44 protein-coding genes, 1 tRNA gene and 5 pseudogenes (1 of these 50 running past the window's edge) are annotated in these 57,671 nt (G+C 69.7%); 35 read left to right on the top strand and 15 right to left on the bottom strand.

All coding sequences use genetic code 11. The features are described from left to right. The first annotated feature begins 602 nt into the window (after positions 1 to 602). The 16 genes from B5D80_RS18240 to B5D80_RS18320 all read left to right on the top strand — a co-directional run bounded on the left by B5D80_RS18240 (position 603) and on the right by B5D80_RS18320 (position 19,076). The gene (locus B5D80_RS18240) at positions 603 to 1,895 is read left to right on the top strand and encodes a helix-turn-helix domain-containing protein (protein WP_483869375.1); all 1,293 of its coding nucleotides are present in this window, start codon (positions 603 to 605) and stop codon (positions 1,893 to 1,895) included. Beyond that, complete coding sequence (locus B5D80_RS18245) at positions 1,892 to 2,560, top strand: 2'-5' RNA ligase family protein (protein WP_088645100.1); 669 nt, start codon at positions 1,892 to 1,894, stop codon at positions 2,558 to 2,560. Before B5D80_RS18240 ends, B5D80_RS18245 begins: the two co-directional genes overlap by 4 nt. A 1,126-nt stretch (positions 2,561 to 3,686) precedes the next feature. After that, a complete protein-coding gene (locus B5D80_RS18250) occupies positions 3,687 to 5,966 on the top strand; it encodes a sensor histidine kinase (RefSeq protein WP_144081700.1) in 2,280 nt (759 codons plus the stop codon). After that, entirely contained in the window at positions 5,966 to 6,367 is a 402-nt protein-coding gene (locus B5D80_RS18255) for a roadblock/LC7 domain-containing protein (protein ID WP_088645102.1), read from the top strand. Before B5D80_RS18250 ends, B5D80_RS18255 begins: the two co-directional genes overlap by 1 nt. Beyond that, positions 6,364 to 6,969, top strand: a complete 606-nt coding sequence (locus B5D80_RS18260) for a GTP-binding protein (RefSeq protein ID WP_088645103.1) — start codon at positions 6,364 to 6,366, stop codon at positions 6,967 to 6,969. The genes B5D80_RS18255 and B5D80_RS18260 overlap by 4 nt, the downstream gene beginning before the upstream one ends. After that, positions 6,966 to 8,180, top strand: coding sequence for an ABC transporter substrate-binding protein (locus B5D80_RS18265; RefSeq protein ID WP_088645104.1), 1,215 nt, complete (start codon positions 6,966 to 6,968; stop codon positions 8,178 to 8,180). The genes B5D80_RS18260 and B5D80_RS18265 overlap by 4 nt, the downstream gene beginning before the upstream one ends. Before the next feature lie 34 nt (positions 8,181 to 8,214). Next, positions 8,215 to 9,075 carry a branched-chain amino acid ABC transporter permease gene (locus B5D80_RS18270; RefSeq protein ID WP_088645105.1) on the top strand — a complete coding sequence of 287 codons (861 nt, stop codon included), beginning with the start codon at positions 8,215 to 8,217 and terminating at the stop codon, positions 9,073 to 9,075. Then, on the top strand, positions 9,072 to 10,100 hold the full coding sequence (locus tag B5D80_RS33930) for a branched-chain amino acid ABC transporter permease (protein ID WP_211291566.1): 1,029 nt from the start codon (positions 9,072 to 9,074) through the stop codon (positions 10,098 to 10,100). The genes B5D80_RS18270 and B5D80_RS33930 overlap by 4 nt, the downstream gene beginning before the upstream one ends. Next, complete coding sequence (locus B5D80_RS33935) at positions 10,097 to 10,897, top strand: ABC transporter ATP-binding protein (RefSeq protein WP_211291567.1); 801 nt, start codon at positions 10,097 to 10,099, stop codon at positions 10,895 to 10,897. The genes B5D80_RS33930 and B5D80_RS33935 overlap by 4 nt, the downstream gene beginning before the upstream one ends. Beyond that, on the top strand, positions 10,881 to 11,738 hold the full coding sequence (locus B5D80_RS18280) for an ABC transporter ATP-binding protein (protein ID WP_088645106.1): 858 nt from the start codon (positions 10,881 to 10,883) through the stop codon (positions 11,736 to 11,738). The genes B5D80_RS33935 and B5D80_RS18280 overlap by 17 nt, the downstream gene beginning before the upstream one ends. Continuing rightward, a complete protein-coding gene (locus tag B5D80_RS18285; RefSeq protein ID WP_088645107.1) occupies positions 11,735 to 12,538 on the top strand; it encodes a class I SAM-dependent methyltransferase in 804 nt (267 codons plus the stop codon). The genes B5D80_RS18280 and B5D80_RS18285 overlap by 4 nt, the downstream gene beginning before the upstream one ends. A gap of 428 nt (positions 12,539 to 12,966) precedes the next feature. Continuing rightward, entirely contained in the window at positions 12,967 to 13,761 is a 795-nt protein-coding gene (locus B5D80_RS18295; protein ID WP_088645109.1) for a hypothetical protein, read from the top strand. Positions 13,762 to 13,966: 205 nt separating this feature from the next. Continuing rightward, positions 13,967 to 15,079 carry a transposase gene (locus tag B5D80_RS18305; RefSeq protein ID WP_144081701.1) on the top strand — a complete coding sequence of 371 codons (1,113 nt, stop codon included), beginning with the start codon at positions 13,967 to 13,969 and terminating at the stop codon, positions 15,077 to 15,079. Next, the gene (locus tag B5D80_RS18310) at positions 15,076 to 17,454 is read left to right on the top strand and encodes a DEAD/DEAH box helicase (RefSeq protein WP_088645112.1); all 2,379 of its coding nucleotides are present in this window, start codon (positions 15,076 to 15,078) and stop codon (positions 17,452 to 17,454) included. Before B5D80_RS18305 ends, B5D80_RS18310 begins: the two co-directional genes overlap by 4 nt. Next, positions 17,451 to 18,392, top strand: coding sequence for a hypothetical protein (locus tag B5D80_RS18315; RefSeq protein WP_088645113.1), 942 nt, complete (start codon positions 17,451 to 17,453; stop codon positions 18,390 to 18,392). The genes B5D80_RS18310 and B5D80_RS18315 overlap by 4 nt, the downstream gene beginning before the upstream one ends. Before the next feature lie 147 nt (positions 18,393 to 18,539). Beyond that, positions 18,540 to 19,076 carry a hypothetical protein gene (locus B5D80_RS18320; protein WP_144081702.1) on the top strand — a complete coding sequence of 179 codons (537 nt, stop codon included), beginning with the start codon at positions 18,540 to 18,542 and terminating at the stop codon, positions 19,074 to 19,076. A gap of 195 nt (positions 19,077 to 19,271) precedes the next feature. Here the strand turns inward: B5D80_RS18320 and B5D80_RS18325 are convergent, their stop codons facing one another. Next, on the bottom strand, positions 19,272 to 21,284 hold the full coding sequence (locus tag B5D80_RS18325; protein ID WP_245854726.1) for an N-6 DNA methylase: 2,013 nt from the start codon (positions 21,282 to 21,284) through the stop codon (positions 19,272 to 19,274). A gap of 182 nt (positions 21,285 to 21,466) precedes the next feature. Between B5D80_RS18325 and B5D80_RS33400 the strand changes: the two genes are divergently transcribed. Continuing rightward, positions 21,467 to 21,637 (top strand): hypothetical protein, encoded by a 171-nt coding sequence (locus tag B5D80_RS33400; RefSeq protein ID WP_158224212.1) that lies wholly within the window; start codon positions 21,467 to 21,469, stop codon positions 21,635 to 21,637. Between the two features lie 683 nt (positions 21,638 to 22,320). Here B5D80_RS33400 and B5D80_RS18335 read toward each other — a convergent pair. Beyond that, entirely contained in the window at positions 22,321 to 23,580 is a 1,260-nt protein-coding gene (locus B5D80_RS18335) for a serine/threonine-protein kinase (RefSeq protein WP_245854728.1), read from the bottom strand. A gap of 278 nt (positions 23,581 to 23,858) precedes the next feature. On the opposite strand from B5D80_RS18335, the gene B5D80_RS18340 reads away from it, so the two are divergent. The 8 genes and pseudogenes from B5D80_RS18340 to B5D80_RS35140 all read left to right on the top strand — a co-directional run. Beyond that, the gene (locus B5D80_RS18340; protein ID WP_088645117.1) at positions 23,859 to 25,967 is read left to right on the top strand and encodes a UvrD-helicase domain-containing protein; all 2,109 of its coding nucleotides are present in this window, start codon (positions 23,859 to 23,861) and stop codon (positions 25,965 to 25,967) included. Further along, positions 25,964 to 28,795: a CRISPR-associated helicase Cas3' gene (gene cas3, locus B5D80_RS18345; RefSeq protein WP_158224213.1), complete on the top strand. Its 2,832-nt coding sequence runs from the start codon at positions 25,964 to 25,966 to the stop codon at positions 28,793 to 28,795. Before B5D80_RS18340 ends, cas3 begins: the two co-directional genes overlap by 4 nt. 31 nt (positions 28,796 to 28,826) lie before the next feature. Continuing rightward, complete coding sequence (gene casA / locus B5D80_RS18350; protein WP_088645118.1) at positions 28,827 to 30,488, top strand: type I-E CRISPR-associated protein Cse1/CasA; 1,662 nt, start codon at positions 28,827 to 28,829, stop codon at positions 30,486 to 30,488. Beyond that, positions 30,485 to 31,162 carry a type I-E CRISPR-associated protein Cse2/CasB gene (gene casB / locus B5D80_RS18355; RefSeq protein ID WP_158224214.1) on the top strand — a complete coding sequence of 226 codons (678 nt, stop codon included), beginning with the start codon at positions 30,485 to 30,487 and terminating at the stop codon, positions 31,160 to 31,162. Before casA ends, casB begins: the two co-directional genes overlap by 4 nt. After that, complete coding sequence (gene cas7e, locus B5D80_RS18360) at positions 31,159 to 32,283, top strand: type I-E CRISPR-associated protein Cas7/Cse4/CasC (protein ID WP_088645120.1); 1,125 nt, start codon at positions 31,159 to 31,161, stop codon at positions 32,281 to 32,283. Before casB ends, cas7e begins: the two co-directional genes overlap by 4 nt. Then, positions 32,280 to 32,981: a type I-E CRISPR-associated protein Cas5/CasD gene (cas5e, locus tag B5D80_RS18365; protein WP_088645121.1), complete on the top strand. Its 702-nt coding sequence runs from the start codon at positions 32,280 to 32,282 to the stop codon at positions 32,979 to 32,981. The genes cas7e and cas5e overlap by 4 nt, the downstream gene beginning before the upstream one ends. A 2-nt stretch (positions 32,982 to 32,983) precedes the next feature. Further along, complete coding sequence (gene cas6e / locus B5D80_RS18370) at positions 32,984 to 33,649, top strand: type I-E CRISPR-associated protein Cas6/Cse3/CasE (RefSeq protein WP_088645122.1); 666 nt, start codon at positions 32,984 to 32,986, stop codon at positions 33,647 to 33,649. 180 nt (positions 33,650 to 33,829) lie between these two features. Beyond that, a pseudogene (locus B5D80_RS35140) lies at positions 33,830 to 33,985 on the top strand (tyrosine-type recombinase/integrase); the annotation flags it as partial. Between the two features lie 434 nt (positions 33,986 to 34,419). Here B5D80_RS35140 and B5D80_RS18375 read toward each other — a convergent pair. Next, positions 34,420 to 35,760 carry a helix-turn-helix domain-containing protein gene (locus tag B5D80_RS18375; RefSeq protein WP_245854729.1) on the bottom strand — a complete coding sequence of 447 codons (1,341 nt, stop codon included), beginning with the start codon at positions 35,758 to 35,760 and terminating at the stop codon, positions 34,420 to 34,422. 157 nt (positions 35,761 to 35,917) lie between these two features. Here B5D80_RS18375 and B5D80_RS18380 point away from each other — a divergent pair, with 157 nt between their 5' ends. The 3 genes and pseudogenes from B5D80_RS18380 to B5D80_RS18390 all read left to right on the top strand — a co-directional run. Continuing rightward, positions 35,918 to 36,385 (top strand): glycine-rich domain-containing protein, encoded by a 468-nt coding sequence (locus B5D80_RS18380; protein ID WP_228544325.1) that lies wholly within the window; start codon positions 35,918 to 35,920, stop codon positions 36,383 to 36,385. Positions 36,386 to 36,461: 76 nt separating this feature from the next. Next, positions 36,462 to 37,256: a phosphotransferase gene (locus B5D80_RS18385; RefSeq protein ID WP_088645124.1), complete on the top strand. Its 795-nt coding sequence runs from the start codon at positions 36,462 to 36,464 to the stop codon at positions 37,254 to 37,256. Positions 37,257 to 37,395: 139 nt separating this feature from the next. Continuing rightward, positions 37,396 to 37,676: pseudogene (locus B5D80_RS18390) on the top strand (transposase); the annotation flags it as partial. A gap of 148 nt (positions 37,677 to 37,824) precedes the next feature. Here the strand turns inward: B5D80_RS18390 and B5D80_RS18395 are convergent. Then, positions 37,825 to 38,784: a helix-turn-helix transcriptional regulator gene (locus B5D80_RS18395; RefSeq protein ID WP_088645125.1), complete on the bottom strand. Its 960-nt coding sequence runs from the start codon at positions 38,782 to 38,784 to the stop codon at positions 37,825 to 37,827. A 90-nt stretch (positions 38,785 to 38,874) separates the two neighbouring features. Here B5D80_RS18395 and B5D80_RS18400 point away from each other — a divergent pair, with 90 nt between their 5' ends. Beyond that, positions 38,875 to 39,435, top strand: coding sequence for a DinB family protein (locus B5D80_RS18400; RefSeq protein WP_088645126.1), 561 nt, complete (start codon positions 38,875 to 38,877; stop codon positions 39,433 to 39,435). A gap of 209 nt (positions 39,436 to 39,644) precedes the next feature. Here B5D80_RS18400 and B5D80_RS18410 read toward each other — a convergent pair whose 3' ends face one another. Next, on the bottom strand, positions 39,645 to 40,163 hold the full coding sequence (locus B5D80_RS18410; protein ID WP_245854731.1) for a GNAT family N-acetyltransferase: 519 nt from the start codon (positions 40,161 to 40,163) through the stop codon (positions 39,645 to 39,647). Between the two features lie 77 nt (positions 40,164 to 40,240). On the opposite strand from B5D80_RS18410, the pseudogene B5D80_RS18415 reads away from it, so the two are divergent. Continuing rightward, a pseudogene (locus tag B5D80_RS18415) lies at positions 40,241 to 40,378 on the top strand (transposase); the annotation flags it as partial. Positions 40,379 to 40,500: 122 nt separating this feature from the next. Next, positions 40,501 to 40,728 carry a hypothetical protein gene (locus B5D80_RS32985; RefSeq protein ID WP_144081703.1) on the top strand — a complete coding sequence of 76 codons (228 nt, stop codon included), beginning with the start codon at positions 40,501 to 40,503 and terminating at the stop codon, positions 40,726 to 40,728. A gap of 204 nt (positions 40,729 to 40,932) precedes the next feature. Here B5D80_RS32985 and B5D80_RS18420 read toward each other — a convergent pair whose 3' ends face one another. Both B5D80_RS18420 and B5D80_RS18425 read right to left on the bottom strand, forming a co-directional pair. After that, positions 40,933 to 41,550: a hypothetical protein gene (locus B5D80_RS18420; protein WP_088645127.1), complete on the bottom strand. Its 618-nt coding sequence runs from the start codon at positions 41,548 to 41,550 to the stop codon at positions 40,933 to 40,935. A 122-nt stretch (positions 41,551 to 41,672) separates the two neighbouring features. Further along, positions 41,673 to 43,274, bottom strand: coding sequence for a hypothetical protein (locus B5D80_RS18425; RefSeq protein WP_144081704.1), 1,602 nt, complete (start codon positions 43,272 to 43,274; stop codon positions 41,673 to 41,675). A 40-nt stretch (positions 43,275 to 43,314) separates the two neighbouring features. On the opposite strand from B5D80_RS18425, the gene B5D80_RS18430 reads away from it, so the two are divergent. Beyond that, positions 43,315 to 43,752, top strand: coding sequence for a hypothetical protein (locus B5D80_RS18430; protein WP_211291568.1), 438 nt, complete (start codon positions 43,315 to 43,317; stop codon positions 43,750 to 43,752). 218 nt (positions 43,753 to 43,970) lie between these two features. Here the strand turns inward: B5D80_RS18430 and B5D80_RS18440 are convergent, their stop codons facing one another. The 8 genes and pseudogenes from B5D80_RS18440 to B5D80_RS18475 all read right to left on the bottom strand — a co-directional run bounded on the left by B5D80_RS18440 (position 43,971) and on the right by B5D80_RS18475 (position 53,745). Then, entirely contained in the window at positions 43,971 to 47,723 is a 3,753-nt protein-coding gene (locus B5D80_RS18440) for an NACHT domain-containing protein (RefSeq protein WP_088645130.1), read from the bottom strand. A 209-nt stretch (positions 47,724 to 47,932) separates the two neighbouring features. Next, positions 47,933 to 48,517 carry a hypothetical protein gene (locus B5D80_RS18445; RefSeq protein WP_088645131.1) on the bottom strand — a complete coding sequence of 195 codons (585 nt, stop codon included), beginning with the start codon at positions 48,515 to 48,517 and terminating at the stop codon, positions 47,933 to 47,935. Between the two features lie 244 nt (positions 48,518 to 48,761). Then, on the bottom strand, positions 48,762 to 49,796 hold the full coding sequence (locus B5D80_RS18450) for a hypothetical protein (protein WP_088645132.1): 1,035 nt from the start codon (positions 49,794 to 49,796) through the stop codon (positions 48,762 to 48,764). Positions 49,797 to 49,988: 192 nt separating this feature from the next. Then, positions 49,989 to 50,492, bottom strand: a complete 504-nt coding sequence (locus B5D80_RS18455; RefSeq protein ID WP_144081705.1) for a restriction system modified-DNA reader domain-containing protein — start codon at positions 50,490 to 50,492, stop codon at positions 49,989 to 49,991. Positions 50,493 to 50,889: 397 nt separating this feature from the next. After that, positions 50,890 to 52,005 (bottom strand): annotated as a pseudogene (locus B5D80_RS18465) (IS630 family transposase); the annotation flags it as partial. A gap of 180 nt (positions 52,006 to 52,185) precedes the next feature. Next, the gene (locus B5D80_RS34410) at positions 52,186 to 52,338 is read right to left on the bottom strand and encodes a hypothetical protein (RefSeq protein WP_245854734.1); all 153 of its coding nucleotides are present in this window, start codon (positions 52,336 to 52,338) and stop codon (positions 52,186 to 52,188) included. Positions 52,339 to 52,358: 20 nt separating this feature from the next. Further along, positions 52,359 to 53,246 carry a tyrosine-type recombinase/integrase gene (locus tag B5D80_RS18470; protein ID WP_245854736.1) on the bottom strand — a complete coding sequence of 296 codons (888 nt, stop codon included), beginning with the start codon at positions 53,244 to 53,246 and terminating at the stop codon, positions 52,359 to 52,361. Positions 53,247 to 53,658: 412 nt separating this feature from the next. Next, positions 53,659 to 53,745, bottom strand: a tRNA-Leu gene (locus B5D80_RS18475). A gap of 209 nt (positions 53,746 to 53,954) precedes the next feature. On the opposite strand from B5D80_RS18475, the pseudogene B5D80_RS35000 reads away from it, so the two are divergent. The 3 genes and pseudogenes from B5D80_RS35000 to B5D80_RS18490 all read left to right on the top strand — a co-directional run. Then, positions 53,955 to 54,344: pseudogene (locus B5D80_RS35000) on the top strand (tetratricopeptide repeat protein); the annotation flags it as partial. 2,133 nt (positions 54,345 to 56,477) lie between these two features. After that, on the top strand, positions 56,478 to 56,966 hold the full coding sequence (locus B5D80_RS34420) for a fibronectin type III domain-containing protein (RefSeq protein WP_194823221.1): 489 nt from the start codon (positions 56,478 to 56,480) through the stop codon (positions 56,964 to 56,966). A 223-nt stretch (positions 56,967 to 57,189) separates the two neighbouring features. Further along, positions 57,190 to 57,671, top strand: partial view of a fibronectin type III domain-containing protein gene (locus tag B5D80_RS18490; protein ID WP_245854737.1) — the 5' end (the start) only. 2,143 nt of this gene lie beyond the right edge of the window; the window shows 482 of its 2,625 coding nt (coding positions 1-482); its start codon is at positions 57,190 to 57,192; the stop codon falls past the right edge of the window.

The raw sequence follows: 57,671 nt of genomic DNA on the forward strand, positions 1-57,671 counted from the left end.
TGCTGCTCCCCGCGCACGCGGGGGTGATCCCGCCTGCACCAGCAGACCATGACCGAGCGTCGTCTGCTCCCCGCGCACGCGGGGGTGATCCGATGGCGATGCAGCTCGCCGACTACAGCCGGGGCTGCTCCCCGCGCACGGGGGTGATCCGGTTCTGTCCGCTGATGAAGGCCGGAGGCGTTCTGCTCCCCGCGCACGCGGGGGTGATCCCACCGGTGATGCGTACGTGCGGGACGGCGAACACTGCTCCCCGCGCACCCAGGGGTGATTCCACCTCGGACAGCAGCGCCGGCCGCAGGTGGTCCTGTTCCCCGCCCTCCGCCAGAACTACCGGATATGTCGGCAGGTACTGACGACGGTTCCGACAAAGTTCTGACAAGGTATCCAACTATCGAGCCGCACCAAGCCGGACAATGACACGACGGTGTCGGCCGGTCGTCAGTCGCACGTTGACGACGTCGCTCAGGGCGAGGCTGGTCGTAGGCGGCAAGTACCGTCTCTGCACGCATCGCCGCTTGCAAGACGATCGGGGGTCAACAGCGATGGTTGTCAGCGATGAGATCAGGGCAGCTCAACGCGTACTCGGTCATCAACTCGCTCAGATGCGTAAGGCTGCCGGTCACACTCAGCATGATTTTGCGCGGCTCGTGCGGTATGGGCGCAGCTCCGTAGCCAACACTGAGACCGGCCACCAACGCCCCGACCGTACGTTCTGGACGCGCTGCGACGAAATCCTGCAAACCGGGGGCGTGCTCGCCACGGAGTACGACAAGATCACTACGCTGATCCGTCAGCGTCACCGCTCATCAGCTATCCAAGGGACGCGTACAACGTCGCTACCGAGGCCGGACATGGACGTCGGAGCTAGCTCCGACGTCGTAGCTGCTGGCGCTGTCCTGTGGGAGGGTGAGGACAGCATAGAGGCCCGCCGGTTGGCGTTGAGGTCTTCCACCGACGATGTCCGCTTGGCGTACCTGGAGGAAGAAGTCCGTCATGCGGTCGCCGACAACGAGCGACTCTCCCCTGGGGTCCTCCTGGCGCGGATTAAGCCGCTACGCGTCTATGTGGATCAGCTCATGGCGGGAAGTCAGCATCCACCCCAACGTGCGCGGCTCTACACCGCTGCCGCTTACCTTTCCGGTCTGCTCGGTGCCCTCACACTGGATCTCGGCGCGTTCAGGGTCGCGCAGGCCTACGCCGCTGAGGCATTCGACCTTGCCGATGCCGCGCAGCAGGCTGACGTTCAAGCATGGGCGCGGGCGACCCAGAGCCTGATCGCCTACTACGGCGGTAACTACCACGACGCGCTGGCCTACGCCCAGGACGGTCTACGCCGCGCTGGCACCAGCCCTCATCGCATCCGCCTCACGATCAACGGTCAAGCCCGCGCCCTCGCCCGACTCGGTGATCAACGCGGTGTCGACCAGGCCGTCGATCACGCATTCACGATGCTGTCCGACTACCCAAGCAGCCCACCGGTCAGCGAGAGCCTCACCCTCGGCCCGTACTGCCATGCCAGGACGGCGGCCAACGCAGCAACCGCCTACCTGGCCCTTGGTCGTACCGCAGGCGTCACCAACCACCTCACGAGCGCCATCACCGCATTCGACGCCGCAGGACTTGCCGGACCACAGGCACTCAGCCGCCTCGACCTGGCCACCGCGCACCTACAGCGCCCGGACCCCGACCCCGACCAGGCAGCCGACCTGGCGGTAGAAGCGCTGACCCTCACGGCGGAGCAGCGGTTCGAATCGGTACACCAACGCGCCCGGCAGTTCCTCACTGCCTCCCAGGAGTACACCCACCGCCCGCCCTTGCGACACGTTGCGGAGCTACTCGCCGACCGCACGCAGATAGGTGCTGCAACGCCGTCCGACTTACCATCGCTGCCATGAGCAGTCAGGAACTCACCAGCTTGCACCAACGCTGGACCGCCTACCAGGCTCTCCCCAGGCTGACCGACCACTGGTACTGGCGCCCTGGCTGGCGAACCGACCGCCAGTTCTACACCTGGCACCTGACGTTCGAACACCAACCCGAACTCCACCGTCTCGTCACCGACCTTCACCAGCATCTGGTCTTACCCGGACTGGACCTGGTCCCGCTCAACGGCTTACACCTGACCATGCAGGGCATCGGCTTCACCGATGAGGTCACCGACGCCGATGTCCATGCGATCGTCGCCGAAGCGCGCCGACGCTGTGCCGTCCTGCCGCCACTGGAGTTGACGTTAGGCCCCGTCGACCCGGACGCCGAAGGGGTCGGTCTGCTCGTCCAGCCATGGGACCGCGTGGAGCGTCTCCGTGTCACCCTCCGCGCCGCCATAGGCGCGGTCTGGCCTGCTGTTCCCGAATCCGCAGACGGATTCCGGCCCCACGTCACCATCGCCTACAGCGGCTCACCGGCACCGACCGAACCGATCCGTTCCCAACTGGCCAACCTCCGCGACCGACCTCCGGCCAGGGTGACGCTCAACGAGGTGTCGTTGATCGCCCTACGCCGCGACGACCACACCTACCGATGGACGACGGTCGCCACTGCACCTCTCAGCGGCATCTAATCCACCAGCAGGTAACTGCTTCCGGCCGAGGACTCTCCGTCCGACGAAAGAGAGTCCCCATCGCGCAGCCCGGGGCATGGGATGAGCGGCGGGCAAGCGCCGAGCGCGAACCCCGCTTGCACTCGCCTCTCGTCGGAGGACCATCGCCACTCATCAACGCCGCGAAGGTGGGCAACGGAGCTGCGGGGCGACGAAGCTCGCCCATGCGCCGCCGCCTACCATCGACCTCCCGTGGCGTCTCCAAGCTGCACCCTTTTACGCGGACTGATCAGCCCGTCGGTCAGATGCGAGACCTATTCGCCAATCGGCACTAATTCCCGCGAAGGCTTCCTCGAATCCAGGCGTCGGTGCCTGCCGATTGCCCTGGATGTCGGAAGCAGTGACATCCACTTTTGATAGCCTGCCGACACAGGCGACAATCTCCCGCACACGCACTTCCGACGCTTGCCGAATCAAGGGTGGGCAAGATTGTCGTCTAATTGTCAGATCTACGCAAGGGTACTTACCGACACCGACGGCAATCGCCTTTAGTCGTCCTATCTCCGCAGATGATTAAGCCGCAGCACGACAGTGATGTGATGCGAGAAAGTCTCGCGGAGGATGACTACGCCATTCGCTGAATTACCGGAGGGGACTGTCGTGCCTGTTGCTCGGAGCCCTGCCCACCTGCTGCTGATCCACCGTTGGCAACGGTGGCCATCGCCGACTGAGGCATAGCGTCGACGAGCAACCAGGCGCGCAGTACAGATGTCTACACTCGCTGGTAGCTATCGCGGTGACCCCCGAGACCGCCGGATCGCGGAAGGGTTGGTAGTCGATCCGGCAGGTGGTCTCGACGGCCTTGCCGATCAGTTGCCATCTCCGATCGGGTGATGAACGTCTGCCGGCAGCGCCACGACGAATCGATGTCCCGGATTCCGTTTCCCCGCAAGCCGCCGAACCACTCAACGACTCTTCTCTGCGGGCTACCCGACCCACGCAGGACGCTGATACCCCATCAGAGAGCGGCGATCGAACTCGTATCGCCTCCCGACTGATTAGCCAATCTGAATTTCCTCGGTAAGGCGTACGCCTGAGATCCCGCTGGAAACATAGACGCGGCCAGGACGGCCGGAGAGGACTCGTTGTGCCTGTTGTCAGGCGGCTTGCGTTGCTGTTGGTGGTGCCGCTGGTGGCGACCGTCCTGTTTGCGGCGTGGGGGGTGGCGTCGACGGGGCAGCGGGCGCGGGCTGCTGATCGGCTTCAGGCGTTGGTGGCGGTGTCGGCCGTGTCGGGTGAGGTGGTCGACGAGTTGAGCCGGGAGCGCCAGATGGCGGCGCAGTTCCTGGCGGGTTCGTCCGCGAGCGTCGATCCGTTGCTGGCGCAGGTGGCCCGTACCGATCGGGTGGTCGCCGACTACCGGCAGCGGCGCGGCCGGTTCGGTGCCAGGGATGTCGAGGCGAGCCGGTTGTTCGCGGCCTTCGATGGGCAGCTCGGGCAGTTGCCGGCGCTGCGGGACCAGGTGCGGGCCCGGTCGGTGTCGCTGACCACGGTGCTGGTGCGTTACCGGGTGGCGGCCTCGCAGGGGTTGGCCGTACGGGAGGCCGTGGGACAGGTCGGTGGCGCGGACGCGCAGATCGCCGAGCAGCTCCGGGTGGCGGCAGCGTTGTCGCGGGCGTCGGAGTACGCGGGTGTCCAGCAGACCACGGTCCTGGCCGGCGATGGCGTGGTGGTGACGCAGGCGGCGCAGCGGGAGCTTGCCGCCGCCCGTGCCGGTTACGAGGAAGCGTTGCTGACGGTTGCCGACGGGGCGTCGGCGCGGTGGCGGTCATGGCTGGACCTTGCGTTGACCGGGCCGGGCGTGCTCGCCGCCCAGCGATTCGACGACGAGGTTTCCCGGGCGCGGGTGGGGTCGCGGTTGCGGGTCGACGCCGCCGACTGGGTGCGCGCCACCGGAGAGCGACGGGACCGGTTGCACGGTGTGCAGACCCGGGTGGACGCCGACATCGCCGCCGAGGTGTCCCGGCGGCGGGCCGCGCAGTGGGCGACGACGGCGGTGCTGACCGGTGCGGCGCTCACGTTGGTGGTCGTGGCGGGTGCGTTGACGGTGTGGCAGGGGCGGGCGTTGGCGCGGCGATTGCGGCGGGTCCGTGACGCGGTGACCCGGGTGGCGTCGCGTGACCTGCCCGACCTGGTGCGGCGGGTCTCCGCCACCGATCCGGGCGATCCGTCCGGGATGCCGGCGGCCCCGCCCGCGCTCGCCCCGACCGGCCGTAGCCGTGACGAGATCGACGAGGTCACCGCCGCGTTCGACGCCCTCGCCCTGACCGTGTACGAGACGGCCGCCGATCTGGCGCGGCAGCGGTTGGTCGCGGCGGGTGCGGTGGAGGCGGTGGGCCGGCGGTGTCAGGGGATGGCGCACCTGCTGATGCGGGAGCTGGACCGGGCGGAACGCGACGAGGCCGACGAGAAGACGTTGGCGACGTTGTTCGCGGTGGACAACCTGGCCGCCCAGTTGCTGCACGCGACGCAGAGTCTGCTGGTGCTGTCGGGTCGTGCCCTCGGCTCGGTGCACCCGGAGCCGGTGGCGTTGGTGACCGTGGCGCAGGCCGCGTTGAGCCGGATCCGGGAGTACCGGCGGGTGGTGGTGGGGTCGGTCGACGGGCGGGTGTCGGTGCCGCCGGCGTTGATCGACGACCTCGTGCACCTGCTGGCGTCGCTGCTGGACAACGCCACCCGCTACAGCCCCGGCGAGACGATCATCAGTGGGCATCTGCTCGGCGACCAGGTGGTCGTGCAGGTCATCGACACCGGTGCGGGCATCACCCCCGACCTGATGGCCCGGTTGAACGCGGAACTGGCCGCGCCGGCCCCGATGATCGCCGTGGAGCACATCCGTCGGCAGGGCGTGGCGACGGTGGCGATGCTGGCCGCCGTACACGGGCTGCGGGTGCGGCTGGTGGCGGGCCAACCGCACGGGACGGTCGCAGTGGTGGAGATCCCCACCAGCGCGGTCCTGATCGCCGCACCACCACCGCCGGTGGTGCCGGCGTTGCCCGCCCGCCGCCCACGCGGCCACACCGTGGACGCCCCGACGCAGGCGCTGCCGCTGATCCCCGCCCCGCGCCTGCCGCTGGATCGGCAGTCGACCCCGGTCTACGAGGAGACGACCCGGCAGTCACCCGTGTCGCCGTGGTTCGTCGAGGGCGCCACCGTGCATCTGCCTCCCGCCGGGCCGGCCCCCTACGGCGCTGCCGCGACGACCGTGAACGGCCTGCCCAAGCGGCAGCCGATGCGCACCCCCTTCGCCTCACCCACCGGGTCCGCCGGGCCGCCCAGTCGCCGCCCCGACGGGTTGGCGGGTACCGCGCGGGCGTACCAGCGGGGCCTGGGCCACCGATTTCCCCAGCCGAAGGAAGGCCAGTGATGAGTGATCTGAGTTATCTGCTGTCGAACAACCTGACCCGGGTGCCCGGAGTCAGCCAGGCCGTCGCGGTGTCCGTCGACGGGTTGTTGCTGGCCCGCACCGACGGCCTCAACCGGGCCGCCGCCGAACGGCTCGCGGCCGTGGCCGCCGGGCTACGCAGCCTGCTCAACGGGGCGGCCCGGGACTTCGGCGCGGGCGGGGTGCAGGGCACCATCGTCGACCTGGCCAGCGGCTACCTGCTGTTGACCGCGCTCAGCGGCGGGGCGTCGTTGCTGACCCTGGTCACCCGCGAGGCGGACCTGGCGTTCGTGACCGAGGAACTGCACCGGTTCGCCGACCAGGTCGGCGACCAGCTCACCCCCGGCTTCCACACCACCCTGGTCGGGGCGGGACGCCGATGACATCCGCACCCGCCCTCCCCCGCCCTGCCCCTGCGGTGGCACCGCCGCAGGGAGTGAAGATCGTGCTGACCGGCCCGTTCGGGGTGGGCAAGACGACGCTGGTCGGCGCGGTGTCCGACATCGCCCCGGTCACCACCGAGGTCCGCATGTCGGCAGCCGCCGCCGAGGACGTCTCCCATACCCCGGCCAAGACCACCACGACGGTGGCGATGGACTTCGGCCGCCTCGACGTCAACGGGGTGACCGTCTACGTCTACGGCACCCCGGGCCAGGAGCGGTTCTGGTTCATGTGGGACGCCATCGTCCGGGGTGCCGCCGGGTCGGTGGTCCTGGTCGACACCCGCCGGCTGGCCGACTCGTTCCGGCACCTCGACTACGTCGAACACGCCCGGCTGCCGTTCGTGGTGGCCGTCAACGACTTCACCGACGCCGACACCTACCCGCCCTCGGCCATCCGCGACGCCCTGACCCTCGGTCCGGACGTGCCGATCGTCGACATCGACGCCCGGGACCGCGACAGCGTCCGCCGGCTGCTCATCACCCTCATCGAACACGTCCTCACCCGCACCCGGCCCGCCCTTTCTGAAGGAGCACCACGATGACCCGTCTCCGTAGCCGGCTACGACGCGGACTCGCCTCGGCGACCGCCGCCGCCGCTCTGCTGACCGCCGCCGCCTGTGCCGGCGCCCCTGCCGACCCGGACGCCGTGCGCATCGGACTGCTGGTGTCGCTGTCGGGCACGTATGCCACCGTCGGGCAGGACATGCAGGCCGGCTTCCGCCTCTACCTCGACTCCCACGGTGGTCGGCTCGGCGGCCGGAAGGTCGACCTGGTGGTGGGCGACGAGGGTGACGGCCCGGCCACCGCCGTTCCGGCCGCGCAGAAACTCCTCGAACGCGACCGGGTGGTTGCCCTGACCGGCCTCGTCGGCGGGGCGACCGTCGACAAGGTGCAGGTTCTCACCACCGCCCGGAAGGTTCCCCTGCTCGGCGCGAACGCCCGCCCGGCGTTCACCTCGGAGGGCGGCAAGCCCCGGGATCTGACCTACACGTGGCACACCTCCTACAACTCCGACGAGCCGGGCATCGCCATCGCCGACCACGTCAAATCCCAGGTCGGCGACGGCGCCGTCTACGCGATCGGCCCCGACTACCAGGGCGGCTGGGACGAGCTGCGCGGCTTCACCGACACGTTCACCCGCCTCGGTGGGAAACTCGCCAACCCCGACGGGAAGGCGCTGTTCACGCCGTTCCCGGCCACGGAGAACTTCCTGCCCTACCTCAACAAGGCCGCCGAGACGAAACCGGAAGCCGTCTACACGTTCTACGCCGGGGCGGCGGCGGTGGCGTTCGTCAAGCAGTACGCCCAGTCCGACCTCAAGGACGTGCCGCTCTACGCCGCCGGGTTCCTCACCGAAGGATCGGTCCTCACCGCGCAGGGCCCGGCCGCCACCGGCATCCGCAATGTCCTCAACTACAGCCCCACCCTGTCCAACGCCGCCAACCAGGCGTTCATCGCCGCCTGGTCCGCCGCCGGGAACTCCAGCCCACCGACCACCTTCGCGATGGCCTCCTACGACGCCGCCGCCGTCCTCGACCGCGCCCTCGCCGGGGTGGCCGGGGACGTGACCGGCCCGAAACTCAACGAAGCGATCGGGAAGGTCGGCCGGGTCACCAGCCCACGCGGGGACTGGCAGTTCGAACCAACCGAACACCGACCGGTGCAGCGCTGGTACCTGCGCGAGGTCCGCGCCGACGGCCCGGTGCTGTCCAACGTTCTGGTGCAGGACCTCACCACCCTGCCCGCCACCTGACCCCACCAACTCTCGGAAAGGGGGTGCGGTCCGGATGGACACCTACCTGATCCCTGGCCTCGACGGCATCGCCTACGGGCTGCTCCTGGCCATCGCCGCCGCCGGACTGACCCTCGCCTTCGGCGCAGGCGGCGTACTCAACCTCGCCCACGGCACCCTCATCGCCGCCGGCGGCTACGTCGCCGCCACCACCAGCACCGGCACTTGGCCCAGCCTCGCCGCGGCCGTCACCGCCGCGACGGTGGTCGGCGCGGCCGGCGGCGGTGTGCTCGCCGCCGCCACCGCCCGGCTGCGCGGCCGAGGCCACCTCGACCAGGCACTACTCACCTTCGGTATCGCCCTCATCGGCGCAGACCTACTCACCACCGTCTTCGGCGCGGACATCCGACGCCCCCGACTACCCGCCGCCCTGGACACCACCCTGACCATCGCCGGCCACCCCTACCCGGCCGACCGACTCGCGGCCCTCACCGCCGCCGTCATCATCACCACCATCGGGTACGCGGTGCTGCACCGCACCCGCGCCGGGCGGCTCATCCGCGCCACCGTCGACGACCGGCACATGGTCGCCGGCATCGGCGTCAACCCCCGCGCCGTCGACACCACCGTCCTCGTCGTCTCCGGTGCCCTAGCCGGTCTCGCCGGTGCCCTCTGCACGCCGATCCTCGGCGTCGGACCCGCCACCGCGCCGACGACACTGTTGCTGTCCCTGGTCATCGTCGTCTGCGGCGGCCTCGGATCAGTCCCCGGCGCGGTGGTCGCCGCGATCGGCGTCGGCCTGGTCCAGACCATCGGCGTGATCACCATCCCCGCCCTCGCCCCGTACCTCCTGCTCAGCGCGATGGCCCTGCTCCTGCTCACCCGCCGCCGGCCCCTGCCCGGGATGCCCGGATGACCGCCCGCCTCCCGCTCCCCCACCGTTGGGACGACCTGCGGCGATGGGTGCCCTGGCTGCTTCCCCTCGGCGCGGCCACCACCCTCGCCGCGGCGTCGGACGGCTACTGGCCCGCCACCGTCGCCCGGATGCTGCCCCTGGCACTGCTCGCCGTCAGCGTCGCCACCGTCACCGGCGCGGCCGGACTACCCACCCTCGGGCAGGTCGCCCCCTACGCCGCCGGCGCCTACACCACCGCCCGCCTCGCCATGGCCGGCCACACCCTCGCCCCCGTGCACCTCACCGCCGCCGCGCTGGCCGGCGCGTTCACCGCCGGACTGCTCGGCATGCTGCTGGTCCGCCACCGGGGCACCGTGGTGTTGATGCTCAGCCTCGCCGTGGCGGAACTGACCACGATCACCGCCACCCAGTGGCGCACGGTCAGCGGCGGCACCGACGGCCTCGCCGGCATCCCCGCCCCACACCTGCTCCCCGGCACCCCACCCCTGACCGCCGACCGACCCGTGCTGCTCTACGCCACCGCCGTCACCGTCGCCGCTACCGCCGCCACGATGCTGCTGCTGCACCGACACCACCTGCTCCTCACCGCCGTACGCGGCAACGAGACCCGCGCCGCCGCCAGCGGCCACCCCGTCACCACCTACCTGTGGCTCGTGCACACCGGCGCGGGGGCCATCGCCGGAACCGCCGGGGCACTGCTCATCCACACCCACCGGTGGATCACCCCCGCCGACGTCGGCTTCGACACCGCCGCCCTGGCCCTGCTCGCCGCCGTCATCGGCGGCACCCACTCCCCACCCGGAGCCGCCGTCGCCGCGGTGCTCGTCCTCGGCGTGCGGGACGTGGCCGCCGCCGACTGGCCCGGCCACGCCCCGCTGCTCCTCGGTGCCCTGTTCGTCGCCGCGGTCTACCTGCTCCCCGGTGGCCTGACCGCCGCCCTCACCCGCCTCCGCGCCGAGATCCGCCGGGTCCGGGCGACCCGGCGACCCGAACCGCTGCCCGCTGCCTCCCGGAGAACCTCGTGACCACCCGCCACGTCGACGCCGTCGACCACATCCCCTCCCGCCGCGACCCCGCCGACATCGGCCGCGCCCACGACACCGGTCTGGTCGCCACCGGCCTGTACCACGCCCACCAACGGCTGACCGTCCTCGACCTCGACTCCTTCGCCATCGCACCGGGCGACCGGCACGCGGTCATCGGCCCCAACGGCGCCGGCAAGTCCACCCTGCTCAACCTCCTCGCCGGCAGCACCCGGGCACAGACCGGCACCATCACCTACCAGGGGCAGACCATCACCCGCCGGGGCGCGGCGTGGCGGGCCCGCGCCGGCATCGGCCGTACCTTCCAACACCCCACCGTCTACCCCGGCCTGACCGTCCTGGACTGCGTACGCATGGGCGGCTGGCACCACCGACGCAACCCCGACCGGGTCCCCCTGGAACTCCTCGAACTCGTCGGCCTCACCGGTCACGCCGACTACCCGGCCACCACCCTGTCGCACGGACACCGCCGCATGCTCGACCTCGCCGTCGCCCTCGCCGGACAACCCCGGGTGCTGCTCCTCGACGAACCCGCCGCCGGCCTCACCGACACCGACCTCACCCGGCTCCTCGACATCCTCGGCACCCTGCCCGGATGGATGGCGGTGATCCTCGTCGAACACCACATGGACGTCGTCGCCGCCCTCGCCGACTGGATCACCGTGCTGCACCACGGCCGCCGACACCTCGACGGCCCCGCCGACCACGTCCGCGCCGACCCCACCGTGCGCACCCTCCACCTCGACAGCGCGGAGGCCGGTCATGCTGCACGTCCGTGACCTGACCGCCGGCCACCGCCCGGACACCCCGGTCGTCCGATCGGTGTCGTTTCACCTGCCCACCCCCGGCGTGTACGCGATCGTCGGCGCCAACGGCGCGGGGAAAACCACCCTGCTGCACACCCTCGCCGGCCACCTGCGCGCCACCACCGGGCAGGTCCACCTCGGCGGGCGGGACCTCACCGGACTACTCCCCCACCACCTCGCCCGCGCCGGCGTCGCACTCGCCCCACAGGGACGCCGCCTGTGGCCGTCACTGACCGTCCGCGACCACCTCACCGTCACCCGCCCCGCCACCGACGACGGCTTCAACGTCGACGACCTGTTCGACCTTTTTCCGCCGCTGGCCGCCCGACGACGCCATCACGGCCACCAACTTTCCGGTGGCGAGCAGCAGATGCTCACGATCGCCCGCGCCCTCCGCACCAACCCGCGGCTGCTGCTGGCCGACGAACCCACCGAAGGACTCTCCCCCCGCATCGCCGGCCAGGTGATCGCCGTACTCCGGGACCTACCCGACCGGGGCGTCACCGTGCTCGTCGCACTCCCCCAAGCCCACACCGCGACCGCCGTCGCCGACCGCGTCTACGCCCTGAACGCCGGACAGCTCAGTGACCCGCCCGACGGGCACGTCGACCTGCTGGTGGGCGACCACCGCACCCCCAGCAACGCCCACCGGAGTAGCCACCATGCGCGCCCGCCCCCAGCCCGGCGTGCTCTCGCCGACCATCCCCGGCGGGAACACCACCAAGCCGGCGACCGCTCGCCCGGCAACGCCCCCAACCCCACGAATGGCACCACCATGCCGCCCTGCCTAACCACGGAAGCGAACCCACGATGACCACCACCGGCCAGCGCTACCAGTTCCGCAACAGCCCCCACCAACTCCACCCCCTCCAGGATGTCCTCGACCCGCACACCATCCGAGGGTTGGCCCGGGTCGGGGTGAAACCCGGAATGCGGGCCCTCGACCTCGGTGCCGGCGCCGGCTCCATCACCCGCCACCTCGCCGGCCTCGTCGGACCCGACGGCAACGTCACCGCCGTCGACCTCGACACCCAACTCCTGAACCCCACCAGCATCATCGACGTCTACCAGCGCGACCTCCGCACCCAGCCCATCCCCACCACCCCCGACGGCTACGACGTCATCAACGCCCGCTGCCTACTCGAACACCTACCGAACCGGGTCGACCTGCTCCGGCAGATGATCGACCTGCTGCGCCCCGGCGGATGGCTGGTCCTGGGAGAGATCGTCTACTCCCGGATCGTGGTTCACCGCGCCCCCACCGAACCCGACGCAAGCCTGATCACCAGGGCCATACACGGCGTCCTCGACACCCTCGCCGATCGCGGCGTCGACCTGCACTGGGGCGAGAACACCCCCGCGCTGCTGCTCGCCGCCGGCATGAACCACGTTCACGCCCGCGGCCTCACCGAAACCTGGACCGGCGGCGGACCGGGCTGCGCCCTCTACGCCAACAACGCCCACCAACTCCACGACCAGCTCATCGACACCGGCCTCACCGTCGAAGACCTCGCCCGGTTCACCGAGCTGATGGCCGACCCCTACGTCGTCGTCTCCAGCTACCAGTTCGCCACCGTGCACGCCCAGAAACCCGAACCCACCCCACCATCCTGAGCCTCCTCACCTGATCGGCCCAGCGGCTGCCGCCGGCCACCACGACACCACGCGAGGTCAGGCCTCCCTCTGACGCTGCTCCACGACCACCTCATCCCTCCTTTCCGCCCACACGTGCCACGACCCTTGGACAACCCATGCCCCTCATCCCCACCGCCTCTACGGTCCGGTTCCCCACCCGCGAGACCAACTGCCCCGGCTCACCGCCCAACCTGAACAAGGAAACCCCACACCAACGCTCACCCACCCGCACCGTCCGCTACTCCCCGGGGTCCACGAATGACACGACGCGGACGACCATGATCCGAACCCGCACCGGCACGACGCTGCTCGCCGCATCGCTTCTCCTCGCCGCCTGCGCCGGACCGTCCGCCAACGAGAACCCCGGCCCTCCGCCGCCGACATCGTCTCCGAGTAGCGCACCGCCGATGCCAGCCGGGCCGGTCCTGACGCGCCTGGCCGCCACCCTCACCGACGCGCCCGCCGACACCACCCGTGGTGGTTACCAGTACGTCGAACGCCGCACCTGGTACCGGGACCTCATCGGTCCACCCGGCCCCACCGGGTGGCCCGAACGGATCCGCGTCGACCAACTGTGGCGCACCGACGATGCCGCCAAGGGCCGGCTGGTCAGCGTGCACCTCGAAACCCACGGCTGCATCCCCGACGACGGCGAAAGCGGCAGCTGGGCTGGCCGGACCGGGGACCGGTTCGACCAACCCCCACCGAGACAACCCGACGCCCTGCGCACCCACCTGCTCATCGCGGGCGGTCCTGGGGAAAACCGTCCGCAGGACATCGTCGGCGGGATCGCCATGCTCTACGAACGCCACGCCCTCACCCGTCCGGTCCGGGCCGCGGTCCTGCGGCTCCTCGCGCAGCAGCCCGGTCTCCTGGCGCAGGCCGGCGTCACCGACCGCATCCAGCGGCCCGGCACGGACCTCATCCTCCCGTACACCGACCGCTCCGGTGTGCCGCGACGCGACATCCTCACCATCGACGCACGCAGCGGCGTCCTGCTCGCCGCCCGCAGCGTTATCACCGGCCCCATCCCGCCCCAGGATCCGCGCCTGGGACCCGACTTCCCGACGCTGATCGTCGCCGAGGCAGCCAACTACCGGCTCTACGTCGACAGCCGCCGCACCCCGAACGCCCACACACCGGCAGCTGGCTGCCAGCAGCCCACCCTCCGGTCGACGCAGAGCAACACCTCGCCGCGGTGAGCGGTAACAGGCGCCACGCCGATCCTCAGCCGCTGGCGACTCCTCGCATCCCCGACGGGCCGCCGCATGCCTCTGACCGTTACCTCGTCACCGCCGAGATCGACATCTGAGGCGCCGGAACCCCTTCCGACCGCCCCGACGATTGCTCTGGCGGGCCCAACATCTCATCGCCCCCGATCCCCAGCCTGTCGAGGACCAACCTCCTGTGGCCAAGCCCCGCAAGTACACCTCCGACGTCATCGCCGACGCAGTACGCCAGGTTGAGGCTGCCCGCGCGACGGGACGACGCGGCCCGATCAGCACCGTCGCCCGGGAACTCCAACTCGACCGTCGACTACTCCAAAGCTGGGTGACCAAAGCCCGCGCCCAGGCAGCCACCGCGGTACCGCCCACCACGCCGCGTGCCGATGTCGACAATGACCTGGTTGTGCTGCCGGACGGCCTGCTCCACTGCCTGTTCTGCCAGCAGCCCATGACCGCAACCTTCACCACCGTCGGGCTCGTCTACGACTGCCCGCCACCATGCCGCCGTCCCCCACTGAACGCAGTGGCCGTCGCCGAGGCCGTCGGGCAAGTGGTGCTGCAGCACGCCGCCCGTCTCGTGCCCGCCCTCACTCACCCCAAGCGCGCGGTTATCGCCGCTATACACGCCCACCGGCTCATCGCCCGGATCACCGCCGGCGGGCATCCCGCCGACCTGCGTATCACCTGGCCTGCCACCGCCCGACCCCGCCATGCCCTGACCGAGGAGCTTCGCCTCGCCCGCCAACTCGCCACCACCGACCCGGCGCGCGCCCACCGCCTCCTGCAGAGCATCCTCGCCGGCGTCGATCCCGCCACCACCGCCATCAGCACCCTCCACGCCGAAGCCGCCCACCTGCTCGCCACGCTCCTGCACGGCATTACGGCGGTCCGTTGGGCGGACTACGCCCATCGCAGCCTCACCCACCTCCACGGCCCTACCGCCCCGCCCACACTGACCGCTGCACACACCCTCGCCACCGCCCACCGCCAAGCCGGCCACCACCAGCGGGCGTACGGCCTCTACCGGCAGCTCGCCGACCACCTGGCCGACACCGTCGGAGCCGATGCCCACCAGACTCTCGCCGTGCGGGCCACCAGCGCCCTCGTCCTGCACGATCTGGGCCATCACGAGGCGGCCCGGACGCTGCTCGTCGACGTCATCAGCCGCCACCGCCACGCCCACCCCGGCCATCCCGCCACCGCCCGCATGGTTGACCACCTCGACAGGCTGCGGCACCTACAGACTGCTTCCTCCCCGACCCTGGTCGGGTCTGCCACTGGGCGTCGGGCATGACGGCCCCGGAGACGGATGAGGGCCGGGTGCCGTCGGAGTCGCGGCGGGAGACCACGGGACCGGAGTCCCCGTCGACCGGGGGGCTGCCGGTGCTGCGGGGGTACCAGCGGGAAGCGGTCGACGCGATCATGCAGGGCCAGGCCGACGGCGGACGCGGGCAGGTCCGCGCGGCATGCGGCACCGGCAAGACGATCGTGTCCCTGCACGCGGCCCGGCAGCTGTGCCCCGACGGCCTCGTCGTGGTGGCGTGCCCGTCGCTGCCACTGCTCGCGCAGACGCTGACGGTGTGGGCGGCGACCGGCACCGTGACCCGGATCCTCGCGGTCTGCGGCGACGACTCGATCGTCCCCACCAGCGGTGACGGTGCCCTGGCGTGTCCGGTCACGACCCGTCCGGCGGAGATCAGCGCGTGGCTGCGTGACACCCCGGCCGGGCAACCGCGGTTGATCCTGGTCACGCACGCTTCCGCCGGGCCACTCGGCGACGGCCTCACCCAGGCTGGTGTGGTCGCGGATCTGCTGATCGTCGACGAGGCCCACCACACCGCCGGATGGGGCGGGAAACACAACAGCCTCCTGCACGACGACGACCGGCTACCCGCCCGCCGGCGGCTCTACCTGTCCGCGACCCCACGGGTGCTCACCCGACGCCGCCCCGGCGACCAGGACCTGCTGTCGATGGACGACCCCCAGGTGTTCGGGCCGGTCCGCTACCAGTACCCGTTCGCCCGTGCCATCGCCGATGGCTGGCTCGATGACTACCGCATCCTCGTCATCGGCGTCACCTCCCACGAGGCCCTGGCGCTCCTGCGGGACACCGACACCCACGCCGTCACCGACCTGCACAGCGCGCCGCTGCGGACCACCGCGATCCAGACCGCCCTCATCCGCGCCGCCACCGAATTCGGCCTCCGCCGGATCCTGGTGTTCACGTCCAGGATCGCCCAGTCCCGGGCGTTCGCCACCACCCTGCCCCGCACTCTTGCTGCCACCCCCGAACACCTTCGGCCAAAGGGGCTGTTGACGGCAGGGCATGTCGACGGCACCCAGAACGCGGCCCAGCGTGACATCCACCTGGCACGTCTCGCTCACCCACCGCAGGACGGGTGGACCGTCATCTCCAACGCGCGGTGCCTGTCCGAAGGCGTCGACGTCCCCGCCGTCGATGCCGTCGTGTTCACCTCACCGAAGGAATCCGAAGTCGACGTCGCCCAAGCCGTCGGTCGGGCGCTACGCCGCAACCCCGACGGGTCCGGGATCGCCACCGTCCTCGTCCCGGTGCTCCTGCCCGACGATCCCGAGGATGCGCCCACCGATCTGGCCGAGTGGGACACCCTGCTGAAAGTGCTACGGGCGCTGCGTGCCCACGACGGTGACCTCGCCACCGACCTCGACACCCGACGCACCACCCTCACCACCAGCGGTGGGGGCGAGAGCGGTGGTGGTTTGCCGGAACGGGTCATCATCCGACTCCCCGACGGCTACGCCACCGGCGACCTGCTCCGCCACATCACCATCCGAGTCCTGGAAGAAACCACCTCCGACTGGTGGGCCGGATACGGGGCCCTCCAGTCCTACGCCCGTGAACACGGACACCTGAGGATCACTCCCCGACACACCACCAACGGCATCCGCCTGGACAACTGGGTCCGCCAACAACGCTTCACCTACAAGACCGGACGACTATCCCAAGACCGCGTCGACGCCCTCGACCGCCTCGGCTTCGACTGGGCACCCCAGGCCAGCGCATGGGAACGGGGCTTGGCCGCCGCCACCGCGTTCCACGCCGCACACGGCCACCTCAACCCGCCCTACCGGCACACCATCGACGGCGTCAACCTCACCACCTGGCTGTCCACCCAACGCCACCTCCACCAGCAAGGACGCCTCCCCGCCGACCGCACCACCGCCCTGACCCGCCTCGGCATCACCTGGAAACGCAAAACCCGCACCCCCGACGAATGCTGGCAAGCAGTCCTCAAGTTCCACCACACCCACGGACACCTCCGCGTGCCCGCCGGCACCACCATCGACGGCGTCGACGTCTACCTCTGGACCATCTCCCGACGAGTCGACCACGCCAAAGGACGACTCACCCCCGAACGGTTCCAGACCCTCACCGCCATGGGCATGCAATGGGACGCCCCCGAGAAACCGTGGCCCCGCAAGTACGCCGCCGCCACCGCCTTCTACCAGCGGGAAGGGCACCTCAGACCACCACCGCGTCACGTCGAAGACGGCGTCAAACTCACCCAGTGGCTCATCGAACAACGCCGCGTCCACCGCAACGGCCGCATGCCACCCGACCGCATCGACGCCCTCAACAGCATCGGCATGCAATGGGACTGGACAAACCACCCCAAGGAGAAGTCGTGACAAGGATCAGCATCGCGCTCTTCAACTTCGAAAACGGCGGGCTGCGCGACGGCCACCACTACCTAAAGCCTCTCGTGGACGCATTCCGCGAGGTCACCACTCCTCCCGCGCTGATTCTGCTCTGTGAAGCGAAACAGTGGCAGGCCAACGGCAACCAACCCTTGCACCAGGCGGCGGAGCTACTTGCCGATCGTTTCGCCACGCCGTACGTCGGCGTTCTCGGCCACGACCCACGCGGCCCCATGCCCCCGGCAATCCTCTACGACCCGACCCTGCTCACCCTCCGCAGTTGGTACGACCCAGCGGACCGCAACGCCTTCGACGACAAGCGCAACGTGGCCCACTTCGCCGTCCGATCCTCCGGCGAGCACCCTGACAGCCGGACCGAGTTCCTGGCATTCGTAGCGCACTGGGACGTCCACTGCGGCATCCGCCGCCGGCAGCAGGCCGCACTCCTCGACCGCTACGGCGATGCACCCCTACCCGTCATAGGCGGCGGCGACCTCAACGCCACCGCATCCGGTCCCCACCTGCCCCAGCGCGACTGGACCATCGCCAACTACCGCGCCCGTCGGCAGAAGGGCCAGCGGATGCCCGATGGCACCTGGGTCGCCGATACCGACGCCGTCGACCATCTCGTCGGCCGCTGGAACCCCCACGCCCGAACCCGCACCGACGGATGCGGCTTCCACTCCGTGGCTGAACTCGCCTGGCAGGCCGACCCCGCAGCCGCCCTCCTACCCACTGTCAACGATGACGTTGACGCCGGTGGTGGCCTCCTTATCGACTGGCTCCTCGTCAACAGCGCCATGCTCGCCCACGTCATCCCCCACACCTACCGCGTCCACGTACCGCTATGCCGGCCCTACCCTTCCGACCACCGTCTGGTCACCGCTGACCTTCACTTCGACACCCTCAACACACCGTCGAGCCCATGACTCCGCACCGCCCCTCACGAACCTGACGAGATCAACTCGGCAGCGACTTTCCACGAGCAGGGCACGAAGCCGACTGTCATTCATGCGACACCGCCTTTCGGCAACGGCTGCAGCCCTGTGCTTACACGTGCCGGCATCATCGTTCGGATGCGAAACAGAACCAGCGTCCTTGTGTTAGCTGCCACCGCCACGATCTTCGCCGTCGCCGGCTGCGGCGGTAACAGCAACGGCAGCGCAACCGCCAGCTCACCTGCGCCTCAGCCCACCGCGTCCACGAGTCCTCCGGCACAAGCCGCCCCGCAGGATGCCAAGGTCGTCCTCAACAAGCTGACTGAGGCGAGCGTTAGCCTTACCGGCGGCGTCGTACAGAACGAGGACACCGACCCGAACGATCTGCTCGGTCGCCCCAACGGATACACCTCACGCGCCTCGGCCGATCTGCCGGGCGGCAACCGCGAAGGCGAGAAGTACGGCATCGACCGAGGCCTGGTCATCGAGGTCTTCCCGACGAAAGACGACGCCGACCGGCGGTCAAAGTTCATTCAGGAGTCTTTGAAATCGATGCCGATCCTCGGCACCGAGTACCACTATCGGACGGACGAGGGTCGGGTGCTGGTGCGGGTGTCGGGAAAAGTGAAGCCATCTGCCTCGAAGAAGATCGAGCAGGCTGTGAGCAAACTGTAGCCAAGAAGCCGGCCGTCCGAGTCCCTGCGAAGGTGGATCGCACACGAGACGGTCGGAGGCGGGCACAGCGTCGGCGCGTAGCACGGTGCGTTTGAGCTGCGCGCGGATTGGCTGCTGTTCGACGTGCTGGCACCGGGACCTGGGCTGAGAGCATTCACCGAAAGCAGTGCAGGCTACATTGCGTACAGGGGCTACTCAAGGCGTGATAGCGAGGGCGCCCGAGGTGAGTCCGTCGCCGATGTCGCGGGCCAGGGCGTTCCCTGCCTCGGTGATCCGACCTAGTCCGGTACGGAACTCGGCAAGCCGCTGGAATGCTTCCCCGTACGCTCGCTGCTCCTCCAGCGGCACCACCGGGATGGCGAGCCGTCGGATGTCGATGCGCAGCGCCCCGCTGCCGCTGCTGGACGCCCGGCCGGCGACCCTGACGTTGTCGGTACGGGAGAGGACCCCGGCGACGAACCACGGGTCGAACAGATTCCTGTCCACGCGTAGCAGTTGCACACCCGGCGCGAGTTCGGCACCGATCTGCTCCGGGGTAGCCACCTGAGCGACGATCTCGCGACCGATGACCGGGATGAGGATGTCGCCGTCCTCCACCCGTGAACCGGCGTCCTCGGTCGCGGCGTGGGTGGCCGTACCGGTCGCCGGCCGGCCGGCCAGGACATCGCTGGAGGTGAGAACGGGACGGTCGGTGCCCGTGCTACTCGCCCGGCTACGGGTCACCGCCCGGTGCACGGCCACGCTGCCCGCCCGGATCAGGTCGGCGACTTCGGCGTGGGACGCGGCGCGGAGGGCTTCGGCTGTTGACTCCCGCACCAGCGGGAGGCTGCGGCGGACGTCGTCGATGAGCCGACCGAAGTCGTCGATCGCGGCGAGGATGCGGACCGGGTCGAGGGAGTCCTCGGCGGTGTGCGGCAGGTAGCGCTGCGGCGTCAGGTCCACCTGGTCGTTGAGCACGTCGATGGCGTCCACGACGCGATGCATTCCGGGCGCTTCGGTGAGATCGCCGGACAGATGGCTGCGCCATACCCCGCCGATGGTTTCGGCGAGGGTGTGGTCCTTCGTCATGGCGGTGGCATCGACGACCAGCAGCCCCGGGGTGGCGGGTGACTGTCGCGGGTCGGGCTGGTGCAGCACCCAGACGTGCAGGCCGATGCCGGTCGGTGGCATGAGGCCGACAGGCAGGGCGATGACCCCGCGCAGGGCACCCCGGCGGACGAGTTCAGCACGGATACGCCGCCCGGCGGGACGCAGGGCGGTGGCCGGAGGCATCAGGACGACGGCGGTGCCCCCGGGAGAGAGATGGGCCAGGGCGTGCTGCACCCAGGCGAGTTCGGGTTCGGTACGCGGGGGCAGGCCGAAGGTCCAGCGCGGGTCGTAGGTGAGGCGGTCGTGGCCCCAGTCGTGGATACCGAACGGGAAGTTCGCCACGACGACGTCGGCCCGCAGGTCGGGCAGAGCGTCGGCGAGGAGGCTGTCGCCCACGTGCACGACCGGTGCAACCGCCTCCTGCCCGGCGCGTCGGGCCCGCAGGTGCACGAACCACAGGCGCAGCAGGGTGATCAGTGCGTACTGGGGGTTGATCTCCTGGGCGTAGCAGTGCGTCACGGTGCCCCGCTGCAGTGCCTGGTCGGCGGCCATACGCAGGATCGAGCCGGTGCCGCTGGTGAAGTCGAACGTGCACGCGCCGGAGCCGGCGAGCGCCAGCATCACCTCAGCGACGGTGTCTGGGGTGCCGGCGAGGCCGGACATCGAGTGCGCCGACGTGACGTACTGGTGGTGCAGGTATTCGAAGGCGGTCTCCGCGTTCTGCTCGCGACCGAGTTCGTCGACGGTACGCAGCACGGCGGTCAGCTGCGGAGTCCACTGCTTCGGCAGCACGCGGCCGACCATGCCGGCCAGCCGGGCGTCGAGGGCACCCAGGCGGGTAACTAGCTGCTTCGGGGTCAACAGGTCCTCGCTGGCGGCAGGAGCCTGATCCACATTAGCGAGCAGGTAGGCGCCGGCGATGCCGAGCGCTTCGGTCATCTGCGCCGCTGGCTGGTAGCTCTCGATGTGCCGCCAGGCCCACTGCTCGGTGGCCGCCTGGTGCAGCTTGCCGTGGCGACGCAGCCACTGCTCGGTTTCGTGCGCGTCGAAGAACGGGCTGCTCGGGGTGCCACCCACCGGCGTGGGGAAGTCGGTGTAACGCCGACGCCAGTTGCTCACCGCGGCTCTGCCGACGTTGGCCAGTCGCGCGATGCCACTGGCAGTCAGGGTCGCCGCTCCGTGTGCCGTGCTCCGCTCCGCTGTCACACGTGAACACTAGCATGAGATCGCATGTTGTGTACTCGGTTCACAGGCGCTACTGTTTCGGCGTCTCCGTTCCATCGACCTCCGAGGAGGACTCCATGCCGCGCCGTGGACACAGCACCACCATCGGCAAGTTCGCCAAGCTCCACCGGGACCGTCGGGTCTCCGAGATCCGCATGTTCGGGGAACTGCTCCGGGCGGAGCAGCGGTCAACGGCCACTCAGGACCTGAACATGCTCGACGTACGTCAGGCCGAGATCACCCGCTGACTGATCCGCCCCATCCACCACAACCGAAGGAGGACCATGAACACCCTTGCTCGCAGCCACGCCCACGTCGACCACGACGTTCCCGCCGGTCGGGTACCTGCACGACGGCGCGTTGCGGTACCGGCCCAGCGTCCGCGCCGTCCCGGCGCAGGCGTACGCCGCAGTACGCCTTGACCCCGCCCTGGGCGCCGCCATCGCGGCGGCGTACGTGGCAGCGCCGAGCCGGGACGAACGGGCCTACCCCTCGTACGCCAGGTTCTGCCAGGAGACCGTGCGGCAGTACCACTTCCTGATCGGCCGCGTCGAGTTCGGCGGCCTGGGCGTGGCGGTACGCATCGTCGACGAGGACCCGTACCAGAGCGTCGAGTCCATGGTCGACGACATGCGGGAGCGCCGGCTGAAGGTGTGGGCCAGCGCGGCCAGCGGCAACGCGCACCCCTATCTCAGCGACGGCGAGAACGACATGTTCCGCGCGGTACACGACGCGTTCGGGCATGCCGCCAGCGGCCGTGGTTTCGACCGCCACGGCGAGGAAGCCGCCTGGTGGAAACACAGCCTGATGTACTCACCACTCGCCCGGCGCGCGCTGACCACGGAGACCCGTGGGCAGAACTGCGCGTTGATCTTCCACCACGGCAGCGGCCGGTTCCCGGAGCAGAAGGCGGCACTGCTGCCCCGGGCGTTCAGCGACCCACGCTCGGTACGGATCGAGAGCGGGGAGACGACGCCGACTTTTCCTCCACGGCTTCGATCTCCTGACGTAGCTGCTGCACACTCGGGTGCCCGGCACCGACCAACCGGGTCTGGTCACGCAGTAGGTCGTTGAGCTGACGTAGTGCCCGCCCGTGCTCACCGAGTAAGTCATGAGCACGGGCGGTGTTCAGGCGGAAGCCGAACACCGCGGGGTGGTCGTCGCCATGGCGTTGCACATGGTGCTCGACGAGGCTCCGCCACAGGCGTGCCGCAGCCCGGAACTCGCCGGCGGCGAACAGTTGCTCCGCCTGCCGCGCCACCTGCTCCGGGTCGAGCACCGATGGTGGGACCGGACTCACGGCGCGGTGGGCGGGCTGCGGTGTCCCGCCGACGACCGCGGCGTACCCCTGCACGGCACCGACGCTGTCGGTGACCACCCCGGGCAGCGCCGGCCGGTCCAGGGCCAGCGGCGCCAGCGCGGCGTACACCTCGCTGGCATCGGCCGGCCGGTCCTCGCGTCGATGGGCGAGCAGCGAGTCGACGAGGTCGCCGAGGACGGCCGGGATCTCGGGACGCAGCTCAGCCGCGCGGGGCGGCGGGTCGTCGAGCTGGTGTCGCAGCGTGGTGGTGGTCGTGTCGCCGTCGAAAGGCACCTGGGCGGTGAGGAGGTGGAACAGGGTGCCGCCCAGGCCGTACAGGTCGGTGCGGTGGTCGGCGGGCTCGCCGAGGATCTGCTCGGGGGCCATGTAGCCGACGGTGCCGAGGCTCTGACCCGTCTCGGTGATCCGCGAGTAGCGGTCGTCGTCGCGCAGGACGGCCAGGCCGAAGTCCAGCACCCTCACGGCACCTCTCGGGTCCAGCATGATGTTGCTCGGCTTGATGTCCCGGTGCACCAGGCCGATCTGCTGGGCGGCGATCAGAACACTGCTGATCTGTGCACCGATGGCGGCCACCCAGCCGATCGGCACCGGATGCTGCTCGTCGACCAGGGTCGACAGCGTGATCCCGTCAATCTTCTCCAGGACAACGTACGGCCGGCCGTCGTGCTCGTCGAGGTCGTAGACGGCAGGCACGCCGGGGTGGTCGAGTCGGGCGGTCAGGAGTGCCTCCCGCCGGAACCGACGGATCAGCTCCACGTCGAGCTGCGCGGGTTGGACGAACTTCACGATGACGTCGCGCTCAAGTCGGGTGTCCCGCGCCACCCAGACCTCACCCATCCCGCTGCCCGGCAGGGGATAGCGGCCCAACACATACCGATTCCTGAGACGTTTCGCCGTCAGCACGGCGCTGAGCCTAGCCATGGTGACCGCCCTTGGGACCATGGGAGTGTCGGTGAACCGACAGCACTAAGATAAGCGTTGCAAACACGCTTCACAAGCTGCTTCACTGTGCGTCGGCGTCAGCGGCCCACCTGACGAGCCTTCTTCCGCGTCTCGCGCGGGTCAAGGCCGGCCGCAGCCGCCTTACCTGTACCGCGCCGGGAACTGGCGCCCTGGCGTGTCCCAGGCGATGAACGACGGAGGGACGCATGGCCGAGTTGGCCATCGATCGGGGGTTTCTTCCCGCCTATGCCCGGCTGCAACGCCGGGTGCAACGTGCCGTCGACGCGGCCATCCGGAAGTTCGCCGAACACACCCATTCCCGCCTGCACCTGGAGAAGCTCTCCGGAGCCCGGGACCCCAAGATTCACCTCATCCCCATCGACCAGGCGTACCAGGGCGTGGTGGTCGCGCTCGGTGAGCAGAAGTACGTGCTCCTCGACGTCCTCCCCCACGACGACGCCATCGCCTTCGCGGTGAGCCGGCGGTTCACCGTCAACCAGGTACTCGGTGTGCTGGAGATGCGTGACCAGGCCGGCATCGAAGAGTTCGCCTCGACGACACCGTCCCGGCCACCCGCCGGTGGGCTCTTCGACGGCATCTCCAACGCCGACCTCCTCCGCCTCGGCGTGGACGCCGACCTGCTGCCCCTGCTGCGCCTCATCAGCACGGACCGGCAGCTGGAAAGCCTCGGCCGACGCCTGCCCGAGGGGCAACTGGACGTCCTCAACGGGCTGGCCAGCGGCATGGCCGTCGAGGAGGTCTGGGCGGAGGTGGCCGACCGTATCGTGTCGGGCGTCGACACCGACGACCTCGTGGCCGCAGCCCGCCGCACCCCGGAACGGATCGCCTTCGTCTCCGGTCCGGTGGAACTGGCCGCGATCCTCGCCCACCCGTTCGACGTGTGGCGCACCTTCCTGCACCCCACGCAACGCGATGTCGCTTACCGGGAGACCTACAACGGCCCCGCGCTGGTCACCGGCAGCGCCGGCACCGGCAAGACCGTCACCGGACTGCACCGGGCGGTCTTCCTCGCCCAGCGGCTGCCGCAGGACGGGTCCAAGGTGCTCCTGACCACGTTCACCCGTGCGCTCGCCGAAGCACTCGACAGACAGCTCTACCGACTCACCGACGACCCCATGGTCCGGGCTCGCATCGACGTGGTCAGCGTCGACAAGCTGGCGTACGAGATCGTCACTCGCAGCGGCCGGAAGGTGGCGGTCGCCGAGGCCGAGGTGCTGGACCAACTCTGGGACGTGGCGGCGAAGAACGGGCCGACGTACGTCAACCGCGCTGGTCGGGTCACGACCTTCAGCAGCGCGTTCCTCCGGCGGGAATGGGAGCAGGTGGTCCTGGCCCAGCGGCTGACCACGCTGCAGGCGTACCGCGACGCCCCCCGCAAGGGACGCGGCGAAGGCCTGCGGGCGGCTCAACGCGAGCAGGTGTGGGCGACGATCGTCGCCGCCGAACGTGACCTGGCGAAACGCCGCCTACGCACGCACACCCAACTCGCCGACGACGCGGCCGTGATCGCGCGCCAGTCCCCCGCGCGATACCGACATGTCGTCGTCGACGAAGGGCAGGATCTCCACCCGGCGCAGTGGCGGCTGCTCCGCGCTCTCGTCACACCCGGACCGAACGACATGTTCCTGCTCGCCGACTCCTACCAGCGCATCTACGACAGCCAGGTGTCACTCGCCCAACTCGGCATCGAGGTGCGGGGGCGGACCCGGCGGCTCACCGTCAACTACCGCACCACCCACGAGATCCTGGATCTGTCGGTCCGGGTCCTCAACGGCGAAGCCGCCACCGGCCTGGACGATGACGGCGACAGCCTGCGCGGCTACCGGTCCATCACCCGTGGCCAGCCGCCCGTCCTGGCACCGCACGGCAGCCGGGACAACGAGTTCGAAGCGCTCATCGAACGGGTCGGAACCTGGCTGGACCAGGACGTCGAGCCCCACGCGATCGGCGTCGCCGCCCGCACCGGGCAGCTGGTCAAGACCATCAGCAGGACCCTGAGTGAAGCCCACATCCCCGTCGCCGATGACAAGCGGGGCATCGACGGCGTACGGGTCGCCACGATGCACCGGATGAAAGGGCTGGAGTTCCAGTGCATCGCGATCGTCGGTCTCGACGCCGGGGTGCTACCCGCCCCCCACGCGATCACCTCGGCGGCGGAGGACCCCCACGCCCACAAACAGGACCTGCAACGTGAACGCTGCCTGCTGTTCGTGGCACTGACCCGGGCCCGCGACATGCTCTACCTGTCGCACAGCGGAACGCCCAGCCCACTGCTGCCTGCGGTAGCGCAGTGAGCACGCAACTCGCCACCGGTGCCCCGCAACTCGGCGAGGCGGCACGGTCCGTCTGGGGCAAGACCGACCGCAAGGGCACCTCCCCCATCGGTTGGCTACCGCTGTGGCGACACCTGGCCGACACCGCCGACGTCGCCGGCAGGCTGTGGGACCACTGGCTCAGCCCCGCCGTACGTCGACGCATCGCCGACGAGCTCCCCGGCGGTGACCCGGACGCCCGCACGCTCGCGGTGTGGCTGGCCGGAGTACACGACATCGGCAAGGCAACACCCGCCTTCGCCTGCCAGGCCCCCCACCTGGCCGAGCAGATGCGCCACCAGGGCCTCCGCTACGACCCGGAACTGATCCGCGCCGACCGCCGGTACGCCCCGCACGCCACCGCCGGGCACATCGTGCTGGCCGACTGGCTGCAGGAGCAGGGCTGGACCGACCCGCACCCGTACGCGATCGTGGTCGGCGGCCACCACGGGATACCACCGACCGACGAGAACCTCCGCGCCGTCCAGTTCCGTCCCCACCTGCTCAGCGACCGTGCCTGGCGGCAGGTGCAACAGGAACTGCTGACCTGGATGACCGACCGGGCGGGGGCCACCGAACGACTCACCGCCTGGAGCGACGCCCCACTGTCCCAACCGGTGCAGGCCGCACTCACCGGCCTCGTCATCGTCGCCGACTGGATCGCCAGCAACGAAGACTTCTTCCCCTACACCCTCGACGACGTCGGGACCGACCGGCTGACCGTCGGCTGGGAGACGCTGGGCCTCCCTACGCCATGGCTGCCGGTCGCACCACCCGCCAGCGTGGACGACCTGTTCGGCGCACGGTTCGAACTACCCGCCGGTGCCGTACCGCGACCGGTGCAGCGGACCGTCGCCGACCAGGCCACCACCATGCCCACACCCGGCATGTTGATCGTCGAAGCAGCGATGGGCGAAGGCAAGACGGAGGCAGCGCTGGCGGCCGTGGAGATCCTGGCCCGCCGCACCGGAGCCGCCGGCTGCTACCTGGCGCTACCCACCCGGGCCACCAGCGACGCCATGTTCGGCCGCATGCTGTCCTGGCTGCTGCGCCTGCCAGACGCGCAGGTCGGCCGGGGCGAACGCGACGTACGGCTCGCCCACGGCAAGGCAGCCCTCAACCCCGAGTACGACCAGCTGCGCACCACGACGCTACCGACCGGCATCGCCCAGGACGCCGGAGGCGCCGACATCGGCGTACACGCCTGGCTGGCCGGCCCGAAGCGGACCCTGCTGTCCAGCTTCGTCGTCGGCACGATCGACCAACTGCTGTTCGCGGCGCTGCGCGGCAGACACCTGGTGCTACGCCACCTCGGCCTCGCCGGCAAGGTCGTGGTCATCGACGAGGCGCACGCCTACGACGTCTACATGAGTCGCTTCCTCGACCGCGCGCTGGAGTGGCTCGCCGCCTACGGGGTGCCGGTGGTGGTGCTTTCCGCGACGCTGCCGGCACAGCGGCGCGCCGACCTGATGGCGGCCTACGACCGGGGACGGCTCGGGCCACCACCGCGACCCACCTGGCGCGATCGCGGCAAGCCGGTCGTCGACCACTACGCGGCGGTACGCAGCGACCTGCGCTACCCGCTGGTGACCGCATCAGTAGCCGAACGGGGCGGTACGGCCATCAGCTGCGCCGACTCCGGCCGCAGCATCGAGGTGCAGGTCAGACCCCTGGACGACGACCTACCTACCTTGGCCGGGCTGCTCCGCGACCAACTCTCGGCCGGCGGCTGCGCGCTCGTCGTCCGGAACACGGTCGCGCGGGTCCACGACACGGCGGCGGCACTCCGGGCGGCCCTCGGACCGGACTTCCCGGTGTCGGTGGCGCACTCCCGGTTCATGGCCGTCGACCGTGCGGCGAAGGACCGCTGGTTGCGCGACACGTTCGGACCGCCAGGCACAGGCAGCCGCCCCCACCGGCACATCGTGGTGGCCAGCCAGGTCGCAGAACAGTCCCTCGACATCGACTTCGACCTGCTCGTCACCGACCTGGCCCCGGTCGACCTGGTGCTACAGCGCATCGGCCGGCTACACCGCCACCCCCGCCCACGCCCCAACAGGCTCACGACGCCACGCTGCTGGATCACCGGCGCCGACTGGACCTGCGAACCGCCGCAACCGGTCAGCGGCTCGCGCCGCGTCTATCACCCGGCGACCCTGCTACGCAGCGCCGCCGTCCTCCTGCCGCACCTCGACGGCGCGCCACTACGTCTCCCGGCGGACATTCCAACCCTCACCCAGGACGCCTACGGCGAGGCGGCCGTCGGTCCGCAATCGTGGCAGCCCACGATGGTCGAGGCAGAGGCGAAGCAGCGCGACGACGTCGCCGCGAAGGAGTTGCAGGCCGACGGCTACCGGCTGGCCGAGGTCGCCGAACACGGGGTGCCGCTTATCGGGTGGCTCACCGGCGGCGTCGGCAAGGCCGACGACCACACGGCGCTGGGTCACGTCCGCGACAGCGACAGCGAGTCACTCGAGGTCCTACTGCTGGTACGGACAGCGGACGGCCTGGTCATACCGCCATGGATCGACGGCGGTGGGACACCGGTACCAACCGGAAGCGTCCCCCACTGGCCACTGCCCCGGCAGATCGCGCGCTGCACCCTGCCGCTGCCTCTCGCCATGACCCACGCCGACGTGATCGACGGGGTCATCGCCGATCTTGAGCGACGCGTCGACGTCGCCGCCTGGCAGAGCAACCAGTGGCTCGCCGGAGAACGCGTCCTCGACCTCGACACGGACGGGCGGGCCACGGTGGCTGGCTTCGACCTGCACTACTCCCCCACCGACGGGCTCCAGGTAGCCCGCTGAGCTCACTTCGAAGGCAAAGGAGGTGACGCCGATGACCAGCTCACCATCTCCGCCCGGCTTCTCCCTCGTGGACAAGCCGTGGATCCCGGTGCTGGATACCGCCGGCCAACGCCGCGAGTTGTCGCTGTCGGACCTGTTCGCGCAGGCCGGTGACGTACGCATGCTCGCCTGCGAGCTGCCCTCGCAGACCTTCGCGATCCTGCGGCTGGCGCTGGCGATCCTGCACCGGGCCACCGACGGCCCACCCGGCGAGGCCGCCTGGCAGTCGCTCTGGCAGGACCGACAACTACCACTGTCGGACATCGCCGACTACCTCGACGCCTTCCGTAGCCGCTTCGACCTCCTGCACCCGGAGCACCCCTTCTACCAGGTCGCCACGCTGCGGGCGGAGAAGGACAACACCTACGGTCTGGAGCGCCTCATCGCGGACGTACCCAACGGCATGCCGTTCCTTACGTCCCGGGCGGGCTCCGGCCTGGAGTCGATCACCCCGGCGGAGGCCGCCCGGTGGCTGGTGCACTGCCAGGCCTACGACACCTCGGGCATCAAGACCGGAGCGGTCGGCGACCGTCGGGCCAAGAAGGGCAAGGGCTACCCGATCGGCGCCAGCCTGCTCGGCTGGCTCGGCGGCATCTACGTGGAGGGCGACACCCTGCGGGAGACCCTGCTGCTCAACCTGGTGCCGATCGCCCCCGGCTGGCAGCGGGCCGCTCAGCGAGACCTGCCGGTGTGGGAACGCCACCCGCAGACGGCCGCCGAGGAAGCTGAGGTGACCCGCGGCCCCTGGGGCCTACTCAGCCTCTACACCTGGCAGTCCCGACGAATCCGACTGTTCGGCGACGCCGACGGCATCACCGGCGCCATGATCGCCAACGGAGACCGCCTCGAATGGCAGGACCGGCACCTGCTGGAACCGATGAGCGTCTGGGGGCGCAGCGGCCCACGCGAACGCGAACAGAAACGAACCCCGATCTACCTCCCCCGCCCCCACGACCACACCCGCGCGTTGTGGCGGGGACTCCAGACCCTGCTGCCGCCCCCGCCACCGCGCGGCGGCGACGCAGCGGAACGGCTGTCACCGATGGTCATCCAGTGGCTGGCCCGGCTGACCGTCACCGGCGTCATCAGTCACCACATGCAGGTCCGGCCCCGCGCCGTCAGCGTCGCCTACGGATCGAAACAGTCGGTCATCGACGAGGTGTTCAGCGACGCACTGACCATGAACGTGCTGCTGCTGGTCGAACACTCCGCGCTGCGCGCGACGGTCATCGACGCCAGCGCCGACGCCGAGGCCGCAGTCCAGGTGCTACGCCGCCTCGCCACCAATCTGGTACGCGCCGCCGGCGGGCGCGACACCGACAGCGGTGAGGCCGACCGTGCGGCGGAGCGCGCCTATGCCGTACTCGACCGCGCCTTCCGTGACTGGCTGGCGACGCTCGGCCCGGACAGTGATCCCGTAGCCGAGCGAGCCTGGTGGCAGCGCCAGGTGTGGCGGGCGGTGGACCGGCTCGGCCGCGAGTTGGTCGCCGCCGCCGGCCCGGCAGCCTGGGTCGGCCGGCCCGGCGTCGACCGCGCCGGCAGGGCGGTGCACTACTCAAGTTCGCAGGCCGAGGCATGGTTCCGGACCGGCCTGGCCAGGGCGCTGCCCATGGCGGCGGAACGCACGCAGCAGCGGCAGGAGGAGACGGTATGACTGTGGTCGACCTGGAGCAGGCGGGCACCCCACGACGTAAGCCATGGGTGCGCTCCTGCGGTGAACTGGGCAAACACATCTCCCGGACGGTTGGTGGGCTGCAGGCGCGATTGCTGCGCGACGCGCCCGACCCAGAGGCGGTGAGCACACTGGCCCGGCTCCGCCGCGGCATCGGTCGGGTGCCCGGCTTCGACTACACCCTGGAGCGGTACCTCCAGGTTCCCCCGCACCTGTTGGGCCACCGGCCCGCCGACGATGCCGAGGCGGCCGACGCCGAGTACGCCGCCCACGACGCGGTCACCCTGTACGCGCTGCATCAACAGTCGCGCCGGGAACGCATGCACAGCCCTGGACACGGCCTCGGCCAAGCCCTCGCCGCACTCGTCCGCGCCTCCAGGTCACCAGAGGGGGTACGGCGTCGCTTCGCCGCACTGGGCACCGCCAGCTCCTACCCCGAAAGCGTCTACCACCTTCGCAGCCTGATCGTGATGCTGCGGGAGCAGCAGATTCCACTCGACTACGGCCTGCTCGCCGACGACCTGAAGACCCTGCGCCAACCGGCTCTCCGGCCCCGGGTGCAGGCCGTGTGGGGCCGGGAGTTCTTCCGCAGCAACCCCAACGATGCCACCGACACCGACGGTGTCACCCCCGACCCTGAGGAGAACGCGTCATGAGCCGCACCATCATCGACGTCTACGTGCTGCAGTCCGTACCGCCGAGCAACCTCAACCGGGACGACACCGGCTCGCCGAAGACCGCCATCTATGGTGGTGTCCGCCGTGCCCGGGTGTCCAGCCAGGCATGGAAGCGGGCTGTCCGGTTGGCCTTCCCCACCCTGGTCGACCGTTCCGAGCTCGGGGAGCGCACCAAACGGGTGGGCGAATCCCTCGCGGCCCGACTCAAGGCTCTCGACCCGAGCCTGTCCGACGAGGCGGCCTCCGTCCTGGCAGCCGACGCCTTCGCCGCCTCCGGCCTCGCCAAGGCGGAGAAGAAGAAGGGCGACGTCAGGGACGTCGAATCCGGTTACCTGCTGTTCCTCAGCCGCCGACAACTGGACAACATCGCCGCTGCCACCCTGGAAGCCCACCGCGCCGGTGAGGCCATGGACAAGAGCCGGTTCAAGGCGCTGGCCAACGCGGACCACTCGATCGACATCGCCCTGTTCGGGCGGATGGTCGCCGACATGGCCGACATCAACGTCGACGCCGCCTGCCAGGTCGCGCACGCCATCAGCGTGCACGCCGTCGACAACGAGTTCGACTACTTCACCGCCGTCGACGACCGCAAGGCCGACGCCAGCGAGACCGGCGCGGGCATGATCGGCACGGTCGAGTTCAACTCGTCCACCCTGTACCGCTACGCCACCCTCGACGTGGACGCCCTGCACCGCACCCTGGGCGACGGAGACGCCACCCGGGCCGCCGTCGAGGCGTTCCTCACGGCTTTCGTCCGTAGCATGCCCACCGGCAAGCAGAACACCTTCGCCCACCGCACCCTGCCCGACGCGGTGCTGGTGCGGATGCGCGACTCCCAGCCGATCAACCTGGTCGGCGCGTTCGAGACGCCTGTCCGCGAGACCCACACCGCTGGCCGGGTGGAACTGGCCGCCGCTGCCCTGGCGAAGCACACCGTCGCGGTCGAGAACGCCTTCGGCGAGCGACCGACCGCCAGCTGGGTCACCCAGGTCGGCGAGAAGACCGCCGTGCTGGCCGACCTCGGCAAGGCGGTCAGCCTCGGCGAACTGGTCAGCGGCGTGGGGGAACACGTCGCCCTGGCCCTCGGTCAGCCCGCATGAGCGTGCTGGTGCTCAGGCTCGCCGGCCCGCTGCAGTCGTGGGGCTCGTCCAGCCGTTTCGCCCGCCGCGGCACCGAGATAGCACCCACCAAGAGTGGCGTGATCGGCCTGCTCGCCGCCGCCAGAGGCATCCGCCGCACCGAGCCACTCACCGAACTACTCGGCCTGGAGTTCGGGGTACGCCTGGACCAACCCGGACAGCTCCTGCGAGATTTCCAGACCGCCCACTCCCTCGACGGACGCACCAGCGCACCGCTCACCTACCGCTACTACCTGACCGACGCCGCCTTCCTCGCCGTCCTCAGCGGCGAACGGGAACTACTGCACGGCCTGGCCGACGCCCTGAGCCGCCCACAGTTCCCCCTCTACCTCGGGCGTCGCTCCTGCCCACCCGCCGGCCCGATCAACCTCGGCGTCCACGACCTGACCCTCGACAGCGCACTGACGACATGGCCCTGGCTCGCCGCGGACTGGTACCGGCGCAAAGCGGCCAGCACCATCCGGTTGGAGATCATCCGGGATGCGCGGCCAGACGAACCGGTCACCGAAACCGTGCCCGACGAACCGGTCAGCTTCGACCCCGCCCACCGGCAACACACCTGGCGCTCGGTGCTACGCCGACACGTGGACGTCACCAACGACCTCGCGGAACGGGCCCACGTCACCGACCACGACCCGTTAAGCCTGCTGGGAGGCTGACCATGTACCTCACCCGGTTCCGAATCAACGTCGCCCGCCGGGGCGCGCGAAAGCTGCTCTCCTCACCCCATGCCATGCACGGCGCCGTCCGCGCGGCCTTCGCCGCACCCGAAGACCACGAGCACGCCGGCAGCCGCACCCTGTGGCGACTCGACACCCCGGCCACCTCGACCGTGCACCTCTACATCGTCAGCCCCGGCCGACCCGACCTCACCCACCTCGTGGAACAGGCCGGCTGGCCCACTACGGAAGCCTGGGTGACCCGCGACTATGACGGACTGCTCCAGTCCCTCCGTCCCGGCCAGCAGTGGGCATTCCGACTCACCGCCAACCCGACGCACAGCGGCCGGAAGACCGCCGACGCGAAGGAGACCCAACGCTTCGGCTACCTGCGGGAAGAGGAGCAGATCGGATGGCTGACCAGCCGCGCCGACCGGCACGGCTTCGCCATCGCACCGCAACATGACGGCCTACCCAACCTACGGCTGCACCGCCGCCAGGCGCAGACCTTCAAACGGGGCATGGGAACGGTCACGCTCACCACGGTGACGTACGACGGCATCCTCCAGGTCACCGACGCCGACGCCATCCGCCGCGCCATGACCAGCGGAATCGGGCACGCCAAGGCGTACGGATGCGGCCTGCTCACCCTCGCCCCGGCCACCTGACCAACACCGCCCGGCCGGCGGATCATCTACGCTGATGTAGCTGACCTGCAGCCAAACCAGCCCAGAGTCGCGCGGTTCGTCTTGCCCGACGGTTGGTCGAAGCAGTCGTGAGCGGTCGAGCAAGGTGGCCTTATCCAAGCAGAAGCCGAAGACCGATCCGACCCGGCGAGCACCGCCGGCCTGTCGTGTGCGCAGGCCGAGGCGCTGCTCGCCGCCGCCGACACCGGCACCCAGGCCGCCCGTACTGCGGCGATTGTTGCCCTGCTGCCGTACACCGGGCTGCGCGTGGGGGAGCTCGTCGGCACCGATGTTGAGCAGCTCGACCACGACCGCAACCGATCGAACATATGTGCGATTACAGTGCTGACCGTGGAGTGGCGCATCATCATCCGCTGGGACTCCGCCGGTAACTCGCCGGCCGGGACGACGGTCGTCGAGCGCACGGTCGACACCCGGCCCAGCTACGCCACCTGGCCGCGCGAGCCCCCGCCGACCCGCACGCGGTTGCCTTCCCCTATCGCCGCGTCCGCGAGTTGGTCGGCGACGAGCCGACGCACTGCCGCACCGGGCACGCCTACGCCGGAGGGTCGGCCACACGGCCGGTCCGAGACTGGTGGCCGTGCCGCTGCGGCGGCCACCTGGTGCTGCGGTGCCGCCGCTGCCCGGACGTGCTGGCGGACCCACCGGTGGCGGCGACTGCGACGCGAAGGGGCGGGCCGCGTCTCCGTGACCCGCCCCGGCTGGTCCGTCTTGCGGACCAGCTCGTCGGGTCAAGCCGCCAACGCTTCACGGAGCGATCGGGCGGCCGGCAGCTCGGGCCACCGCCGTGCCAACGTCCTGTCCAGCGCCCGCAACTCTCCGGCGATCCGTCCCGACCCCGACTGCCGGCACACCTCGACGCAGACAAGACCCAATTCGGCAGCCCGCACCGGATCAGGATCGGCACCGGCAACGACGACGTTGGCGAGTTTCGCCCGCAGATGCGCCAGGTCGCGGGCCAGGTGAGCCGGCGTCTCCTGGATCTTGCGCTCCAGGATCGCCGTCGCCGTTGTCGGGTCGCCCGCGCTGCGGTACGCGCTGGCGCTCTGCTCTTCCAGAGTGGCCAGGTCGTATCCGTGCAAGTAGAGCGGCGCTGTCGGGCGCACGTCGTCGGGATGCTCCCGCAGCAGGGCCGCCGCGGTGTCGAGGCAGTTACGGAAGCGGCCGACGTCACCGAGTTGGGCCCAGCCTCGGGCTTCCTGCTGGCTGGCCAGCGCGATCAACTTCGGGCTCACGTCGCCCCGTACGCGCTGGGCGGCGGCGGCTAAACCGACGACGGCTGCCGGGTCAGTGTCAAGGGTGGCGATGTTGCTCTTTCGCACGAGCATGTACGCCACCATCTCGTCATCGCCGGCGGCCTGTGCCCACTGTGAGGCCCGGTCGGACCAGTGCCAGGCGGCGGGCAGTTCCCCGGCGTCCTGGTGCAGCCAGCCGGCGAACTCGGCGTACTGGGTCAGCAGCCGCAGCACCGGCCGGTCGGCGCCCGGCGCGATGTGCCGGCGCAGGCTGTCGAGGACGTCGAGTTGCGCCATCACCGGCCCGAGGAGTTGCCGGGGGCCGAGCATCTTGTCGGCGGTGTAGTGCTCAGCGAGCAGCCGGCGGAAGTAGTCGAGAACCTGCGGGTCGGGTCGGCGTGGGCCGTCGAGCATCCGTCGTACCCGGTCAGCCTGGTCGAGGTCGGTCACGCCGGCCGGCAGCACGGCCCGCAGCGCGCCGGTGGCCAGCAGGTGAGAGAACTCGCGTCGCGTCAGGGCCACCTGCACGCTCCTTCCGTCCGCCGTCCGTAGCTCCAGCCTCACCGTATCGCCGGAGCCGGCGGCAATGCCGGCCCCTCGCGTTGCCCGATTCCGCTGCTTGTGGGCGGGGTCAGGCGGGGCCAGGGCGCGGAGCCGGGCCAGCAGCCCGCCGGTGTGCAGCGCCTCGTCAAGGGCCTTGACCACCGTAGGGTCGACGAGGTGTTCGCCACGTTCGGCGCGGGACAGGCGGCTGAAGTCGTAGTGGGTGGCTTTGCCGAGGGCCCGCAGCGACAGCCCGGCCTCGGTGCGGAGCTGCCGCAAGGCAAGGCCGAACACGGTTTGCACGGCCGGCACATTGGCCGGGTCAGGAAGCGTATTCCCATCCATCCTGGCCGATGTTGCCGCAACACCCGCCCCATTCACAAGGGGTCCCCTAACGACCACGCTGGGTGAAGACCTGGCAGAGAGCCAAGGCAGACACAGAGGAGCAGACATGACCGCGACCGCGCTCAAACCGACGACCGCCCTGAGGCGAGGGTCTTCGCTGGTGTCCCCCGAACTGTTCGCGCGGCTCACCGACCGCATCGCCAAGGACCACCCGGAGCTGCCCGACGGCATGCCGGCGCGCATCCTCGACCAGGCGCTGGCGTTCCTCGCCGCTGCCGCCGTCACGACCACGCCGATCGGCCCCTCCGACATGGTCGACATCGGCTGGCACACCTTCCTCCTCTACAGCCGCGACTACAGCGAGTTCTGCGACCGGATCGCCGGCCGGTTCATCCACCACGAGCCGGAGGACGGCAGCGAGTGGCCGACCGTCCCCGCCCGTGGGGCCGTGCCACTGGCCCGGGCCGTCGACGCCATCGCCGCCGTCGGCTACCAAATCGACCGGCCGCTGTGGCGTGGCAAGGCGGACTGCACGCAGTGCCACGCCGGGTGCACCGACAGCCCGACACGCTGAGCTGAACCGCGCCCCGCCGCTGCGGCGACCGTAGGCTGCATGCGTCTACGGTCGCCGCAGTCAGCGAGGGAGTGGGATGCCCGACCGCCACTGGGAGGACCTGCCAGCTACGGTTCGGCTTGCCATCGAGTCCCACATCGGCCCGGTCCGGGCAGCCCGGTCGGCGTCCACCGGTTCCGTGTCAAGCCTCGCCGCGACCCTGGACACCGACGGCGGGCGCATCTTCTGCAAGGCCATCCAGACGAGCAACCCCTTGGCCCGGATGCACCACGCCGAGGCCCGAGTCAATCCTTGGCTACCCGACATCGCACCCAGGCTGCGGTGGAAAATCGAGGAGAGCGACTGGCTGGCTCTCGGCTTCGATCACGTGCCCGGCCGGCACGCTGACCTGACCCCCGGGTCTACCGACCTGCCCGTCATCGCCGACACCCTGACCGCGCTCACACAAGGGCTGACCCCGTGCCCGCCGGTCCGAGTTCAGGCGGCGACCAAGCGCTGGGAGGGCTTCATCGCCCCTGAGTTGGTCGACGGGGAAACCCTCCTGCATACCGACGTCACGCCGTTCAACTTCCTGGTCGACACCCGGGTGCACGTCGTCGACTGGTCCATGCCGTGCCGGGGCGCGGCGTGGATCGACACCGCCCTGATGATCGTCCGACTCGTCCGAGCCGGACACAGCCCGGCGGACTCTGAAGAGTGGGCCGACCAGATCCCAGCGTGGAAGCAGGCCGCACCCGACGCAGTCGACGCCTTCGCCGCAGCGCTCGCTGACCTGTGGGAGCAGCGGCGGCAGGAGAGCCCGGCCCCGCATCGCGGACCGCTCGCGGTTGCTGCCCGCTCGTGGGCCAGCTACCGGGGTGCGTCGGCATGACTAACTGCTCCTAACTAAATGAGGTTGGGCGTAACTGGACGGACGTGAGGACCGTTCTGCATGAACGTGAGAGGTCAGTCCGCAGTAGCTTGATCTGATCTGTGCGTTGAGTCCGGTTGGCAGCGGCCGCACCCCCACCCACGACCTCCGCGAGATCTTCAACGCCATCCTCTACGTCAACCGCACCGGCATCGCCTGGCGCTACCTACCCCACGACTTCCCACCCCACCCGACGGTCTACGGCTACTTCGCCGCCTGGAGCAAAGAAGGCATCCTCACCGCACTCAACTACCAACTCACCGGCCTCGTCCGTGACCACCACGGCCGCACCACCACACCCACCGCATCCATCATGGACAGCCAAAGCGTCAGAACTCCACCAACGTCCCACTGTCCACACAGCGCACCGACGCCGGAAAGTGCACTGCCCTCGTAGCGTGGAGGCACGCCTACTGCTGATCGTGGGTGCGGCGTGCCGTCACGCACCAGTGCTCTCGCTGGGCCCAGCATGCGCAGCTGCCGATGCGGATGGGGCTGCCATGCCGCGAGCGCGTCGACCGTGGAGGGATCACGCCCTAGCCCGGTTGAATCGGGCGCCCCATTTGTGGATCTGCTCGAGCAGTTCGGGCGGGTCGAGGACACGGAAGTCGGCGCCGAGCGCTCCCAGTGCCATGGTCGGCCAGTCCAGGGAGTCGGCGGTCATCCGCACTCGGCAGTGCTTGGCGTCGAGCTCCTCGACTGTACCCCACCGACCGATCCGCTCGCGCACGGCTGCGGCCGGGGCGTCGACCAAGGCCTCCACCCGGTACGGGCGGGACAGGTTGCCCAGGCTGGTGCGGACGAACTCGGCCGCGTCCGCGGCGGGCAGGTCGCGGGGCCGGAACCGGGAGCCGGTGCCGTGTGGCGCGGTGAGGCGGTCGATTCGGAAGCTGCGCCAGTGGTGCCGGGTGAGGTCGTAGGCGACCAGGTACCAGCGGCGGCCGAGGGAAACCAGCCGATGCGGCTCGACGTGCCGCTCGGTGTGCTGACCGTCGGCGGCGGTGTAGGAGAAGCGGAGGTGTTCACTGTCCCGGCAGGCCAGCGCGACCGCGGTGAGCACGCCCGGGTCGACGCCTGGCCGGGTCGGGCTGTCCCAGCCGGCGGGCAGGGTCATCGCGCGCAGCGCCTCGACTTGGCGCCGTAGCCGGGTCGGCATCACCTGCACCACCTTGGCCAGCATCCGCACGGAGGACTCGGCGAGGCCCTCCACCGAGCTGTGCGCGGCGGCCTGCAGCCCCACGGCTAGGGCGACTGCCTCCTCGTCGTCGACCACTAGCGGCGGTAATGACGCGCCCGCGGTGAGCTGGTAGCCGCCGTCGACGCCGCGCTGCGCCTCGACCGGGTAGCCCAGCTCGCGCAGCCGGTCGATGTCACGGCGCAGGGTGCGGACGGAGACGCCCAGCCGCTCGGCCAGTTCGGTGCCCAGCCAGTACCGGTGGGTCTGGAGCAAGGACAGCAGCCGCAGTGTCCGGGTGCTGGTGTTCGCCATGATCTCGATTCTTCCGCAATTCAGGCCAGAAAGTGACCGCTATGGTCCCTAGCGTGTCCTTGACCGAACCATCAGGAAAGGCAAGAGACCATGACCGTCGACGAAGCGACCACCCGCGACCTGTCCCCCGCGACCGCCGTCACCGGCGAGCGCGCCGACCTGCTGGCGATGCTGGCCAAACACCGGCACTTCCTGCGCTTCACCACCCGCGACCTCAGCGACGAGCAGGCCGGGCGCCGGACCACCACCAGCGAGCTGTGCCTCGGCGGCCTGATCAAGCACGTCACCTCGGCCGAACGGAACTGGGTGGGCTTCATCCTGGACGGCAAGTCGGCGATGGGGGGTGACTTCACCGATATGACCGAGGCCGACTGGGCCCGACGGGCCGACGAGTTCCGGATGCTGCCCGACGAGACGCTGGCCGGTGTGCTGACCGACTACGCCGACGTGGCCCGCCGCACCGACGAAGTGGTCGCCACCCTGCCCGACCTGGACGCCACCCAGGAACTGCCGAAGGCCCCGTGGTTCCAGCCCGAGGACCGGTGGTCGGCCCGCCGGGTGCTGATGCACATCATCACCGAGACCTCCCAGCACGCCGGCCACGCCGACATCATCCGCGAGTCCCTGGACGGCGCCAAGAGCATGGGCTAAAGCGCTGGGGCGGCCATTCACCCGTCGGAGCATCCGCAAGCTCGCCGGCTACCTCACCGCGCAGCTCGCCCGTCCGATGGAGATCGGGCGGGAACGGCTGCGGCAGATCTTGCACCGGCATGGCATCACCTTTCAGCGGACCAAGACCTGGAGGAATCCACCGAACCCTCCACTCGGGCGGCCCAACCCAACGCCTCAAACGTTCTTGTTCACGGCACTGGCGACGGCGCCTGCACGTCGCGAACCATGCGAATCTCCCGCACGCCGTCCTCGACCTGGGTCGTCCCGTCGGCAACGAAGCCGTGCTTGCGGTAGAACGCCTGCGCGCGAGGGTTGGGATCGGCGACCCACAGCGCCGCCGACTCCGCAGGGTCGATGACAGCCTGCAACAACGCTCGCCCAGCACCCGTGCCGTGGTCGGCCGTGTACACATAGAGGACATACAGCTGCCTTGCCCACACCGCCGCAGCGTCCAGCGGCGGACCCGACATCGCGATCCCGATCAACTCGCCCTCCCGCTCGGCCACAGCCGCCCGGTTTTCGCGATAGCGCTCGTCGGTCAAGGCGGCAGTCCAGAACCGCTCCCGAGCGGCCGGGAGACTCGGATCATCCAGCACCGCATCCGACATGAGCCCGCGATACGTCTGCTGCCAGCACCGAACATGCACACACGCCATCTGGGCGACGTCCTCGACCCGGGCCAAGCGAACAGTCAGCGAGGAACCCACCGCCGAATCGTAGGCCGCGCCCAGATGCTCGCCGAACCGGACTCGCGGCGGCCGCTCGGTCGTCAGCCCGGGCGCCGGGCACGGACGCCGGCAAGAAGATCGTCGGCCGCAAACGCGGAATCATCACCGACACCCTCGGCCCGCTCCTCGCCGTCATCGTCACCGCCGCAAGCGTCAGCGACAACACCATCGGCAAGGACCTGCTCGACCAAGTCACCGGGGTAGCCCAGGTTGATCACCGATGCACCCGATGCCGCCCGCCGTGAATTAGAATTCACAGCGATCGATCTGTGTGATAGCTTGTTACCCTCGCCCAGTCGTTGCCTGGAGGGCAATAATGATCGCTCGGGTCGCGCTCGTCGCCACACTGGTTGTGGCGGTTTGGGCTGGAGGCGGCGCGCCAGCTCAAGCCACTACCGGCATGTACACGTACATGGGCGAATACTCCTCCTTGTATGACTGCGACGCTGCAGGCTACGTCGGAATTAACGACGGTGGCTGGACCGAATACCGCTGCATCGCGGCCGGCGGCGGCTACTACTCGCTCTACCGGCTCGAGTACTGACGAGAACGGTGGCTGGGTACGGCAGTAGACCCCGATGATCAGCGTGCTGGTCGGTTGCCGTACTGCCGCCTCAACTGCGTTTCGCAGTCGCAGCTCCGCTAGTAGTGCTTTGTTTGGTCGTTGCGGCGTGTCGCTTGTACGGGGATCGTGGCGGTGTTTGGCTGCGGTGCGTGCACGCTACTCGTCGACGCTTACCCCGGCTAGCTAGCTCGCTCCACGCGGGTGGGGGCTACTACGGCTCCCATCCGAGAAGCAGCTGGTCATGCAAGGACCGTTCCCATGGTCGTGTGGGGGAAGGTCCCGGCTGAGTTTGAGCGGCGGGTCCGTCCAGACGGGATCGCCCAATTTGGAGGCCAGGCTGTTCGCCACGAGCGACGTCAGGATGACGGCCTCGCGAAGGTCCTTCAACAGGTCCGGATCGGTGTCTCCGCCGAGGCGGTGGTGCATCAGTTCGACCAGGCGGACCTGCTGCCATAGATTGATGATCTCTTCCGCTAGCTCAGGGTTGGAAACAGCGTTCACTGCACGCAGCAAGGATGCGCGCGCGGCCTCCTCGCGTTCGCTGGCGGCGTCGCGACCGTCACCGGTTTCCGCAGCCCCATAGAGTGCCCGCACGTAGAGGGTGACGGCCTGGTGGTAGTCAACCGCCGCTAGGCGGCCCTGAATCAGGGAGGATCGTTCCCGTTCGGCTCGGTTGTCGGCCAGCTCTTGCTCGGCGGCAACGGCCTGTCGGCGGGCGCTGCTCGCCTGCAAAGCGGCGATCACCGCTGCGATGACGGCGACCAAGGCCGCGACTAGCCCTACCCACGCAGCGGCATCCACGACTTCGAGTATCGGCGACCGCCGCGCCTAACCTGGGAAGCAACGCCGGACTGACAGACGACCGGGCCGGTCGTCTTGCCTATCAATCGCCATCTACGAGGAGACCTGATTCGTGTCGGCTCCTACTTATCGTCGTCACTCACGGTTACCCGGTTGAGGTGGCGCTGCCGAATTCGCATCGATTGAATACGCTCTCCTAGCAGTCTCGGCCCCCTACTTCTGCACTTGGCGGACCGTGCCGCCGCCGCCCTTGCGCACGTCGGCGATCTCCGCGTCCGTCTTCGACGCGTACTCCCCGCCGGTCCGGCCGTCCCCGTAGGACAGCACCCATACCGTCGCGCCCGCCTTGCGGGCGCCGCACCTGCCGCACGCCATCGCGCTCCTTCCCTACTTCGCGTGCACCTCAGCGGCCGGCGCCGCCACCAGCGTCTTCCGGTCGCGGCCGATCGTCGCCGCGATCCGCTCCGCGTTCGCCGCGGTGGCGGCCCGCTGCCGCTCGGCGGCGAACCCGGCGGCCACGGCCCGGGCACCGCCGCGTCGAGCGCCTGCGGCGACAGCGGCTCCCGCTGCCGGCGCAGCGTCGGGTCCGACGCCTTCCAGCCGGCCCACCCGGAGGCGACCATCGCGTACGCCCAGCCGCCGGACGACCGGCCCCGCACGACGGGGAACCCGCCGACGTTGACGCACAGCGCCGCGACGAGCTGTCGCGCCCCGCCGATCCACCGCCAGTCCCCCGACAAGGGCGACCGACGCGGCAGCTGCACCTGCTCCTCGGTGGCCTCCGGCACCAGCGACCCCGCGACCCACGTGCCTTGGGCGTCCCGCCCGGCCCGCACCACGGCGACCTGCGTACCCGTGTCGTCGTAGTGCTCCACGGCGGCCGCCGCGCTGGCGGACAGGTCGGCGTGCCCGGTGCCGGCCGTGATGTGCCCGACCGCGACCAGCTCCCCCTCCGCAGTTTGGATCTCCGGCCGGCGGAACCAGTCGAAGCCGCCCTCGTCCGGCGGCAGCACGCACTGCCCGCCGGTCAGGAACGACAGGTGGCAGTCCCGGTCGGCGAGGTGCCCGAACACCCGCCCGTCGGCGGTCACCGTGATCGGCGTCAGCTCGGTCAGGCCCGGGTCGTCGAACCACGTCCTCGGCGGGTACAGCGGCGCGACCTGCTTCTTCGCCGCCGCCTCGCCCAAGGCCGCGACCGCCTCTTCCTCCTTCGGCTCCTCGTCTGCGGGCTCCTCCTCGGCGGGCTCGTCGTCGACGAGCTCCAGCTTCGCGTCGGGGAACGCCTGCGTGCCGACGAGCGTCACCGCCATGACCCGGCCCTTGGTCACCGTGATGTACGGCTCCTCGCCGGCCTCCATGAAGGCTTCCCACTCCTCGTCGGACATGTCCTCGATCGGCGTGCCCTTCTCGTCGGTGAACATGAACTCGAAGTCGTCCAGGTCCACGCTCGGGAACAGCACCCCGGCGCGCAGCAGCTCCAGCGCCTCGCCCAGCTCCGGCACCGCGTCGATGAAGTCGCCCGTCCCGGCCAGCCGGCTCTTCTGCACCTCGCCGGCCGTGATCCGGCCGATCGTCACCGCGCCCTCGTGCCCGGGGGCGCCCTCACGCGCCCACCTCAGCGGCAGCGGCAGGTCGCGGAACGACCAGTCCCCGTCCGCCGCGAAGATCCGCCGGTCGCCCGACTTGGCACCCAGCGGCGCCAGCACACCCTTCCACGTCGCCATCTGCTTGCCACCCTTCGCGGCTGCCGCCGCCGTCACCGTGATGTCCAACCCGATGGCCCGGTCACGCCGGGGCCACGGGTGCTTCGGGACCGCAGGCAGGGGCTCGTCGGCCTCCACCTCGATCATCGCGCTGGAGTTCCTGTCCGAAGCCCTTCGGATCGCCCGCGCCATCGTGAACGCCGAGAAGCACCCCGACGAAGCCGTCGTTGTGCTGGACGACGACCACGTAGGCGTCCTGTCACGGATCATCCACGACCACGCACCGCCCGGCCTCACTGTCACGGAGAGAAACCTGGCCGAGGAGATCGACCAGGTGGTCACCCGGACCCTTGCCCAATCATGGGACAACGTAGACGCTCGCAACCGAGGCGTCCGCCGCGCCACCGCCGCCGTCTTCCGCCGGTACATGCTGAAGCCGGTTGGAGAGCCGTATGACTCCACCGTCGCCTACATCGAAGCCCACTACCTCGTTGACTGACGAAGGCACGGAGTCGGGGACATGTGGTGGTCGCCGACAGCCACGAAAGAAGTCGACCGCACGCCCAAGTTCAGAGGCAGGTACGGCTGGTACTGCAAACCGCGCACTGAGTATCGGTGGCCGCTCATCCACCGCAACCGCAGCAGAGGTGAGCTGGCCTTCTACCTATGCTGGTCACCCCGCCCGGTGCCCGTAGCGTCAGGCGATGGTGTTCCTACCTAACCAAGCCTGGGAAACCATGCCTCGGCTACTTGCGCGAGCGGCCGGTCCCGGAAATTAAACGCGACCCGCTGCTCGGCGGCAAGAACCCACGCCATTGGGTAGTCGGCAGGCGATTCCAGTATCGACAAAAGCAGGGATTGAGATAGAGGCCCCCGCTGCCCTTCCAAGCCAACTACAGCATCGTGGCCGTGAGCACGAAGGCCGTCAAGTAGTTCTGCTGACGGATGCTTGAACATTCGTGCGCTGAGCCCGCGTAGGCCGGGCCAACCAGCGACCCCGAATCGACCCATTTCGGTGAGCTGCTGGTCAGAAAGTCCTTGGAACTCGTCCAGTTTTCGATTGGTCTCCACAGAGTGGTGCGCGATGAGCATGGCCGTGAGGGTAGAAAAGGAGCCGGCACGCCGTAGCACGTCAGGGCGGATGCGCCTGCCGAGGCGTGCTACGCCTAGGCGGCTGGAACTCAGGCTGAGAGCACGTTGCATATCTGCCGACATCGCAGTCACTGCCGCATCGAGTCTTTCGAGGTTGCTCAGAACGACGGGCTCAGAGGCGACGGCAATCAGGGCGAGGCACCAGCTCGCCCGAGACAGCGCGTCAGCGTAGGTATCGAAATGGTGCTTCCACCAAGCGGCGTTGGATCTGTTGAAGCGCGACTCTTGGAGGAGCTTGCCGTAGTCGGGGTCCGGCCCGAATGGTTCTGCACCTCGGGTGATGGTGCCACCTGTGGTCCAGAGGCTGTCGGGGCTCGCCGCGCCGATCACCGCGATCTCGGTAGCGAGCCAGCACGGGCCGTACAGCGTGGCGAGCTCCCGCGCGGTGTCGCTCCACATGGAGGTGGTTCCGGCTTGGCCTCGGCCGACCCGCATCGCGGACATCACTCGGTTGAAGCGGGGTTCGTGATCACGTAGGCGACGCTGTGCCACCTCGCGGGACTGGTCGGACATGCCGACGACGAAGCGATGACCGACGCTCACTCGGTATGCGCCATCTGGGTGCTTCCTGGCTCTGCTCAGGAAGCGCCACGGCGCGAGCACCTTGATCAGGTCACCAGCCACTCCTGTGGCAGCCGAAAGGCTCGCTTCGGAGCAATGTCCGTCAAGGACGGCGCGGATGAGTCTCTGCTCCAGCGGCGAGCCAGTGGGGGCTTTCAAGCCCGCACTGATCGCAACTTCAGCTGCTTCTGGCGAACTGAGCCGTAGCCGGGCCACGTCATCCGCCTTCAGGCGGGCCGCTCCGCTAAACGGTATACCACATCGGAGCCAAGTCACTTCGTTTTGACCACCCGCAGCCGCCGCCATGTGCGGCAACCACCACTCATGGATATCACCACCGATCTGCGTAGCCAACCTAGTCCGGGTTGGGCTCAGGTTTGCGTTGGGGTCCGCCTCGGTCTTTTCTAAGAGCACAGAAACGAGATATCCGGCACCACGGTCTTCGGCCAGCGCCTTTACTGGGCGGTTTGGAGAGGTGAAGGCACGTCCATCTTGCAGGGCGTCGTCGATAAGGCGGACGCTAAGGTCGTCAGCAAATAGCCTCGCGGCACGCCGTTGCGCGCGCGTTTGCCTAGCGAAAACGCCGTCCTGCAGCAAAGTCCAGGCGGCAAGCCGAACTTGCATCGGCCGATGGCGACCCTCCAACTCCTCCTCGAGCACGTCAACCAGGCCGGACAGTTCGTTCGGGTTAGCAAACCCTGCGAAAAAGCGGCATGTGTTTAGCCAATAGGCGCGTCGGACAAGTTCTCCCAGGATCGTCGACTTGTCAAAGCCACGCAGGTCCGCTCCAGCGTATCCCCAAAGGTACGAGGCGGCGAAGTACTCGCGCATCGTCTGGATATCGAACTCGAAGGTGCCTTGCACCTTGCTGGTCAACGCCCACACGCGGTCGGTCACCGCCGTGAAGAGGTCGTCGACGAGTGCCGTGTCCTTCTCCACGTCATCCAGGTAATTCAAGATGGCCTTACGTACGGCCCTCGTCGGCACTCGGCCAGCCGCTGGGTCTGTCTCGGCGGAGGCTTGCAAGTGCCAGCCGAGGTATGCCGTGACCTCCTCCAAGTCGTCGCGGTGCTCATGTACAGACTGACTCTTCTCGGATTCTCGGTCCAGGAACGTCTCCATATACGCCCGGAAGAGCTGAGTGCGTCCATCAGGTACCGAGTCCCCGCGCTTCTGAATTAGATAGAGCAGGATTGTCAACTGCATGGGGTTATCAGCTAGTTGCGCGATGTGGGGTTCGATCGATCGTTGCCGAAAGGTTCCCTCCAACGCTCTACGCGCCATGCCGCGCAGTCCCCGCGCGTCAGCCCATTTGCGTAGGTAGGCGGAGCGCAGCTCGGGACTGAGCGGCACGAGCGCGATGGTCTCGAACTTGTCGGCAGAAGGTTCCGCCAGGCCCGAGGCGTTGGGGCGAGTGGTTACGATCAATTGCGGCGCGGTTGCGCCGGCACCCAGCCGTGCGGCGAACTCGTCAATCTCCCTTACAACACGTTTCCGGGCGTCCTGATGGGCTACCTCGTCCAGCCCGTCTAGGACGATCAACATCGGGAAACGACTGATCACATCGGTGACGGCGTCCACTCCGACCTCGGCGCCGTTGCTGCGTGCCGTTATCAGGTGAGCGAGGAACTTCTCAAGCGATGGCTGCGGCCTCGGGCGTCGTCGGCGCGGTGATGGTGCGTCGTCCTCGGCGAATGGGTCCTCTCCAGAGCACCACCGGGCGTAGTCACGCAGGTCAACCCGCAGCGGGAGCCTCGGGGCGCTCACGGCATGTTCAGGGCGCGGGCCAGCGAAGTACTCCCCTTCAGGCAGGAAGGCTGCACGGTGGAGTTGACACAAGTACTGAGCAAGGGTCGACTTGCCCTGGCCTGGCTCGCCTCGTACGAGGATCAACGGCTGGGTCGCGTTGAAAAGGTACTGGGCGGCCCCACCGAGCGCCTGCTGCTCCTCCTCTTGCGGGATCGAGGGCCCATCGCCGAGATAATGGTGCTCTGGAGGACGCGGCAGAGGATCGTCATCAGAGGGAATGTGAATGGCCGTGATTGCTGGTTTGGCCGTCGTGTTTCGGGGTTTAGCGATGCGGATGGCTTCGACGTCCACATATAGGTCAAGCAGGTTATAGGTGTCCATCTCGACCTGCCGAAACTTGACCTTCGCGTCCTCTTCCCATTGCGTTGCGATCAGACTGAGCAGCATCCGGCGGAGAGTCTGCTCATGAGCGGCGATCTTGTCGGCTTCAATGACGTACCGCACCGCATCTTGGCCGGCCAGCATCTCCGAGAACGACCAGACCAGTTCCCGGGGCGCGCTTTCCACCCGGGCGTCGATGTCTGCGCGCCACCAGCACGTCATCGGGATGCCGAACTGTTTCGAGTACTCGGCCAGCTCCGCGTCGAGTTTGTCCATTCTGCCCGTGCCGGGCGCGCTCGTGCCCGCGATGCAGGTCATCAGCACGTACGCCGTCGCACCCTCGGCCACGAGACGCTCGATGTTCTTCGTCTCTTCCTTGATGGTGGCGGCCAGCCACGTCACCGGGTTCTTGACCGCGTCCTTGGACCACTTGACCTGGTAGATCACCCCAGGCTTCTGGCCTTCCTTGCGCACCGCGTCCCGGCCACCGTCTTTCTGTCCAACGGGGAAGCACGAGACGTCGGGGTACTGCAACACCAGCAGGGCGTTGCACAGTTGCTGAAACAGCTTTTCCGACAACCGCTCGTACAGGTAACGCTCAGACCTTGCGCTTCCACCACTCGTCATGGGCGACGACAACTCCTGCTGAACTCAAGACAACGCAGCCGATACAGCACGAACCGAACGTGAGGCTACGCTCTGACCACCCGTGTGGACACCATCCGCTACGGCGCACCCTGCACCCAACAAGGCCAAAGGCCGCAGCCTTTGGGCGAACATCCATAGCACCCGCTGACGCCGGGGTGACCGTCGTGGCTACCCACGGCGTCGCGGTGTCAGGAGTCGACCCGGATCATGAGCCGGCCGGGCGAGAAGGTGGGCGGCCAGCCGGGAACCGGGGCAGTGTCGGCACCAGCGCGGGCAATCAGCCAACCCCGCTGGGTCAGGTGCATCAGCATCGGGTAGGCAACCATCGGCCGCGAATGATCAATCACTCTGATCTCCGTGCCCTGCCCCAGCACCACCACCTCATAGCCTGGGCTGACCGGGCGGGGCCGGCTCAGAAAGCCGAGCCGGTCCGCATCCCACCCGGCCAGATCCCGCCGCAGCTCGGCAAGCACCGCGTCATGCACGCGCGGCCATAGCGGATGCTGTACACACTGCGGGCTCGACAGATCGTGCGCCAGGCCGTCGCGGTCGAACCGGGCAACGTCGGCGTCCTCCCGGTTGGCGTGGATCCACTGCTGCACCAGGGCCAAGCGATACGGGTCGTCCAGCAGCGCCCACACGCTGAGCAGGTCACCGGTCAGCACGCACTCGACCCACGCCATGCCATAGCCGGCCGGGCCTTCCTCGTGCGCCTCCAGCTCCGCGCGAGTCTGGTCAACCCCGTGAACCGGATACTCGTCATCGGTTGCCATCAGGGCACCCTACGGGCAGTCATTCGCGAAGTCAGCCCCGCCGCCCCATGCCGCGGGATCACCTCCGCGTCCTTCGTCGTCTCGTCGTCGTGCGGTCCGCTGAGCGCGGCGTGTAGGCCCTCGACCACAAACACCTGTCTGTCCCCGCCACGCTCCGCGCTCCGCCGGTCCCGGCCTTCGTGGTTGCCCGGCGACTCCGCTCTACCGGCCGCCTCACGCCTCTTCTTCAACAGCGATCCGGGCGTCAGCCGAGTTGATCCGCGCAGCCCGCCAGGAAGCGGTTGACCACGGCACGGGGCGGCATGTCCTCCATGGACAGCAGGCATGGGATTCTGGCGATCTGGCGGTGCATCACATCGTCGGCTTGGTCGCGAAAGGCTACGAGACGCTTGACGTACTTGCCGTCGGTTCGGCCCCACGGATGGTTGTTGGCGACCTGCGCGAACGACGACTGACCAAACAGCGGTGGTACGTGATCCAGCAGGGCACGTAGCAACGCATGCGCCGCGTATGCATTGCCGGCACGGTAGCTGTCATCGAGCTCACGCAGGAGAACGAGGAGCTTTGTGCAGTCCCATCGGCCTCCGTGTGCCTGCTTGATGAGGTCGAAGATGCGCTCATCGATGTAGCTGGCCGCTTCCTCCAGCGAGGCCGTCGACGGTTCAGAACGGGGTTCAACAACGGTGGGCGCATGAGGCCCGAGCCAGCCCGCTGTCGCCTCGAGAAAGTCCTCGACGCTCCTTACACGCAAGAAGTGCCTTACATCTCGGCCGACCTTCACGCGCCAGTCGTCTGTATCGGGATTGCGCGAATTGCCCTCGCCGCCCCATCGCTCCCAGTAGAGCATCTCGAAGAGCCGACGGAGCCGGCCAGCCTCACGCAATGGCACGCGGAGGCCCTTGGCGAGCATGGCTCGGGTGACTGTCACTGTCGTCTCACCCGGCTCCGGGTCGTGCTTGTCTTCGTATCGCGCTAGCCAGCGCAGGGCACGGAGGAAGAGTTCGACGTCGTCCTCGCCTCCGTCGCAGCGCTCGATGCCGGCTAGCGTAAGCCGCACCATGTCGTGGCCTCTGGGTGCGACGCCGCGCGGTCCGTGTGTCACCAGAAACACTTCGGGAATGCTGACGGCCACCTGGGCGACGTCAATCTTCGCCGTTCGCCAGAGCTGGCGGTCTACGCGGTCGAACTCCGGCCACGCAGCATGGCTGCGGAAGTGGTCGTACAGGGCCTGGATGACCGCCCGCTGCGGATCCTTGGCCGGCGTGGGCACGGAAGCCACCCCTTGCTTCCTTCCTATGATTGATCCGAACACCTGCTGAGGCAGCGGGCGCGACAGCGCTCCAGTTGCCGGCCGGCTGCCCGTAGCGGCAACCGATCGCTCAGGGCACATCGACAGAACCCCAACGACCAGCTCCGCCTACACCCGCCCCGCACGACCAGAATCCGATGCCCTGACGGGATTGATACTGGTTCAGCGGCCTCCCCGGCCGGTAGCGCCGCTCTCCGCGCGCAGTTGTCGAAGGGACTTTCCCGTCGGGTCATGAATCCAGTACGCCCACCCGTCGATCGACGTGCCTACCAGCTTGCCCAGCGCCGGCGAGGGCTCCTTGTATCGGCCGAGTTCGGTCCTGATCCAGCCGTCGGCCTCGACGGTCGCGGCGAAGCGCCGCCCCTTCCGCACCTGGACGTGGCTTAGAGCGTCGCCCGCCTTCACAAACCCTTTCTCGATGAGGGCGGTGAGAGCTCCTGGGATGGACGGCGCGGCCGGGCTGGGAACCGCCGGGCTTCCCGCGGTGGAGTGGCCCTTCTCTAGGAGCATTCGCCTGAGGACATCGTTCGGCTGCTCGAAGCCCTTGACGTTCCGCTCCAGTTCGGCATACACGTCGTCATCGATCTCGATCCGCCGCATACCTCCCCCTAATCTGCGTAATCTATGGACGTAGAGATTCTGCCAGATCGACAGATCGAAGAGCAAGAGCATATCCGCCTAGTGCCGTGACCACGAATTTTCACGGTGTGGAGCGGACGGTAGCCTCGGCGCGGTGACGGAGGACGACTTCATGATCAGGTTTAGCCAGGACGAGGCGTTGGTGCTCTCAGACTGGCTTCACCGAATGATGGGCACCGCCGCTTTCGACGAGTTGGTCGATCGCGACCGTGCGGTATGGTCCCCGTTGTATCGCATCTCCGGGACGTTGGAGACCTCGCTGGCGGAGGTGTTCAGGCCGGACTATCCCGTCCGATTGCAGGATGCGAGGAATCGGCTACTGGATGCGCTTGGCGAGGTGGGGCGACACCAGCCGGCGAGGCCTGATGCTCGGGCAGCACACGCAGTGCCTCAACCACCAACGTTTCGGAGTGTTTGGGGGTGAGGCTGCGCCGGTGGCGGGTTGGCCCCAGCGGCGATGGCGTTCGCTGCGGATGCGGACGCGTTCGCGGCGTTGGGCGGCTAGGACGTCGGGGTGGCGGGCGTTGGCGTTGCGCCACCGCAGATAGGCCTGCAGTTTCCGGGTCAACGCTGGGTGGTTGGGGTGGTCCGAGCCGGCGATGACGAAGGTGCGCAGCGGCCCGAACTGGGCCTCGATCGGGTTGGCCTAGGAGGCGTAGGTCGGGGTGAAGCACAGCGCGACCTTGTTGCGGGCCGCCCACGCTCGGATCTTGCGGCCTTTGAGCGCAGACAGGTTGTCCAGGATGACGTAAATCGGCGCCCCGTCCGGACGCGCGGCTCGGATCGACTTCAAGGCGGCGAGGGTGTTCGCGGCGCTGTTGCGACGGCGCACGACGCCCCAGAGTTGGTCGTCACCCACCGAGTAGCAGCCGTGGAACTGCCGGACACCGTGCAGCTTGTGGTAGTTCGCGGGCAGCCGATGCGGATGCCCCTCCGGCGCCCACCCGGCCCCTGACTGCGGACGGATCACCAGGGGCCCGAACTCGTCGAACGCGAACACCCGCTGCGGGAAGTGGCTGCTCACGTACTCGATCCGGGCGAGCTTGGCATCCCGCTGCGGGTCGGTGGACTCCTTCCACGTCTTGGTCCGCTGGAAGGTGATCCGATGCCGGTGCAGGATCTGCCGCAGCCGCTCCCGGCCCACTCCAACCCGTCGAGGCGAGTGAACACGCAGGTGGTCGGCGAGCTTGCGGACACTCCATCGGGTGAACGGTCGTCCCAGTTTCTCGGGGCGGGTGTTGGCCGTCTCGACGATGAACTGCTCCTCGTCGCTACTGATCTGGCGGGGACGGCCACCCGCCCACTGAGGGTCCAGGCTGGCCATCCCCATCTCGTTGAACCGGTGGATGACATGCCGGATCGTGTCCTCGTCCGCCTGAACCAGACGGGCGATAGCCGGCACCGTGCTCCCACCAGCCGAGGCGAGCACGACCATCGCCCGTCGTAGTCGGATCGCCGAGCCGGTTCCCCGGCGGGTGATTCTGAGCAGCTGCTGACCTTCCTGATCACTCAGCCGCCGCACGCGTACAGAATCCGCCACCGCCACAGCCTGACCCCCACAACGCCGCCCGGCCGACAGGCCGAACACCGTGAACGTTCGTGGTAACGGCACTAGCTGCCGAGCCCGGAGCGGCGGCGCGACCGGTCAGTATCGGCTGGGCCGACAGCGGGCGGCGACCCAACCCCATTGGCCACCGCCCGCTGCGCCGTGCGGGGACTGCTACCCGACGGCCCGCAGCTGGTCGACGCCGAGGAAGTCCCCCACGATCTGCCGCACCGGCTCGTGGTGCCGCCGCGTGGCGTGCACGTAGATGTTCATCGTCGTCGTCACGCTGGCGTGCCCGGCCATCGTCCGCTGCGCCGCCAGGTCCACGCCCTCGGTCGCGAGCAGCGTCAGCAGCGAGTGCCGCAGCCCGTGATGGTCATCCGGCGCGACAGGCCCTTCTCCCGCGCCAGGTCGCGGATCTTCACCCACCGTCCCTCGTAGAAGTCCTCGTACCGCCAGTGGTTGCCGCGCGGCGCGACGAACACGAACTGCCGGCCCGGCTCCCGGCTGGCGGCCGCGCACCGCTCGGCAACCATCCGCGCCACGGCGGCGGTCAGCGGCACCTCCCGGTAGCCCTGCTTCGTCTTCGGCTTGGTCTCGACCACCCACCGCCGGTTCACCTTCCGCAGGACCTGCACGATCGACACCGTGCTGCGGGCGACGTTGACCGCCCAGGGCGGCAGGGCGCTCACCTCACCCCAGCGCAGCCCCGTCGACAGCTTGCACAGCAGGTCCGCCGCCTCCGGGTCGACCGCGTACGCCGCCTCGAGGAACAGCCGGGCCTCGTCCGGGCTCTCCAGGATGTCCCGCTCGGCGCGCGGGCCCTCGGGCAGCGGCAGCCCGTCCATCGGGTTCGACGTCCGCACGGCGGCCTCGCCGTCCTCGCCGGGGCGGCACGCCGCCTTGAAGATCGGCACCACCGTCTCGCCCCGGATGTTGGCGATCGTCTTCGCCGAGAGGCCGGCGTCGCGCAGGGCCTGCTGCCACTCGCGCATCTCCCGCCGGTTGATCTCTGCGATCGGCCGGTCGTCCAGCCGCGGGAAGACGTGCTTCTCCAGGCGCTCGCAGTACTTGCGCACCGTCTCCGGATGCGGCTTCACCAGCTGGCCCAGCCACTCCTCGGCGTACGCCCGGAACGTCAGCACATGCTCGGCGGGCTCCGGTGCCGGGGCGGCCACGCCGGCGGGAAAGAGCTCGGCGAGGCCGTGCTCGACCAGCTGATCCGGCGTCGGCATCCGCTCTCCGGCGACCTCGACCAGCGTCTTGAAGCGCTTCGCGTCGGCCTGGTAGTCGAACGTGCGGCTGCTTCACGGGTTCTCGCGGCGGCCGCCCTTACGCCACTTCACCCACCACCGAGTGCTCTTGCCGTTCTTCGTCGTCCTCTTCTCGACTGATGCCACCGTTCCTCCACGTGAACGCGGCGGCCTCGACCCGGTGTCCTGCGGGCTCTACCGCCGACGCACCTGTATGCGGCAACAGTGGGACCTCAACCGTCTAGATCGCCGAGCACAAGATTGGCCCGGCGGCGTCATGCGGCGGGGCTCGTCCGGGCCCGTGTTCCCACGGCGGCAAACAGCCCGAAAAACGATCAAGGCCGCTAACCTGAGTTCTGCCAGGTCAGCGACCCAAAGCCTGTGTCGTTCGTACTGGTGTCCGAGGGGGGACTTGAACCCCCACGCCCTATACGGGCACTAGCACCTCAAGCTAGCGCGTCTGCCATTCCGCCACCCGGACTTGCCCGTCCAGCCTACCGTGTCGGCTCCGGTGGCTCTCACCCCGGTCAGCCGCCCTGGTGGGCCGCACGGGGCATTACTGTACACGGCCCGTATGGATCATGCACATCGCCGCCCGACCCACCGGCGGGAGCCGGATCATCGCAGGTCAGGACGCGGCTGGAGCGGGCGGGTAGCGTCCGGACCCGCTCAGACGGCAGCATTGCTTGCGTGTCCGTACCCTCACCCCTCGCCGCAGTCCAGCACCGGGCCCTCGCCCTGCGTTCCGCCGGTGACCTGTCGGCGGCCCGCCGGCTGCTCACCGACACGATCGCCTCGGCCCGTCCCGCGTACGGTGAGGACCACCCGGAGATCATGGGCACCGCGCACCTGCTCGCGAGGCTGCACCGGGAGGCCGACGATCCGGCCGCCGCCCGGCGGGTGCTGGAGGAGGCATATGCGGCCGGCGAGCGGCGGTGGAACCCGGCCGACCCGCTGATGCTGGCCCTGGCCTTCGACCTGGCCGGGGTCGCCGAGGAACTGGGCAACCGGCACGAGGCCCGCCGCAACTACACCCGGGTGGCCACTGCCGGGCCCGCCGCGCTCGGCGAGCAGCATCCCGCCGTACGCGCCGCCCGTCAGTACCTCGGAATCCCCGACGGCCAGCCCCCCTCCCTGTCCCCCGGTGCCGCGGCTGCGCCCCCGCCGCCGGCTCCCCCGTCGGTACCTCCCGGCCACACCCCGCCGGCCGCGCACCAGGGATACCGGCCCCTCCCGACGCCCCGGCCCGGGTCGGCACCGCCGTCGCCCCACCCGGTCTCCGCACCCCCTACCCCGGCCGCACCGGGCCCACCGACCCCGGCAGGCCACGCGCCTGCGTCGATCCAGCCGGTACGTCCGCCGGCACCTCGGCCGGGCCCCGCACCGGCCGGCCCGGCTCCGGCTGGCCCGGCTCCGGACGCCGAGCCCCGGGTGCCACTGCCCCGGCAGATGTACGGCGTCCAGCCCACCCACCGGCCCGGCGTACCCCGACCCCATCCGGCCTCCACCGCACCACGATCCGGGCCGCCGGCGTCACCGCCGGGCCCACCCCCCGCCGCTGCACCCGCACCGGATGCCGCCCCGGAGGCAGCCCCGGCGCAGGGGTACCCGGCGTCACCCGCTCCGGTCTCCGGTGGCGCACCACCCGCCTCGCCCTGGGCACCGCCGCACCTGCAGGTCCCGACGGGCGGTGCCGTCCCGCCGGGAGCACCCGACCGGTCGGCTGCTCCCCCGGCCGCACCGCACCCCGGACCGACGTCCGGGGGGCCGTCCGGTCCCCCGGCCCAGCACGGGCGTCCGGTCCCGATCCCCACCGTGCCCACCGCCGGCCCCGGCCAGCCGAGCGGGCCAGCGGACGGCGCACCCATCCGGCACGGGCAGCCGACCGCCCTTCCGCCCGCGCCGGGTGAGGCCGGTCCGGTCCACCCCCTGCCCACCGCCGCACCGCCCACCGCCGCACCGCCCGCCCCGACCGGCGACCGGGCCGCACCGGGTACTGAACCCGTCGACGCGCCGACTCTCGCACCACCGTCCGCGCCCGGTTCGGCGGTGATTCCCGCTGTCCCGCCCGCGCCGGGCCCGGTTGCGACCCCACCCGCGCCGGGCTGGGACCGGCCGACGGTACAGGTCCAGCAGATCGGCCCCCTGCTGGAGGACCAGCACCCCGACCCCGCCCGAACCCCGGCGGCGACCGCATCCGGCGGCACGGCACCCGCAGCGTCATCCGCCGACCCGGCCGACGCAGTACCCGGGGCGACGTCCGGCGATACCGCCACCGACCCGGCACCCACCGCAGCACCTGGCGGTACGGCCGGCCCGGTTCCCGCCACAGCCTCCGGGGACACCGCCGGTCCCGCGTCCGCCGTCGAATCCGCTCCGCCGTCTGTCCTGGCCGCACCCGACGGTCTCCCGACGGCCTCCGCAGCGTCGCAGCCGCACCCCGCACCACCGGCACCATCGCAGGCGGCACCGGCACCAGCGGCGCCCCCGTCGTCCACCGTCCCGCCGCCGGTGCCTCCGAACGTCCCGTCGGCAGCCCCACCGCCGGCGGCTACGACGATCCCGTCGGCAGCAGCACCGGCGGCAGGGCAGGCAGCCGTCCCACCACCGGTGCCCGCAGCCGGCAGAGATGTCGACCTGCGGACCGGGCTGACCGCTGCACCGCTCGACGCCCCACCTGGCGGGGACGCCGGGGGCACGCCCGTGCCGGCATGGACCGCGGGCCCCACCGGGACGGTCGGCGACGCGGGCGGGGACGACGAGGCTTCCGTCGAAGACCCGACGTGGGACGACGTCGCATCGGGTCGGTCGATCATCATGCCGCTGGTACCGATGACCGATCCGCCGGCAGCTACCGAACAGACCACCGGTCCGCCGCCGTACCCGGGACGGACCGCCGGATCACCGCCGGTGGTGGCGCAGGCCCCCGGATGGCCACCGACCACGGGACAGACCCCGGGATGGCCGTCGGATTCGGGGCAGGTCCCCGGGTCGCCACCGGATGCGGGGCACCCGCCGGCACCGGGAACGGACTTCGGATCACCGGCATCGGACAGTACGCACGAGTTCAGGGCACCCACCGCCACCCACGAGCCCGCGCCGTGGGCGACCACGGAGTCCGCGCCACCGGCAGCAGTGGAGCCCGGACCGGTCACCGGGGCAGCCGGCCCAGGAGGCGGGGAGCACGGCACCGACCGGGGCGTACCGCCGGCGGTGGAGGGAACGGGATATCCGGAGCTTGCGCCGTCGTACCCGGTGCAGGACGGGCGGGCGCGCCGCCGGGGCCGGACGGTGGCCGTGGTGGCGGGGGTGATCCTGGTGCTGGTCGCCGGGGGCACGGTCGGCGCGCTGACTCTGGGCCGGGACGGGGACGGGCCGCAGCGGTCGACCGGCACCGCCCCCCGGCAGACGGCCGGTCCACCCCCGGCCGACCTGAAGTTGCGGGACGACGAGGCCACCATCACGGTCACCTGGTCCGACCCGAGCGGCGGCTCGGTGCCGTTCATGGTCGCGGGTGGACGCACGGGTCGGGCGCTCGGGGTGATGGCGACCGTCGACCCGGGACAGACGAGTTTCACGGTCAACGGGCTGAACGCCGAGGTGGACTACTGCTTCACCGTGTTGGCGGTCTACTCGACGGACTCGTTCGCCACCTCCGGTCAGGTCTGCACCGACCGGGTCCGGCCGTCGCCGAGCAGCTGAGCGCGACGGCCGGCCAGGGGCGGCCGGGCGGGGAGGCTGACCGACGGCTCCGGCCTGCGCCGCGACGGCAGGACACCCCACCGAACCGGCACGCTGGGTGTCCGAAGCGGAACGGTCCGGGTTTCCTCGTCCCGGATCGACCCCTATGATGTGCCACGGTTCAGGCGAGGGCGGCCGGCACCCGGCACGCCGCCTGAGGCCACCGGACGGAGGGCGACCCGCTGTGGCCAGCATCGACGATGCCGCTAGCGCCGGGGACGGCGCGTCCCGCCGACGGTCCCGGTGGCGGGGTGGGCTGGTCACGGTCGGCACGGTGACCGCGCTGGTGGCGGCGTTGGGCCTCACCCTGCTCGGTCGGGGCGCCGCCGAGGAGGCGTTGGCCAGCTTCGACGCCAGCAGTTGGCTGTGGAGCAGCACGCGGGGCGAGTTGGCCCGGGTCAACGGGATCACCGCCAGGGTGGACACCCGCAAGGAGGTTCCCGGGGCCCGGCAGCATCCGGTGCAGGTCACCCAGACCGACCGGCTGCTCGTCCTGCGCGACCTGGAGACCGGCCAGGTGAGCGCGCTGGACCTGGCCACCCTCCAGATCACCGCGACCACCCCCACCACGCCCGGTCTCGGGGTCAACGTGGTGCTGCACGACGACGCCGCCTTCGTGGTGGACGCGGTGCGCGGCGTGGTGCGTCAGCTCGATCCCCGTTCGCT

Source organism: Micromonospora wenchangensis (genome assembly GCF_002210435.1).
In the GTDB taxonomy this organism is placed as follows: domain Bacteria; phylum Actinomycetota; class Actinomycetes; order Mycobacteriales; family Micromonosporaceae; genus Micromonospora; species Micromonospora wenchangensis.

What these genes read in the sequence shown, in the direction of transcription:
- B5D80_RS18240 (WP_483869375.1), top strand. Translation starts at nt 603, where the DNA reads ATGCGTAAGGCTGCCGGTCACACTCAGCATGATTTTGCGCGGCTCGTG.
- B5D80_RS18245 (WP_088645100.1), top strand. Translation starts at nt 1,892, where the DNA reads ATGAGCAGTCAGGAACTCACCAGCTTGCACCAACGCTGGACCGCCTAC.
- B5D80_RS18255 (WP_088645102.1), top strand. Translation starts at nt 5,966, where the DNA reads ATGAGTGATCTGAGTTATCTGCTGTCGAACAACCTGACCCGGGTGCCC.
- B5D80_RS18260 (WP_088645103.1), top strand. Translation starts at nt 6,364, where the DNA reads ATGACATCCGCACCCGCCCTCCCCCGCCCTGCCCCTGCGGTGGCACCG.
- B5D80_RS18265 (WP_088645104.1), top strand. Translation starts at nt 6,966, where the DNA reads ATGACCCGTCTCCGTAGCCGGCTACGACGCGGACTCGCCTCGGCGACC.
- B5D80_RS18270 (WP_088645105.1), top strand. Translation starts at nt 8,215, where the DNA reads ATGGACACCTACCTGATCCCTGGCCTCGACGGCATCGCCTACGGGCTG.
- B5D80_RS33930 (WP_211291566.1), top strand. Translation starts at nt 9,072, where the DNA reads ATGACCGCCCGCCTCCCGCTCCCCCACCGTTGGGACGACCTGCGGCGA.
- B5D80_RS18280 (WP_088645106.1), top strand. Translation starts at nt 10,881, where the DNA reads ATGCTGCACGTCCGTGACCTGACCGCCGGCCACCGCCCGGACACCCCG.
- B5D80_RS18285 (WP_088645107.1), top strand. Translation starts at nt 11,735, where the DNA reads ATGACCACCACCGGCCAGCGCTACCAGTTCCGCAACAGCCCCCACCAA.
- B5D80_RS18295 (WP_088645109.1), top strand. Translation starts at nt 12,967, where the DNA reads ATGCCAGCCGGGCCGGTCCTGACGCGCCTGGCCGCCACCCTCACCGAC.
- B5D80_RS18310 (WP_088645112.1), top strand. Translation starts at nt 15,076, where the DNA reads ATGACGGCCCCGGAGACGGATGAGGGCCGGGTGCCGTCGGAGTCGCGG.
- B5D80_RS18320 (WP_144081702.1), top strand. Translation starts at nt 18,540, where the DNA reads ATGCGAAACAGAACCAGCGTCCTTGTGTTAGCTGCCACCGCCACGATC.
- B5D80_RS33400 (WP_158224212.1), top strand. Translation starts at nt 21,467, where the DNA reads ATGCCGCGCCGTGGACACAGCACCACCATCGGCAAGTTCGCCAAGCTC.
- B5D80_RS18340 (WP_088645117.1), top strand. Translation starts at nt 23,859, where the DNA reads ATGGCCGAGTTGGCCATCGATCGGGGGTTTCTTCCCGCCTATGCCCGG.
- casA (WP_088645118.1), top strand. Translation starts at nt 28,827, where the DNA reads ATGACCAGCTCACCATCTCCGCCCGGCTTCTCCCTCGTGGACAAGCCG.
- casB (WP_158224214.1), top strand. Translation starts at nt 30,485, where the DNA reads ATGACTGTGGTCGACCTGGAGCAGGCGGGCACCCCACGACGTAAGCCA.
- cas7e (WP_088645120.1), top strand. Translation starts at nt 31,159, where the DNA reads ATGAGCCGCACCATCATCGACGTCTACGTGCTGCAGTCCGTACCGCCG.
- cas5e (WP_088645121.1), top strand. Translation starts at nt 32,280, where the DNA reads ATGAGCGTGCTGGTGCTCAGGCTCGCCGGCCCGCTGCAGTCGTGGGGC.
- cas6e (WP_088645122.1), top strand. Translation starts at nt 32,984, where the DNA reads ATGTACCTCACCCGGTTCCGAATCAACGTCGCCCGCCGGGGCGCGCGA.
- B5D80_RS18380 (WP_228544325.1), top strand. Translation starts at nt 35,918, where the DNA reads ATGACCGCGACCGCGCTCAAACCGACGACCGCCCTGAGGCGAGGGTCT.
- B5D80_RS18385 (WP_088645124.1), top strand. Translation starts at nt 36,462, where the DNA reads ATGCCCGACCGCCACTGGGAGGACCTGCCAGCTACGGTTCGGCTTGCC.
- B5D80_RS18395 (WP_088645125.1), bottom strand. Translation starts at nt 38,784, where the DNA reads ATGGCGAACACCAGCACCCGGACACTGCGGCTGCTGTCCTTGCTCCAG.
- B5D80_RS18400 (WP_088645126.1), top strand. Translation starts at nt 38,875, where the DNA reads ATGACCGTCGACGAAGCGACCACCCGCGACCTGTCCCCCGCGACCGCC.
- B5D80_RS32985 (WP_144081703.1), top strand. Translation starts at nt 40,501, where the DNA reads ATGATCGCTCGGGTCGCGCTCGTCGCCACACTGGTTGTGGCGGTTTGG.
- B5D80_RS18425 (WP_144081704.1), bottom strand. Translation starts at nt 43,274, where the DNA reads ATGGCGACGTGGAAGGGTGTGCTGGCGCCGCTGGGTGCCAAGTCGGGC.
- B5D80_RS18430 (WP_211291568.1), top strand. Translation starts at nt 43,315, where the DNA reads ATGTCCAACCCGATGGCCCGGTCACGCCGGGGCCACGGGTGCTTCGGG.
- B5D80_RS18440 (WP_088645130.1), bottom strand. Translation starts at nt 47,723, where the DNA reads ATGACGAGTGGTGGAAGCGCAAGGTCTGAGCGTTACCTGTACGAGCGG.
- B5D80_RS18445 (WP_088645131.1), bottom strand. Translation starts at nt 48,517, where the DNA reads ATGGCAACCGATGACGAGTATCCGGTTCACGGGGTTGACCAGACTCGC.
- B5D80_RS18470 (WP_245854736.1), bottom strand. Translation starts at nt 53,246, where the DNA reads ATGCCGACGCCGGATCAGCTGGTCGAGCACGGCCTCGCCGAGCTCTTT.